Origin of the sequence: Streptomyces sp. NBC_00683 (assembly GCF_036226745.1) — a bacterium.
Lineage (GTDB): Bacteria > Actinomycetota > Actinomycetes > Streptomycetales > Streptomycetaceae > Streptomyces.
Genome location: NZ_CP109013.1, coordinates 3,838,113 through 3,893,160, shown reverse-complemented (window position 1 = coordinate 3,893,160; position 55,048 = coordinate 3,838,113). Strand labels below are relative to the sequence as shown.

The window sequence follows — 55,048 nt, the reverse complement described above, 5'->3', positions numbered from 1 at the left end:
TGCTGCGTTCCCTGTCGGACGGGAACGCCTTCGCCGTCCCGTCCGGGCGGCCCCCGGTCGGTGCGCCGGCACCGGAGCGGTTCGTGTCCGGCACCGTGTGGTCCTTCCCTCCCGGACGGCACGACGGCGTCGCGCTGATCCGGGACGGTCTCCTGCCCGTCCTCCGCAGGACGGGCCACGAGCCGTTCGCCGCCCTCATGACGGAGCCGGCGCACAACACGTTCGCCGCACTGCCCGTCCGCACCGGAGAGAACGTCGTCGCGGTCTTCACCTCGTACCCGGACGAGAGCGCCTGCCGACAGCACCTCGCCGACGTACGCGCCGATCCCCTCGCACGGGACGAGATCCTGCCAGGCATCGAGAGTGAACAGACCGCGGTGCCCCAGGTACTGCGGCTGGCGCCGACAAGCCGCTCGGCCATTGCCTGATCTGTCTCGTCCGAGGGTGTCTCTGCCAGGCAAGTCACCCATTCGGGTGCAGGCTGCTCATCATCGGCGCAACAGGCGCCCAGTATGTGGCGCCTTGAGATGGTGGGCGAGGTCCGCGAGTGGCTGCTCTGCTTGAGGAAGGAGGACCGCGCAACAGCTCGGCTGGTCGGACAGGCGATTCAGGCCCTTGTCGAGGAGGGGCCTGATCTGGGGCGTCCCCTGGTGGACAGGATCAAGGGTGCGTCGCTGCACAACCTCAAGGAGCTCAGACCTGGGTCGAGCGGGAGCAGCGAGATCCGCATCCTGTTCGTCTTCGACCCTGAGCGCAGCGCAGTCCTCTTGGTGGTCGGAGATAAATCGGGACGATGGGCAGACTGGTACCGCAGGTCGGTCCCCGTCGCCGAAGAGCGGTACGGCGAGTGGCTCACACACGTGGCAGAACGGCGGAAGGGCAAGCCCGAATGAGTACTTTCCATTCCTGGGACGACGTGAAGCACGAGGTCTTCGACGCCGAGGATCTCGAAGCGATCGACCGAGGCGCCCGCCGGATGGTGGCGGAGGCCCGTGCGCATCGCCTGGTCGAGATGCGCAAGGAACTCGGGCTTACACAGACCGAGATGGCTGAACGCCTGCACGTGAGGCAGGAACGTGTGTCGGCCATTGAGCGCGGTCGGACGACTTCCGCCGAGGTGGGGACGATCGCGGCCTACATCGCCGCGTTGGGTGGCGAGTTGGAAATCGTCGCCAACTTCAACGGGTCCCGCGTCGTCATCGCCTGAGCCGAGCGCAACCTGGATGCGTCCGGGCATCTGGTTCGCTCGGCTCTCCGAGGTGATCGGCGCCGCCGTCGCTGAGCATCGTCAGGCGTCGTTGAAGGCCGCGTGCACGCACTTGCCGTCCGCGAGCGGCTCGGTGAACACCCGGGCTCCCAGGTCCTCCGCGATGTGCAGGCCCATGCCGCCGGTGCCGTCGGTCAGATCCGGGGCACGCGGGGCCGGTGGGGCGCAGGAACAGTCGGTCACCGCGATGTCCAGGGTGCCTGCGGCGGTGGTCAGGGTCAGGGTGCTGGGCCCGGGGGCGTACCGGACCGCGTTGGTGACCAGCTCGGACACGATCAGCAGGACGTCGTCACGGCGGCCCGGGTCGAGCGAGGGCCAGATCCGGTGGAGGAAGGCGACGGCTGCCCGGCGTGCGTGCGAGGGGGCTTCCGGGCCGGTCGGCAGGGGGATGGTCTGCGTGCCCAGCCGGCCGGGCGTGACGGGTGGGGGTGCGGTCGTTGTGGTCATGACGGTGTCCCGATGAGGACGCGGCGTCCTTGCGGGACGCCGGACGGAGTGGTGCCGGAGTGGACGACGGGGTTCCCGGGCCTCGGCCCGGGAACCCCGTTCTGAGCGGAGGGGATGCGGATCGCTCACCTGTGGTGGCAGTTCCAGTGGCCCTTGACCCAGTGCGTGTCCCAGTGGCCGGGGACGTAGACGTTCTTCCAGTGGCCCTTGTGCAGCTTGCCGTCGTGCTGCCAGTAGCCGGCGTGCGACTTGCCGTGGTGGTCCTTGTAGGCGGGGTGCCAGCTCTTGTGGTGCGAGCGGTACTCCTTGTGCCACTTCTTCTCCCAGTGGCCCTTGACCCACTTCTTCTCCCAGTGCCCCTTCTTCCAGGTGCAGCGGTCGTTGTGGTCGTGGTCGCCGGTGACGGACGAGGTCGCGGCCGTGGGGGCGGGGGCAGCGGTCGCTGTCCCGGCGGCGCCCAGGGCGGCACCACCGGCCAGCAGGCCGGCTGTCGCGGCTCCGGCCACCAGGCGGCGGACTCGGACGGAAACAGTCATCGGACTCACCTTCCTCTCGCTGGTCGGCCACCCGCGTCAGCGGTGTACTCCCGCATTCAGTCCGGGAATTCGGTTCCCGGTCTGGTCGGATTCGGATACGGCACCGAGGCCGTGAGTGGCTTTACACAAGGGATTCGGAGGCACCGGGGAGAAGGTTTGGGGTGAATCGCGAAAAATGTTCAGTTGCCCGTCTCAGGCCGGGAGATCGACCGAGCCGAACGGGACGGTGGTGGGCTGCGGGGACCCTCCGGCCGGTTCGACGGACAGGGCCACCGCTGTGGCATCGTCCACCGGCCCTTCCAGCAGGGACAGTTGACGCCCCGGGTTCCGGCTGAGCAGTCCGGCAGGCACGGGCGTTCCGTCCTCGATGAACCAGGCCTCGTAGACCTTGTCCGCAGGAAGCTGCGGCAGCCCGGACACGGCAAGCGTGGCCGCGTCCTCGCTGCGTGACACGGCGACCGTGGCTGTGCCGCCGCCGCGCAGCTCCTGCGTCTCGACCTGTACGTCGGGAGCCGTGAGCACCCGCGCCACGTTGTCCTGCCGCTCCTGTGCCCGCTGGGTCGCCGCGCGGGCGTCCTCCGCTTCCCGGTGCTGCCACGTGGCGACGCCGACGGCTGCCAGGACGGCCGCCACGGAGGCCGCGAGCGCCAGGCGCGGGAGCTGCCGCGCCTGGCGGGCCGTACCGTCGGCCTGCGGCAAGGGCACCTCCTGCGGCCCGGATGCCTCGTGCGGTCCGGGCGCCTCGTGGGGCCTGGGTACCTCGTGCGGGCCGGGTGTCTCCCGCGTCTCCTGCGGTGTGTCGGCCACCTTGCGCAGGATCTCCTCCCGCAGGGCGGCGGGCGGCGTCACCGCCGTCGCCCGCCCCAGCAGTGCGGCCGTGGCCTGCAGCTCGGCGACCTCCCGGCTGCAGGACGCGCACCACTCCAGATGTCGCTCGAAGTCCAGGCGTTCGTCCTCGGTGAGTGCGTGCAGGGCGTAGGCGCCGGACGACTCGTGCGGGTCCACGTGGCTCACGGTTTCGCTCCCAGGCAGTCGCGCAGCCGGATCAGTCCGTCCCGCAAGCGGGTCTTGACCGTCCCCAGCGGCACGGACAGTGACTGCGCCACTTCCTTGCAGGTGAGCCCTCCGTAGTAGGCCAGGGTCACGGACTCGCGCTGGATGTCGGTGAGGGCGCGTACGCAGCGGCGCACCTGCTGCCACTCCAGATGGGTCTCCACCCGCTCGGTCACCTCGTCGAAGGGCGTCCCGGAGTTCAGCAACGCGGCCTTGCGCTCGCGGTCCGCGCCGGCCTGTGCCGCCCGTACGCGGTCCACCGCCCTGCGGTGCGCCAGGGTCATGATCCAGGTCATCGCGCTGCCGCGCTCGGGCTTGAACCGGCCGGACGTACGCCACACTTCGAGCAGCACGTCCTGGACCACCTCCTCCGACTGCGCCGCATCCCGCAGCACCCGGTGAACGAGGCCCATCACGGGCCCGGCGGCCCTGTCGTAGACGCCGGTGAAGGCCTCCCGGTCCCCTTCGGCGGTCCAGAGCATGAGCTGGTCCAGATCGGGCTCCTCCGTCTGCTGCCCGACTTCCCCTCCGCGATCGGCGGATTGCACCTGGACACCTCGCTGACCTGTCGACGTGGGCACGGCGACCGCTCCCTGAGCGATATAAGCACCCAATGGCCACGAAGGCTCTGTATGTGTATCGAAGCGGTGAATTCCGGTCGCGGGGCAAGGCCTGCCCGGACCGTCGCCGCATTCTCTGTCATGACCCTGGCGGAACAGGCGATCCGCCCCCACAATGCTGTGGGAGCGCTCCCATATTGCGCTCCCACCTCGCGTTCCCGCCTCGTGCTCCCACCTCTGTGTTCCCGGCCCCCCACCCAGTCGACGAAAGGTCCTCCCGGTGAATGCCTCACCCCCCTCCGCGCGGCCCGCGCCCGCCCGATCCCGGCTCGGGCGGCGCGGGTTCGGAATGTCAGCCGCCGTCTTACTGTTCGCAGCGGCACTGGCGGTGCCCGGTACGGCCGGTGCCCAGGAGGCCGACCCCGGCCCCGAACAGATAGCCAACGGCGACTTCGCCTCCGGTACCGCCCCCTGGTGGTGGACGGCCAACACGTCCGGCGCCGTGACCGAGGGCCGGCTCTGCGCCGCGGTCCCGGCCGGCACGGTCAACCCGTGGGACGTCATCATCGGCCAGAACGACATCCCGATCGTGGCGGGCGAGAGCTACACGCTCAGCTACACGGCCACGTCGACCGAACCCCTCACCGTCCAGACCCGCGTCCAGGAGGCCACCGCTCCGTACGCCACGGAGCTCGCCACCGCCGACCCCGTCGGACCGGACGCCGTGACGGTCAGCCACGTCTTCACCGCCACGGCCGACCGTGCGGGCGCCCAGGTCGCCCTGCAGATCGGGGGCGGCGACAGCGCCACCACCTTCTGCCTCGACGACGTGTCCCTGCGCGGCGGAGCCGAGCCGCCCGTGTACGAGCCGGACACCGGGTCGCCGGTCCGCGTCAACCAGGTCGGATACCTGCCCCACGGCCCCAAGAACGGCACGGTGGTCACCGACGCCGACGCACCGCTTCCCTGGTCCGTGAAGGCCGCCGACGGTTCGACGGCCGCCACCGGAACGACCGTCCCGCAGGGAGAGGACCCGAGCTCACACCAGCGGGTCCACACCTTCGACTTCAGCGGCCTGACCACCGCGGGCGACGGATACACCGTCGAGATCGACGGCCAGGTCAGTGAGCCGTTCTCGCTGCGCGCCGACCTGTACGACAGCCTGCGCTCCGACGCGCTGGCGTACTTCTACCACAACCGGAGCGGCATCCCCATCGACGCCGACCTCGTCGGCGAGGCCTACGCGCGGCCTGCCGGACACATCGGTGTGGCGCCCAACAAGGGGGACACGGACGTCCCGTGCCAGCCCGGGGTCTGCGACTACCGGCTGGATGCGTCGGGCGGCTGGTACGACGCGGGCGACCACGGGAAGTACGTGGTCAACGGCGGGATCTCGGTGGCCCAGCTCATGGCCACGTACGAGCGAACCCTGACCGCCGCCGATGCGGAATCCGCGGAGTTCGGGGACGGTGCGCTGAGGGTGCCGGAGCGGGGGAACGCCGTACCGGACATCCTCGACGAGGCACGCTGGGAGCTGGAGTTCCTGATGCGGATGCAGGTCCCGGCCGGTGAGCCGCTGGCCGGCATGGCCCACCACAAGATGCACGACGCCGCCTGGACCGGGCTGCCGCTGGCCCCGCACCTCGACCCCCAGCAGCGTGAGCTCCACCCGCCCTCGACGGCCGCCACGCTCAACCTGGCCGCCGCGGCCGCCCAGTGCGCCCGGCTCTACGCCCCGTTCGACGCGGCCTTCGCGGGCCGCTGCCTGAAGGCCGCCCGGACCGCCTGGGCCGCGGCCGAGGCGCACCCGGACGTCCTCGCTGACCCGAACGACGGCACCGGCGGTGGCACCTACAGCGACGGCGATGTCTCGGACGAGTTCTACTGGGCCGCCGCGGAGCTGTTCACCACGACGGGAGAGGACGCGTTCCGTCAGGCCGTGCTCTCCTCCGAACTGCACGGCGACACCGACGCGGTCTTCCCGGCAGGCGGCGGCATCTCGTGGGCCTCTACCGGAGGTCTGGGCGTACTCACGCTGGCCACCGTGCCGAACGGCCTGACCACGGCGCAGCTCGGTGAGGTCCGCTCCGTCGTCACCACGGCCGCCGACCGCTACGCCGCGCAGTCCCGCGACCAGGTGTACGGGCTCCCGTACGCCCCGAAGGACGAGGACTACGTCTGGGGTTCGAACAGCCAGGTCCTGAACAACATGGTCGTGCTGGCCACGGCCCATGACCTGACCGGCGAAGCCGCGTACCAGGACGCGGTGCTGAGCGGTGCGGACTACCTCCTCGGCCGCAATCCTCTCAACCAGTCGTACGTCACCGGCTACGGCGAACGGGACTCCAACAATCAACACCACCGTTTCTGGGCGCACCAGAACGACCCGGACCTGCCCCACCCGCCGGCCGGCTCGATCGCGGGCGGACCGAACCTCACGGCCGTCGCCGCCGGTGACCCGGTCGCCGCGGAGAAGCTGGGCGGCTGCGCACCCGCGATGTGCTACCTCGACGACATCGGCTCCTGGGCCACCAACGAGGTGACCATCAACTGGAACGCGCCGCTCGCCTTCATCGCCTCGTACTTGGACGACGCCGGCGACGGACGGGGGACCGCGTCGCGCACGTGCGCGGTCTCCTACACCTCGCACCCCTGGAACAGCGGCTCGACGGTCACGGTGAAGCTCAAGAACACCGGCCCGGAGCCTGTTTCGCCCTGGCAGCTGACCTGGCTCCTGCCCGGCGAGCAGGCGGTCAGCCACACCTGGAGCGCCGAGTTCGACCAGCACGGCAGGACGCTCAGCGCCCGGCCGCTGTCCTGGAACCGGGTGATCGCGCCGGGTGCCACGGTCGACTTCGGGTTCAACACCAAGGCCTCCGGCGCGGCGGCCGCTCCCAGCGCGTTCAAGCTGAACGGCCGTTCCTGCAGCTCGGGCTGATCTCCCGCCCGCGATCGTGCCCGGGTGCGGCCCGCCTCCCGGCGGACACCGCGCCCGGGCGCCACGCGGCTGTCCATCCGGCTGTCACCCGTTCCGCAGGGGTGTGCGCCGGATGGCCGGGCAGTACCGGCCGTTCCTAGCCTCGGATCATGGTCTTCCGTCGCTTACGGCTGTCAACTGCCGCTCTGACACTGGCGCTGTGCGCCCTCCCGCCCGCCGCCGCTTCCGCCGCCCCGCGTAGCGGCCCTGCGGGTCCGACCCTGCAGCGCGACGCCGACGCGCTGCGCGATACCGGCGTGACAGGGGTGTCCGTCCGCCTGGACGCTCCGGGCGGAGCGGTCACGGCCGTATCGGGCGTCCAGGACCTGGTCGGCCGTGGCCCGGTCGTCGACGGCGGTCATCTGCGGCTGGGCAGCACCACCAAGACCTTCGTCGCCACCGTCGTCCTGCAACTGGTGGGTGAGAAGCGGTTGTCCCTCGACCGGACGGTGGAGGAGCTCCTGCCCGGCACCGTGTCCGGGGCGGGCAACGACGGCCGGACGATCACGGTCCGCGACCTGCTGCGGCACACCAGCGGCCTGCACGACTACATCGGCGACGTCTTCCCCGACCCCGGCCTTCGGACCTACTACGCCGAACGGTGGCGCGCCTACCGGCCCGAGCAACTGGTCGCCCTGGCGATGCGGCACGAGCCGGACTTCCCGGCGGGCACCCGCTGGGCCTACTCCAACACCAATTACGTCCTCGCCGGAATGATCGTCGAGGCGGTCACCGGTCGGTCCTGGGAGCAGCAGGTCCACGACCGCATCCTGCGCCCCCTCGGCATGCGCCACACGGACACGCCCGGCACCTCGCCCCACCTCCCGTACCCGCACACGGCCAACTACCAGCAGTTCGCCCAGGACGGCCCGATGACCGACACCACGATCCCCTACCGCCCCTTCGACAGCGGCGCCGACGGATCGATGACCGGTACGGCCCGCGACCTCAACCGGTTCTACGGAGCCCTGGCCTCCGGACGGCTGCTGAGGCCCGCGGAACGCGCCGAGATGCGCACGACCGTTCCGGTGCCGCCGGGGGCGGGCCACCCGGAGGGCACCCGGGACGGCCTGGGACTGTTCCTGACCCCGCTGTCCTGCGGCGGCGAGTACCTCGGACACGGCGGGAGCGGCTTCGGCTACGTCGTCCGGGCCGCAGCCACCGCCGACGGCCGCCGCACGGTCACCGTCTCGGCGCACAGCCGCTCCGCGGACCCGGTGGTGGCGGCCCGGCAGGAGGACGCACTGCGCACCCTCGTCGACAACGCGCTCTGCCGATGACGGACCGGAGGGAAGGCGGTTGAGGCGAGTGTTCAGCGCCGGGTGCGGGCCATGGACTCCTTGGCCCTGACGGTCCTGTCCTGCCGTGGCACGAGGCCCGCCCGGACCGCCGTCATCCGCTCGCGCACCCCGCTGGTGGGCACGGCTCCCGGGGGACCGGCGGGGGTGTCCAGCGGCTCTTCCCGGCACGGACCGCACCGGCCGCCGCGCAGCGCCTCGGGGCTGCCGGGCGCACGGCACACGCTGCACTCCAGGGTGCGCAGGACGGTCCGGGCGACCGGGTGGGTCCGCTCGGGCGGCAGCTTGTCGATGAGGCGGCGCCGGACGAGGGACGCGGGGTGGTGGACGACTGCGGGGAGCCCTTCGGTCAGGGCGCGCAGCGTTTCCGCCTCGGTGGCGCCCCGCTCGAACCACTCGCTGACCTGCGGCTCCAGGCTCACGCAGTCCGCCGCCGACAGGCTCAGCGAGGGTGCGGTACGGCCCAGGGCGGCCAGCAGGACGAACGCCCGCGAGCGCGTGGGGCGTTGGGTTTCCTGCGGTACGTCGCCCCGGGTGAAGGCCGCCCACCAGTCGTCGTCGCGAGCGGTCCGGGAGAAGAACGTCCGGGTGACCCAGAGCAGCACCTCCTCCGTCGCGACGCACTCACTGCCCCGGCGCAGATGCCCGGCGGCCTGGATCCGGTTGAGTGCGGTACGCAGGGCGCACTGCCCGTACGGGAGCCACTTGGCCAGCGTCTTCACGGAGTTGTCGGCGCCGTCGGGCAGCCGGTCGATGTACGCGGCGACGGCCGCCTCACGGGGCGGCAGCTGCGCGAAATCGCGCTCACTGCGGGGTCGTTGGTCCGGAGCCGAGCGCTTGCCGTAGCCGGGATTGGCCATCGGGTGCGGGGGCTCGTACGGGGTGGAGGGGGCAGCACTAAACTGGCTCGCAGCCATCGGATCGCGCTTTCGATCGAGGTGGTCAGACCCCTGTCAGGTGTTCCCGCACCGGGCGGGGGTCGCTTGTTATGCGGAACGCTAGAGCGTCGCCACCGTCCGTTGCAAGTCGGTCACGAAAAGTCAACCCGCCAGGCGGGGAGGGCGGGTGGGAAACAATCCCTCCACCCATTCCGCTGAAAGAGCGCTCGGAACTCGCCGCTTGAGCCCCGGTCCGGTGATGATCGATGAGTTTCTCCACGAACCGCAGTCAACCCTGTTGAGAATCGACACAAGAGACACCGAGACTTCTGGAGACCTTCGATGCGCACCCTGATCACCACCGCCTTCATCTCACTCGACGGCGTCGTGGAGGCCCCGGGCGGCGAGCCCGGCTACCGGAACTCGGGCTGGACCTTCAAGGACGTGGAGTTCCTCCCCGAAGCGTTCGAAATCAAGGGCCGGGAGCAGAAGGAAGCCGCCGCGATGCTGCTGGGCCGGGCCAGCTACGAGGCGTTCAGCCCGGTCTGGCCGGGCATGGAGGACTTCGCCGACTACAAGGTCATGCCGAAGTACGTCGTCTCCACCACGCTCTCCGAGGACGCGCTGGTCTCGGACTGGGGCCCGACCACGATCCTGCGCTCGCTCGACGAGGTCGCCGCGCTGAAGGAGACCGAGGGCGGCCCGATCATCGTCCACGGCAGCGCCGCCCTCAACCGGAGCCTCTCGGACGCCGGCCTGATCGACCGCTACCACCTGCTCGTCTTCCCGCTCCTGCTCGGCGCGGGCAAGCGCCTGTTCAGCGACACGGACAAGGACACCCAGAAGCTGCGGCTCGTCGAGCACGAGGCGTACCCCAACGGCCTGCAGAAGAACGTCTTCGACGTCGTCCGCTGACCGTTGCTCGCCGATCCGCCTAAGGGTGCTTGAGGCCGGTGACGAAGGCCGCCCACGCGGCGGTCCGGAACACGAGCGCCGGGCCGTCGGCCACCTTGGAGTCCCGGACGGGAACGATGCCGGGGTGGCCGTCTGCTACCTCCAGGCAGTTGCCGCCGTCCCCACCGCTGTACGTGGACTTCCGCCAGGTCGCGACTTCCAGGCAGTCACCGCCGCTTCCCCCGCTGTACGTGGACTTGTGCCAGGTCGCCGTGGACAGGTCGTAGTCAGAGCTGCTGATCTTCATGGGCGTAATCCTCCGCCACCAACTCGATCAGGGCCAGGGACGCTTCCGGTGACAATGCGCTGGCCGCAACGAGATCGTAGGTCAGTTCGTAGTGCCTGACGGTTGCCGGATCGTCCTGCAAGTGGCCTGTGCCCAGGCCCTGGAGGTAGGCGAGCGGAGGCGCGTCGGGGAACGACATCAGCTTCAGCTGGCCTTCGAGGGCCATATGCGCGCCTGCCGAGAAGGGCAGCACCTGGACAATCACCCGGTGCTGGTGGGCCAGCGCCGCCACGTGCTGAAGTGCGCCCGCCATCACTGCGGCCCCGCCCGACTTCCTGCGTAACACAGCCTCATCCAGAACCGCCCACAACATGGGCGTTGTTGGGTCGGCGAGGAGCTGAGCCCGCTCCAACCGCGCTGCTACCAGGTCATCGATCACAGCCTCCGTGGCCGTCGGCCGGTAGGCGCGGAACACAGCCCGTGCGTACCCCTCCGTCTGCAGCAGCCCCGGGATGAGTAGGGGTGCGTACTCCTTGATGGTGCTCGCAAGTCGCTCCGCCTCCGCCGCCTCCGCGAAGTGGTCCGGGTACTTCGACTGCTTCAGCGCTACGCAGTTCCGCGCGAAGAATCCGCCCGCGTTCAGCACCTCGTCCAGCTTCTGGGCCTGGTCCGCCTGCATCCGTCGCGTCCCCGCCTCCAGCTGGCCGATGAAGGAGCCGCTGACGAACAGGGGTATGCCCAGCTCGTCCTGGGAGAGGCCCGCGGTCTCTCGTCTGTGGCGGAGTTCGGCGCCCAGGAGGGCGCGGGGTGAGGACGAGGGATCGAGCTTCTTCGGTCCGGGCAAGGCGACTCCCTGTGACACACGTACGGGTGTTGGAACTGCACCTCTTCCACGGTAGCGAGGAATTGGACACGCTGAGTAGGCATGGCAACTACTCAGCGTGGAAATGGGGAAGATCATGATGACGGCTACAGAACGGCGCAAAGAGGCGGCAGGCAGAGTACGGGCGGCTGAGGACGCGGTGGCGCGCCTGCGGGCCGGGCTGGCGGGGGTCGGCGTGAAGCTGCCTTCGCTGCGGATCGACCTGGTGTCGTGCGCGGGCAGCGAGCCGGTGCCGCTGGTCGACCTGGGTCGCTGCACGATCGATACGGCCCTGCGGCTGAGTGCCGAGCTGGAAGAGAAGAAGCGGGAAGCGGCGGCGGCCCATGACAGTTGAAGGACTGGAACCGTGCCTGCCGGAACCCGGAACGTTCGCGGTGGACGGCCGCGACGGGCGGGTGGGCCGGGTGATGGGGCGCGTCGGACCGTACGTACAGCTGCGTCCGCCGGGCGGCGGTGCGGAGTGGGACTGCCCGCCCGAAGCCGTCCGGCCGGCCCCGCCGGGGCTGGTGCTGCGGGCCCGGGTGACGGAGATCAACCGGGAGGGCCGGTTGCCGTGACGGGGAGGGGCGGCCGTGCGGGCCCGGCCACAGCTGAACGGCGGGGGTCCGCCCGTGTGTCCGGGCCGGACCCCCGCCTCTTCAGCGGTGGTGCGTGGTCTCACATGAGGCGGTAGCTCGTGTAATAGCTGTCGAGCTGGGCGTGGTAGCCCGGATCGGTCGTGTGCCTGTGCCGGTTGAACTCCGGGGAGTCCTTGATCTGGCCCTTGGTCAGGTCGACGAAGATCGTGCGGTGTTCGGTGTCGATGCCCTTGACCGTGCCGGCGGGCAGGAGGACGTCCTTGCCGAAGATCCAGACGCCGGTGTCGACGACCAGGTAGGCCGAGCCCGCTTCGTCGGAATGCTTGTCGACCTTTCCTACGCTTCCGTCCGTCGCCTCGACCGAGTAACCGGTCAGGTCGGCGCCGGAGGTGTGACCACTTGTCGGTTGGTAACCCCACAGATGGTTGTTCATCATTGGCTCCTTTCGCGACGGGAGTTCGTGTGTACTCACTCGTGTTCCCTCATTCCGGGAAGCCACGCATGCCGTTCCACGGGAAATGAAGAATGCGGGTGGGCCCGGAGTCGGAGTCCGGGCCCACCCGCATCGTCATGTGCTGGTGAAGGCCTTCTACCAGCGGTACCACCGGCCACGTCGGCCGCCGCTCGCCGTCGGGCGGACGACAAAGCCGATCAGCCACACAGCCAGGACGATAATTGCAATCCACCACAGTGCCTTGAGTGCGAATCCGGCACCGAAGAGAATCAGGGCGAGCAGAAGAACGAGTATAAGGGGAACCATTGTTATCAACCTCCAAGACCTCTGGTGCCCTTGAAGTAATTACTTACACCCGGATCATCCATGGATTCTTCTCGGGACCGTCACGGGACGGCCGACGGTGGTGCGGGCGAAAGGCCCGTGGCCGCCATCGGGGGATGGCGGCCACGGGCCTTGTCCAGGTGGGCGGGTCGCGGCCCGCTCGGCATGTCGACTACTTGGGGTCGCGGTCGAACTGTGCCTTCGACCAGCGGTAGCCGAGGACGGTGAGGCCCAGGCACCAGGCGATGGTGATCCACCAGTTGTTGCCGATCTCGGTGCCGAGGAGGAGTCCGCGGAGGGTTTCGATGGCGGGGGTGAAGGGCTGGTACTCCGCGATCGGCTGGAACCAGCCGGGCATGGAGTCGACCGGGGTGAAGGCGCTGGAGATGAGCGGCAGGAGGATCAGCGGCATGGCGTTGTTGCTGGCGGCCTCCGCGTTGGGGCTGCCCATGCCCATCCCGACCGCGATCCAGGTGAACGCCAGGGAGACCAGCGCCAGCAGCCCGAAGGCCGCCAGCCACTCCAGGACGGTGGCATCAGTGGAGCGGAAGCCCATGGCCACGCCGACGGCACCGACGAGGACGACACTGATGATCGCCTGCAGCACACTCCCGGCGACGTGTCCGAAGAGCACGGACCCGCGGTGGATGGCCATGGTGCGGAAGCGGGCGATGATGCCCTCGGTCATGTCGCCCGAGACGGACACCGCGGTGCCGACCACGGTGGAGCCGATGGTCATCAGCAGGATGCCGGGGACGATGTAGGCGATGTAGGCGGAGCGGTCCCCGCCGCCGATGCCGGCGCTCATGGTGTCGCCGAAGATGTAGACGAAGAGCAGGAGCAGCATGATCGGGGTGAGCAGCAGGTTCAGGGTGAGGGACGGATAGCGGCGCGCGTGCAGGAGGTTGCGGCGGAGCATCGTGGACGAGTCGCGGACGGCAAGGGAGAAGGAGCTCATCGGACAGCCTCCTTGGGCTGGCTGGGCTGGGTGGGCACGCTTGCGCCGGTCAGGGCGAAGAACACGTCGTCGAGGTCGGGGGTGTGGACGGTCAGTTCGTCCGCCTCGATGCCGGCCGAGTCCAGTCGGTCGAGGATGGAGCGCAGTTCGCGCTGGCTGCCGTCGCTGGGGATCTGCAGGGACAGTGCCTCGTCGTCGCGGGTGATGTCGGTCAGGGCGGAGGTGGCGGAGCGGTAGGCGGCTGGGTCGGTGAAGCGGAGCCGTACGTGCCCGCCCGGGATGAGCCGCTTGAGCTCGTCGGCGCTTCCTTCGGCGGCGATCCTGCCGTTGTTCAGGACCGCGATGCGGTCGGCGAGTTCGTCGGCCTCCTCCAGGTACTGGGTGGTGAGGAAGACGGTGACGCCGCCCGTGACGAGCTCGCGGATGATCTTCCACATGTTGTGGCGGGAGCGGGGGTCGAGGCCGGTGGTCGGTTCGTCGAGGAAGATGATCCGCGGGTTCCCGACCAGGGTCATCGCGATGTCGAGCCGGCGCTTCATGCCGCCGGAGTAGGTGGAGGCGGGCTTCTTCGCGGCCTCGACGAGGTCGAAGCGCTCCAGGAGCTCGGCGGCGACCCGCCGGCCCTCCTGCTTGGACAGGTGGTGCAGGTCCGCCATGAGGAGCATGTTCTCCTCGCCGGTGATCAGCCCGTCCACGGCGGAGAACTGCCCGGTGACACCGATCGCGGCACGTACCGCCTGCGGGTCGGCGGCGAGGTCGTGACCGCCGACCCGGATCTCGCCGGAGGCGGGGTCGGGGGTGATGAGGGTGGAGAGGATCTTGACGGCGGTGGTCTTGCCGGCACCGTTCGGGCCGAGCAGGGCGAAGACCGTTCCTTCGGGGACGTTCAGGTCGACGCCGTCGAGTACGAGCTTGTCGCCGTAGGACTTGCGCAGCCCGTTCGCCGCGATGGCCAGGTTGGTCATGATGCGTGCTCCTCAGAGGCTGCGGGCGGTGATGTCGCCGTAGGAAGTGGTTGCGTGGATGTTCAGACCGGCGGTGCCGTCGGTGTTCTTGAGCGCGTTGTGGATCCGGCCGTAGGCGGTACCGGCGTCCAGCGAGGCGGAGACTCCGCGGGCGGCGCCGACCGAGATCTCGCCGGACTCGGTGCGCAGTGTGACTGTGCCGCCCATGGCCTCGGTGATGCGGAGGTCGCCCTTCTGGGTGCTGATCTCCGCGGGTCCGCCCAGGCGGCCGACCTCGATGCCGCCGGCGAGGAGGGTGAGGCGGGCGCTCGCCGTCTCGTCGAGCTTGACCGAGCTCTGCGCGCCCTCGAAGACCACGTTGCCGAGCCGTCCGACGCCCCGGAGTTCGGAGTCGGCGGCCTTCGCCTCGACGTCGGAGCCGGCGGGCAGCTGGATGGTGACCTCGACGGATCCGGAGCTGCCGAGGATCCGGTTCTTCGCCGGCGCGGCCCCGATCCGCAGGACGCCGTCGGCGTATTCGACGGTGATGCGCTCGGCCGCCTTGATGTCGCGGCTGTTCGAGGCGTCGGCGGGCAGGACCTCGACCGTGGTGTCGGCCCGGTCGGCGGCGATGAACCGGATGCGCCCTGCGGGGATGTCGAGGACGGTCGAGACCTGGTTGGGGGTGTCGAACTTCTGCATTGTTCTCTCCTTGGCTCCGTGTTTCTGATGAGTGAAACGCTACGTTGCGTTCGAAGTTCTGGCAACGCAATCGTTGCGCGAAATCGCCATCAGTACTGGTCAGAGTCAGGAAATCGTTGCAATGGCTTGTCCTCTAATGCAACAGCTGACACTCGTTGCGTTGCAATGGAATGAGTGTGAACGCTATGCTGGCGGCCTCAGGGAAGAACGAAGGAGATCGCGATGCCGGGAGGCAGGCTCACTCAGCAGGAACGCCAGCAGATCGCGCTGGGGCTGGCCGACGGACTCGCCTACGCGGAGATCGCCAGAGGGCTCGACCGTCCGACCTCGACGATCACGCGTGAGGTGATGCGCAACGGCGGCCCCACCGCCTATCGCGCCGACCTGGCCCACCGCGCCACCGAACGCCGCACCCATCAGCGAAGGCAGGCCGCACCCCGGGACCCGAAGGCATCCCCGCAGCCCTACGGACGCGACGCCGAAGCCGTGCGCGAGTACGAGGAGACGTTCACCGACGTCCTCATGCAGACGGGCCTGTCCAACAAGATGATGGCCCGGGTGCTGGGCTGTCTCTACACGACCGACGCGGGCAGCCTCACCGCGTCCGAGCTCGTGGAGCGCCTCCAGGTCAGCCCGGCGTCGATCTCCAAGTCGATCGCGTTCCTCGAGGGCCAGGGCCTCGTCCGCCGGGAACGCGACGAACGCCGCCGCGAGCGCTACATCGTCGACGACGACGTCTGGTACCAGTCGATGATGGCCAGCGCCCGGTCCACCGCCCAACTCGTTGAGACCGCACGGGAGGGCGTGGGCGTCCTCGGCCACGACACCCCGGCAGGTGTCCGCCTCGAGAACATCGCCCGCTTCCTCGACTTCGTCAACGAGAGCATCACCCGCGCCGCGGAGCAGGCCCGCGATGTCCTCTACGCGACATCGGAAGCGACCCCGGGTGCCACTGCCGAGCCGCGGTCGGACGACGTACAGCCGTCCTGAAAAACGCGCGTCGGCGGTACCCGGTCGGTTCGGACCGGGTACCGCCGACGGATCAGACGGGTGTGCGTGGGTGGATCAGACTCCGGCGGGTTCCTTCGCCGGGGCGCCCGGAGCGGTGCCCGGGTCCGTGGTGGGGTGGCCGCCCGTGGCGGCGACCGTCGACGGGACCGGTTCCTGGGAGACGTTGAACTCCGTCAGCAGGGCCTGGCTGAAGCCGAAGAAGTACGTGGCGACGAACCCGGCGACGTAGCCGACCGCCAGACCGCCCGCGTAGATCGCGATCGTCGAGCCGAGGCCGTGGTTGCCGTCCAGGAGCGGGAACAGGGCCCAGCCGGACGGGCCGATGGCCGTGGAGCCGACCGAGTCGCCGAGCTGGTTGAACAGGCCCACGAAGCCGCCGCCGAAGGCACCGCCGACACAGGCCGTGATGAACGGGCGGCCGAGGGGGAGCGAGACACCGTAGATCAAGGGCTCGCCGACACCCAGGATGCCTGCGGGGAGGGCGGACTTGATGGTTCTGCGGATCGACTCGTTACGGGGCAGGCGCAGGTAGACCGCGGCCGCCGCGCCGACCTGGCCGGCGCCGGCCATGGCGAGGATCGGGAGCAGGACGGTGAAGCCCTGCTGCTCGATGAGCGTGGTGTGGATCGGGATCAGGGCCTGGTGCAGGCCCAGCATCACCAGCGGGAGGAAGAAGCCGCCGAGCAGGAAGCCCGCGCCCGCGCCGCCCGTGGAGAGCAGCCAGTCGGCGAACGTACCGATGGCGGAGGAGACCTCGCCGGCCACGTACATCAGGCCGAAGATCGTGACGAGGCCGGAGATCAGGACCGTCAGGGTCGGGGTGACCAGGACGTCCAGGGCCTCGGGCACCCAGCGGCGGCACCACTTCTCCACGTACACCGCGAGGACCGCGGCACCGAGCGCGCCGAGGACGCCGCCCTGGCCGGGGGAGAGGGTCTGGCCGAAGGCGTCGATGTTCGCGACGCCGGGGAAGACGATGATCGCCGCGACCGCACCGCCCAGGATCGGCGTACCGCCGAACTCCTTCGCCGTGTTGTAGCCGACGAAGACCGCGATCAGCGCCATGAAGCCGGAGGCCATCGCGGCCAGGGCGGGCGTGACCGAGGTCAGCCAGCCGAGGTTCACCAGCAGACCGTTGAGGCCGGCGATGATGCCGCAGCCGATGAGGGCCGGGATCAGCGGGACGAAGACGTTCGCGATCTTGCGCAGGAACAGCTTGAACGGGGTGGCGTTCCTCGCCTTCTGCTGCGCCTTGATGGCCGCACCCTGCGCCGCCAGCTCCTCGGAGGTGTGGACGACGGGGGCGGCCGAGGCGCGCTCCTCCTCGACCAGCTGCTCGAACTCCGGGGTCACCCGGGCGACGGTGCCCGGACCGAGGACGATCTGGTACGTGTCGTCGTCGACCACGCCCATGACGGCCGGGAGGGCCTTGAGGGCGTCGTCGTCGACGAGCGAACGGTCGTGCAGGCCCAGCCGGAGCCGGGTCATGCAGTGGGCGATCGAGCTGACGTTCGCTGCGCCACCGACGAGCGGAAGGATCGCGGCGGCGGTGGCGCGGTTCTTGTCTTCAGTAGCCATGGTGCGTGGTGCCTTGCTGTGCGGGGGTGCGGGAGTGGTGCAGCGGGGGTCAGGTGGTGCGGACGGCCGCGAGGGCGGCGCGGAGGTGGCCGTGGGAGTCGGCCAGGAGCGTGGCGGCGGTGGGGCCGTCGACCTCGCCCAGGATCGTGAGGATGGCGTTCTTGACCTCGCCGTCGGTGGCGGCGAGCGCCGCCTCGATCTCCTGGTCGGAGGCGCCGGTGGCGAGGGAGACGATCCGGCGGGAGCGGGCGCGCAGCTTCTCGTTGGAAGCGCGCACGTCGACCATCAGATTCCCGTAGGTCTTGCCGAGCCGGATCATCGTGATCGTCGACAGCATGTTGAGGACGAGCTTCTGGGCCGTGCCCGCCTTGAGACGGGTCGAGCCGGTGAGCAGCTCGGGGCCGACGACGATCTCCAGGCCGTGTTCGGCGGCTGCGGCGAGCCCGGAGTCCGCGTTGCAGGAGAGACCGATGGTCAGTGCGCCCTTGGCGCGGGCGTGCTCGACGGCCCCGATGGCGTACGGCGTACGGCCGGAGGCCGAGATGCCGACCACCGTGTCGTCGGCGGTGAGGCCCAGCTCGTCCAGGTCCGCGGCGGCCAGCTCCTTGCTGTCCTCCGCGCCTTCGACGGCCTTGACCATGGCGGAGGGGCCGCCCGCGATCAGACCGACGACCTCGGACGGGTCGGTGTTGAAGGTGGGCGGGCACTCGCTGGCGTCGAGGACGCCGAGGCGGCCCGCGGTGCCGGCGCCCGCGTAGATCAGCCGGCCGCCGCGCGCCATGCGCTCGGCGGTGGCGTCGATCGCGGCGGCGATCTGCGGCAGCTTGTCGGCGACCGCTGCGGGGACGGTGCTGTCCTCGCCGTTCATGATCCGCGCTATGTCCTGCGTGGGGAGCTGGTCGATATCGGCGAGCTCGGGGCGGAAAGCCTCGGTGGTGAGCGTGGCGAGCTGGGCGCGCAGCTCGCCGTATCCGCCGGTGGCGGAGTCGGCGGTCGTGGCGTCGGTGTCGGCGGTGGAGGTCATGGACAGCGGCTCTGCTTTCTCGTTCATGTGCGGTTCAGCGGGTGCGGGTGCGGGTGTGGATCAGCCGGTGCGGGTGGCTCAGCGGGTGCGAGGGGTACGGCGGTGGGCGAGCGCCTCGTACGACGCGGCCAGTGCCGGGGCGGCCGTCTCGTAGGTGCGCTGGGCGACGCCTATGAACAGGCAGTCGACGACGAGGAGCTGGCTCGTACGGCTCGACATGGCGGCCGGCCGAAGCTCGCTCTCGCGGGCGGTGGACGTGGTCAGGACGTGGTCGGCGTACTGCGAGACCGGTCCGTCCGGACGGCCGGTGATCGCGATGGTCGTCGCGCCCCGGTCGAAGGCGACCCGGAGCGGCTCGATGACGTCACCGGTCGAACCGGAGTGCGTGATCGCGATGGCCACGTCGCCGGAGCGGAGCTGTACGGCATTGGTCACGGCGAGGTGCGGGTCCATGTGGGCATGGGCGATCAGCCCGATACGGAGCAGCTTCTGCGCCAGGTCCTGGCCGACGAGGGAGGAGGCGCCGACGCCGTAGATGTCGATGCGGCGGGCGGTCGCGGCGGCGGCGACGGCGGCGCCGAGCTGGACGGTGTCCAGACCGGCGGCGGTGTCGGCGAGGGTCTGCTGCTCGTCGTAGGCGAGCTTGGTCACGACGTCGGCGATCGGGTCGTCGACCGCGATGTCGGCGGTGACGGCCGGTGCGCGGCCGGACAGCTGGTGGGCGGCGAGGCCCGCGAGTGCCAGGCGCAGGTCCCGGTAGCCGGGGTAGCCGAGGAGGCGGGCGGTGCGGACCACGGTGGCCTCGCTGGTGCCGGTGAGTTCGGCGAGACCGGTGACGGTGAGGGCGGCGCATCCGGCGGGGTCACCCGCGACGGCTTCGGCGACCCGCTGCATGGAGCGGGTCATGGACGGGGCGAGGGTCCGCACCTTGGCCGCGAGTGCCGCCGGCGCGGGCGGGGAATCGGCGCTGAAACTTTCCTTCACGTCATTGGTCACATTTGAAAGATATTTTCAAGACGGAAGGCCGTCAACCCCCCTTTGGTCCCTACCTCTGAAGGATCAAGGCCAATGCCCGCGGTGCCCGGGTGACAATGGGGCTATGGAGTTGAACACCCTGGAGCAGGAGCTGCACACCGCGCGTGCGCTGGTGATGGCCGACCTCGTCGCGGGCGACGTCGCCGAGGCCGAGATCGTCTCGCTGGTCGAGGACGCGGTGACCCACCGGCGGTGGTGGGTCGAGCAGTGGCCCGAGGGCGTGTCCTTCGTCACCGGCCTGATAGCGCAGGACGTCCAGGACGCGCTGCTGGAGCGCTACGGCCGCTGGCCGCTGTGCCCGGTGTGCACGGAGGACGGGCCGCACGCGCTCGACGTGGAGCCGGAGCTCGGCCCCGATCCGCACTGGGTCTGCACGAAGGCGACCGTGTCCGTGGCGCCCGTGGGGGCGCTCGCCGGGGTGCTGGGCCGGTGACCGTCTATATCGACCCGCCCACCTGGCCGGGGCACGGACGCCTGTGGTCGCACCTGGTCAGCGACGTGTCCTTCGAGGAGCTGCACGCCTTCGCCGCCGGGATCGGCTGCCCGCCGCGTGCCTTCGAGCGCGACCACTACGACGTACCCGAGGCGCATTACGCGGACGCGGTGCGCGCCGGGGCGAAGGAGGTCGGCTCGAAGGAGATCGTGCGCCGGATCACCGCCGCGGGACTCAGGCGGCCGAAGGGGCGCCCTGCGCCGTCCGCTCCGCAGTGACCTGCGCGGGCACACCCGCGCCCGCACGTGCGCCCGTGTCCTTCCCGCCCGCCGCGATCCGCCGCGACGGCCTGCCGCCGCCGAGCCGCAGCGAGACCACCACGGCCGCCAGGCCGAGCACCAGCATCCCGGCTCCCGCCCAGGCCGTGGCCGGGAAACCGAAGTCCGCGTCGATGACCGTGCCGCCCAGCCACGGGCCGCTCGTGTTGCCGAGGTTGAACGCGGCCGTCGTCGTCGCACCGGCCAGCGTCGGGGCCACGCCCGCGACGTTGAACATCCGGGCGTTGAGCGCCGGGGCCGTGTAGAACGCGGACAGGCCCAGCAGGAACGCCAGGACGACCACCGCGATCGGGTTCGACGCGAACAGGGCCAGCGCCACGAGGAAGACAGTCGACGCCGTGATGCCGCTCAGCAGCACCCCGAAGAGGTGCGCGTCCGCGACCCGGCCGCCGATCGTCGTACCGATCACCGCACCGACCCCGAACAGTGCGAGCACCCACGGCACCCAGCCCGAGCTCAGCCCGGCGACGTCCGTCAGCAGCGGCGCGAGATAGCTGAACGCGCAGAAGACACCGCCTGCGGCGAGCGCGGTGATCACGATCGAGAGCCACACCTGGCGGTCCCGGTAGATCGCGACCTCGTGCCTGAGCTGCGGCTTCTTGTCCGGCAGCGGAATGCGCGGAATCCGGGTGGCGACCCCGGCCAGGGCCACGGCGGACGCCGCGCCCACCGCCCAGAACGCCGAACGCCAGCCGAAGTGCTCCCCGAGGAACGCCCCCAGCGGCACCCCCAGCACGTTCGCGATCGACAGCCCGCCGATCATCACGGCCATCGCCCTGGCCCGCGCGTTCATCGGCACCATCGCGATGGCGACCGCCGCCCCGACCGCCCAGAAGCCCGCGCACGCGAAGGCGCTCACCACCCGGGAGACGAAGAGCACCTCGTACGTCGGAGCCAGCGCGCCCGCGATCTGGCCCAGGCCGAAGACCGCGATGAGGGCGATGAGTGTCGTGCGGCGTGGCAGCCGGAGCGTGGCCACGGCCAGCAGCGGGGCGCCGACCACCATGCCGATCGCGAACGCGGATATGAGGAGTCCGGCCTGCGGAATCGACACATCCATGTCGTCGGCGATGGGTGGCAGCAGCCCGGACAGCATGAACTCGCTGGTACCGAGAGCGAAGACCGAGAGGCCGAGGATGTACACGGCCAGTGGCATGCGGGGACGGCTGGAAGCGGAGTCGGGCATGCCAGTCACCAACAGCGCCCCCGACCTGGGAATTCCCGCGTCTCAGTGGGTGAGCAGCTCCAGCTCCGTCGTGAGGTTCTGCCGGGCCCGCGGTTCCCAGGCGGCGACCCCGTGGGGCGTACGGAACAGCCGGGGCAGGCCGAGCAGCTGCCGAAGGACGGCGGCCCGGCCCTCACGGAACGCGTCGTCCGGCACGAAGCCGTACTCCTCGCGCACCTGTGCCGCGTACGTCCCGTACTCCTTCGGGGCCGCCGCCAGGATCGCCAGGTCCGCGTCGCACAGCACCTCGCCGTTCGTGTCGCCGTCCGCCGGGTCGTGGGTGACGGTCAGCCGGACCAGCCGGGCGACCTCGGCCGTGGCCGCTCCGGGGACGCCCGCCTCGGCCAGCGCGCGCTCGGCGAGGGCCGCGCTGCGTTCCTCGTTCTCGGTGCGGTCGGGGCGGTAGACGGCGTCGTGGAACCAGACGGCGAGGCGCACCACGTCAGGGTCGGCGGCGTGGCCGGCCAGGGTGTCGACGCGGTCCAGGACCTGGGTCAGGTGGGCGGTGGTGTGGTAGCGCCGCTGCGGTTCGGCCCAGCGGGCCAGGAGGTTGTCGGCGTACGGCAGCGGGTCGGGGCCGGGGGCTCCGCCCCGCGCGGCGACGAGGGCGTCCTGCCAGCGGCCGCGGAGGGTGTCGGCGGTGTCGGTCATGGGACGACCTTAGAACTGCCGGATCTTGTCGGTTCGCCGAACTCTCGTTAGCGTGCGGCCGTGAAGGAACCGGTGGACCCCACGCACATCCTGATGGATCTCAACGCGGACCTCGGCGAGGGGTTCGGGCGCTGGACCCTCACCGAGGACGAGGCGCTCCTGACCTGTGTCACCAGCGCGAACGTGGCCTGCGGCTTCCACGCGGGCGACGCCTCCGTGATGCGGCGCGTCTGCGACACGGCGGCGGCCCGGGGGGTACGGATCGGGGCACAGGTCTCCTACCGCGACCTCGCCGGGTTCGGGCGCCGGGCCATGGACGTGCCGTCCGCCGAACTCACCGCCGAGATCGCGTACCAGATAGGCGCGCTCCGGGTCTTCGCCGAGGCGGCGGGCTCCACGGTCTCGTACGTCAAACCGCACGGTGCCCTGTACAACCGCACCGTCCGGGACGACGAGCAGGCCGCGGCCGTCATCGAGGGCGTGCTGCTCGCGGGCGGCCGTCCGGCAGTCCTGGGGCTGCCCGGATCACGGCTGCTCGACCGTGCGGGTGCGGCGGGCCTGACGGCCGTCGAGGAGGCCTTCGCCGACCGTGCGTACACCCCGCAGGGCACGCTCGTGCCGCGTGGCGAGGAGGGCGCGGTGCTGCACGACGCGGACGAGGTCGTGCGCCGCAGTGTCGGCATGGCCGTCGAGCGGGCCGTGACGGCCGCGGACGGCAGCCGCATACCCGTCGGTGCGCGTTCCCTGTGCGTCCACGGGGACACCCCCGGGGCGGCGGCGCTCGCCCGACGGGTCCGGGCGGCAATGGAGGAGGCGGGCGTGTCCGTGCGGGCGTTCGCATGAGCGCGATACGGGTGCTTTCCGCCGGCCCCGGGGCCCTGCTGGTCGAGCTCCCCTCCCCGGAGGCCGCGGAGGCCTTCCACGCGGAGCTGCTGCGCCGCCGGGCGGACGGCGCCCTGCCCGCGGTGCGCGAGATCGTCCCGGGCGCCCGGACGGTACTGCTGGACGGGGTGGAGGACCGCTCACTGGCCGATCAGCTGCCGGCCTGGGAGATACCGCCGCTGCACCGGGGCGCCGGGGAGGTCGTCGAGATCCCCGTCGTCTACGACGGCCCGGATCTCGGCGACGTGGCCGAGGCCTGGGGCGTCGCCGTCGACGACGTACCGCTCATCCACGCCGGTACGGAGTTCCGGGTGGCCTTCTGCGGATTCGCACCCGGATTCGGCTACCTCACGGGGCTGCCGGAGCATCTGCACGTACCGCGCCGCGCCACCCCGCGGACCCGGGTACCCGCCGGCGCGCTGGCCCTCGCGGGGCCGTACACCGGCGTGTACCCGCGCCCCTCGCCCGGCGGCTGGCAGATCGTCGGCCGGATGCCGGAACCGGGCGCCCTGTGGGACCCGGCCCGCGAACCGGCGGCGCTGCTCGGCCCGGGGGTGCGGGTGCGCTTCGTGGCGGCGGGGGTACGCGGATGAGCCCCCGGCTCCAGGTGGTCCGGGCCGGGGCGCTGACGACCGTGCAGGACGAGGGGCGGACCGGCTGGGCACACCTCGGGGTGCCCCGGGCGGGGGCGCTGGACGGGCCCGCCCGGCGCCTGGCCAACCGGCTCGTCGGCAACGCCCCGGACGCGGCCGTCCTGGAGACCACGCTCACGGGCTGCGCCGTCCGGCTGTCCGGTACCCGGTCCGTGGCCGCCGTCGTCGGCGGCGCGGGCTGCCGGGTGACGGTGGACGGGCGGCCGGTGGCGTGGGGTGCGCCCGTGCGCGTACCGGAAGGGGCCGTGCTGGAGGCCGGGCCCGCGGTGCACGGCCTGCGCAGCTACCTGGCGTTCGGGGGCGGCCTGGTGCCGGAACCGGTGCTCGGCAGCCGCTCCGCCGACCTGCTCTCCGGGCTCGGCCCGCCGGTCCTGCGCGACGGTGACGTACTGCCCCTGGGCCCCCTGGGGCATGGGGGCAACTGCCCGCCCGCCGAAGCGGTGCCGTGGCCGGGTGCGCCCGCCGAACTGGTCCTCCCGCTGCACCTCGGCCCCCGCCACGCGTGGTTCACCGGGGCCGCGCTCCGCACACTGACGACCGCCGCGTACCGGGTCTCGGCGCAGAGCAACCGCATCGGACTGCGTACGGAGGGCCCCGCCCTGGAACGCGCCCGCGACGGGGAACTGCCGAGCGAGGGCATGGTGCTGGGGGCCGTCCAGGTGCCGCCGGACGGGCGGCCCGTGGTGTTCCTCAACGATCATCCGACGACGGGCGGCTACCCGGTCGTCGGTGTGGTCGCCGACTCGGCGCTGGCGGGGGCCGCACAGGCGGTTCCCGGGACGCGCGTGAGGTTCGTGCGGGCGTAGCGCGGGGGGAAGCCGTGCCCGTCGCACGTTATGTTCAGAACCCATGCGTTCAGATGGGGAGCTGCGCCCTCGGGGGACCGCCCCGTAGGCTGGTCATTGGACTAGACCTGCAGCCGCTCCGAAGGAATGGAACCCCATGAGCAACCGTGCAGTCCTGGAGGTGATCGCTCTCGACGCGGAGGACGCGGTCGCAGCTCAGGCCGGTGGTGCGGACCGCCTCGAAGTGGTCACCGACATGGCCGCGGACGGCCTGACACCGTCCCCGAAGACCCTCGCGGAGATCCGGTCCGCAGTGGACATCCCGCTGCGCGTGATGCTCCGGGTCGCTGACGGGTTCGCGGTCGGCGACATCGACGTCCTGGTGGACAAGGCGCGCGAGATGCGGGCCGAAGGAGCCGAGGAATTCGTGCTCGGCTTCCTCGACCGGGACGGCCACGTCGACCTCGTCGCCGTCGAGCGCCTCGTCGCCGAGCTGAACGGCTGCCGCTGGACCTTCCACCGTGCGATCGACCGGGCCGTGGACCGGGACGCCCTGCGCAAGCACCTCGCGGAACTCCCCGGCCTGGACACGTACCTGACGGCGGGCTCGGCGGACGGCGTCGACGCGGGCATTCCGACACTGCTGGCCGAGGCGGCTCGCGCGGCCTCGGGACAGCCCGGCTACGAACCGCAGATCCTCGTGGGCGGCGGACTGCGCCTGGAACACCTGCCGCGCCTGCTCGCCGCGGGCATCGACGCCTTCCACATCGGCGGGGCGGCACGGCCGGGCGGCTGGTCGGAGCCGGTGGACGTGGCGGCCGTACGGGAGTGGCGCGCCGTGCTCGACAGGTGAGGTGCGGCTGCCCGGCGCCCTGACCCGTGAACTCCGGCAGGCGCCGGGCACGTCACCCGTTCCGTCACTCCGGGAGTGCCGGGGCACTCGAACGGCACTTGAATGCTGAGTGTCCTGGTGCGCCGCTCCACCCCCGGAGTCCACATGCCGCTCTCCCAGTCCGTCCACGGCCGCGGTGCGCGGTCGAGCCGCGCGGGCGTGCTGCGCAGGACCGGGGAATGGTGCGCCCGCCACTTCGTGATCGTCATCGTCCTGTGGCTGGCCGCGCTCGCCGGGGGCCAGGCGCTGCAGCACGTGTACGGGGGCGACTACTCCGACGACTTCTCGATCCCCGGAACCCAGTCGCAGGACGGGCTGGATGTGCTCGAGGCGCACGCTCCCGCGGCCGGCGGCTACAGCAGCCAGGTGGTGCTGCACGATCCGGGCGGGCCGCTCAGCGCGGTCAGCAGCGAGGTCTCGACCGTCGTGGCAAGTCTTCAGAAGCTGCCGGACGTGCTGTCGGCCCAGAACCCCCTGTCGTCGGACGCCCCCGCCACCACGCCGAACGTCGGGCCGCTCTCCACCGACGGGAAGACGGCGTACATCACCGTCCGGTTCAGCGTGCAGCCCTCCACCCTGGGCGCCGGCTACCTCGACGGGGTGGACGCGGCGGTCCAGCCGCTGCGTGCCGAGGGCGTCGACGTGGAGTACGGCGGCCCGTTGGGCGAGCTGGCCCGGCCGGAGGCGAACGACCGGACGAGCGAGGCCATCGGATTCGCGGTGGCCGTTCTGGTTCTGCTGATCGGCTTCGGCAGCCTCCTGGCCGCCCTGCTGCCCCTGGTGACCGCCCTCGTCTGCGTCGTCTTCGGGCTGGCCCTGCTGGGGCTGCTGGCCGCCGCGATGACCTTCGCCACCGTCTCACCGACGCTGGCCACGATGATCGGGCTCGGGGTCGGGATCGACTACGCGCTGTTCCTCGTCACCCGGCACCGCCAGAACCTCATGGACGGCAGGGATCCGGTGACCGCCGCCGGGATGGCCACCGCCACCAGCGGGCGGGCCGTACTGCTCTCCGGGTGCACGGTGATCATCGCCCTCTGCGGACTGTGGGTCTCCGGGATCTCGTTCATCGGCAAGCTCGGCCTGGCCGCGGCCGTCACCGTGGTCACGGCCGTCCTCGGCGCCCTCACCCTGGTGCCGGCCATGCTCGGACTGATCGGGCGGCACATCGACCGGATCCACGTACGCAAGCCGGTCGCGGAGACGGAGGCGGACCCGGAGACGGAGTCGGAGGCGGACGCCGGGAAGGCCGCGCACGGCAGCGTCAGCGGCGGTACCTGGCACCGGTACGCGCAACGCGTCGAGCGCAGGCCGTGGTGGTTCCTGACCGGCGGCGTCGTGGTGCTGGCCGTCCTCGCCTTTCCGCTCTTCTTCATCCAGCTCGGCCACATCGGGGACGGCGCCGACCCCAAGTCCTTCACCGACCGGCGCGCCTTCGACCTGATGTCCTCGGCGTTCGGGCCGGGTTCGAACGGCCCGCTGACGATCGTGATCGACCAGAGCGCGGTCGCGCAGGACGACCGGTCCGCGCTGGAGTCCCAGGCCCAGCAGGCCCTGACGAAGGTGCCGGACGCCGCCCTCATCACCCCGCTCACCCCCACGTCGGACGGGGACGTCCTCACGGCCACCGCGTACTCCGTGGCCGCGCCGCAGGACGAGAGGACCACGGAACTGACCAACCGGCTGACGGACGACGTCCTGCCGGACGCGGTCTCCGGCACCTCGGCGAACACGTACGTCACCGGCACGACCGCCGCCCAGGTCGACTTCCTGGACATCGTCTCCAGCCGACTGCCCCTGATCATCGTGGTGGTGGTCGGCCTCGCCTTCCTCGTGATCCTGGCCGTGTTCCGGGGACTGCTCGTCGCGGTCAAGGCGGCGGTGCTCAACGTGCTGTCGATCGCGGCCTCGTACGGGGTCGTGGTGGCCGTCTTCCAGTGGGGCTGGGGCGGGCCCGCACTGGGGGTGTCGGGCGATGTCCCGATCGAGAGCTACGTGCCGATGATGATGTTCGCCATCGTCTTCGGGTTGAGCATGGACTACGAGATCTTCCTGCTGTCCCGGATCCACGAGGCCTGGCTGCGCACCCAGGACCCCAAGGCCAGCGTGGCGCACGCCCTGGAGATCACCGCCCGGGTCATCACCTGCGCGGCCCTGATCATGGTCAGCGTCTTCGCCGCGTTCCTGATCAGCGACAACATCGTCGTGAAGATGCTGGGCCTCGGACTCGCGGCGAGCGTGCTCATCGACGCCACCGTCGTCCGGCTGCTCCTCGTGCCCGCCGTGATGACCCTGCTGGGCCGTGCCGCGTGGTGGTCGCCGCGCTGGCTGGACCGGATCCTTCCGCGTCTGGACCCGGAGGGCGACGCCAAGGCCGACGGGTGAACCCGGGCCGGTGGCCACCGGCCCGGGTTCACGGGTTCACGAAGCCTCCCTCGCGGTCAGTGGCCCTGTCCGGCCTGCCGGCGGCGGCGCCGGCTCTGCGCCACGGCTCCTGCGGCGAAGATCAGGGCGGCGCCGGTCAGTGAGACCGCCGTCGCGGCGGGAAGGTAGCCGGCCGACGGGTCATGCGCGGAGGCCACCGGACCGGCCTCGTCGACCGGGACGGCGTGCCCGGCGTGCTCCGCGTGCACCGGTTCGGCCCGGGTCCCGGACTTCTCCGCGGCCGCCGCCAGTTCGCCGGCGGACATCCGGCTGCCGTTCATGCCGGTGACCTCGCCGCTGCCGCCGTCGAAGACGACGTCGGAGCAGGAGTAGAAGTTCTCCTGGCTGTCCGAGCGGATCCAGTGGATGAAGATCATGTGCTTGCCGGACTTGCCCTGCGGGAGCTGGAGGTTCCAGTAGTAGTTGCCGCCGTCCGAGCCGGCGCCGCCCGACTGCGGCGGGTTGTCCACGGTCTGGGTGAGCGTCAGGTCGCCCCACGCCAGGGGCTTGTCCGGCGTCCAGCCGTCCTTGGTGATGTAGACGTCGAACCTGCCCGGGTGTGCGGCCCAGTTGCTGTACTTGATCTGGGTGGTGGCGCCCGCGGTGAGGTGTGTCGTGGGCCAGTCGCTGCGGGCCGCGTTGTACGAGGAGAAGTTGTACGGGCCGTTGTGGCCGCCGCTGCAGAGCTCGCCGTCGGGGATGTAGCCGGTGGTCCGCCCGCCGCCGTTGGAGTCCAGGACGCCGAACCAGTTGTACAGCGGTGTGGTGCCGGTCTGCGCGACCGCGGCGGCACAGGCCGGGTTGGACGGGGTCTGGTTCCCGCTCGCGATCATGTCCTTGTAGCACAGGAAGCTGCGTGAGCCCGGCTCCATGGCGACGCCGTGAGCGGATGCGGGGGAGGGCAGGCCGGCCAGGGTGAGGCCTAACAGGCCCGCGCCCAGGAGGCTCAGCGCGCGAGGTGCGCGCATCGGGGACCTTCTGCGGAGGATGTTTCGCACAGCCATGAGGTTGATCTCCTTCGGGGGGATTCTCTGATGGGGCAGATAACCCTGGTGCCGGCGGAGCCGGCCGGTGCAGGTGGGGGGAGGGGAGGTGCAGGAGATGCGTGGGAGCGCTCCCAAAAACGTAGCGCGCGCCTGGTGGTCTGTAAACGCCCCGTGCGACGCCCGTCACAACTTCCCTTGCGCGCAGGGGACTTACGCCGTGCGGCGGGCAGGGCGGCGCGCCCCCGTGCCCGCCCTGCCCGCCGGTGCGCCGCAGGCCTACGCCAGCTGCTCCGGCAGCGTCGCGGCGTGCAGCACGATCAGGCCCGACACCGCACGGGTCAGCGCCACGTACAGCCGCCGCAGGCCCGTGCGTTCGTCGGGTTCGCCGTCGACCACCGCGGACGGTTCGTCCAGCACCACGTAGTCGTACTCCAGGCCCTTCGCCAGCGATGCCGGTACCAGGGTCAGGCGCGAGGCGGCCGTCGTCTCCTCGCCGGGGGAGAGGTACGCGTGGCCCGCCGCCGTGAGGGCGTCGGCCAGGGCGGGGATGCGGGCGTCGGCGGCGATCAGGCCGATCGAGCCCTCGTGGACCAGCGACTCCTCGCAGGCCGCGACCACCGCCGCGTCCAGGCCGTCCGGGGCCACCTCCCGTACGGCCAGCGAGCCGGGCGACTCACGCACGGACTCCACGGCGGCCAGGCCGGGCGAGATCGCGGGGAGCAGCCGGGAGGCGTACGCGATCACCTCGCGCGGCACACGGAAGCCGGCGGTCAGCTCCTCCACCACCGCGTCCGCCTTGCCGAGGTGGAACAGCGCCTGCGCCCAGCTCTCCGTCGACCACGGCGTCGTCCCCTGCGCCAGGTCGCCGAGCACCGTCGCCGAACCGGTCGAGCAGCGGCGTCCCACCGCCCGGTACTGCATCGGGGACAGGTCCTGGGCCTCGTCGATGACGACATGGCCCAGCGAGTGCGTACGGGCCACCAGGTCACCCGCCTCGTCGATGAGGACCGCGTCCGCCGCCGACCACTTCGCCGACTTCACGCTGCGGGCGGGCCTGGCCATGAGGATCTGCTTCTGCTCGTCCCCGGTGAGGATCCCCTCCGCGTGCGCGGCCAGGAAGTCGGGGTCCGTCAGGAGTCGCAGCACCAGCTTCGACGGCTCCACCGCCGGCCAGATCGCCTTCACGGCCGCCTTCACCGCGGGGGTCCGCGCCACCGCGTTCTGCACCCGGTCGTCCGGCGCCTCGCCCGCCTCCTCCATGCGTACGAGGACGGCGTGCGCGATGCGCTGCGGGAGCGCCTCGTGGGCTGCGCCGTAGCGCATGTCGCGGGCCAGCAGCTCGCCCACCATCTCCTCGATCTCGTACGCCGGTACCCGCCAGCGACGTGAGCCGCGCACCACCACGACGCCCTCCGTCGGCAGGGTGACGTGCGAGCGGAGCGCGCGCCGCAGGACCTCCGCCATCCGGGCGTCGCCCTTGATCACGGCGGCGGCGGCCTCGTCCGTGCCGCGCACCTCGACCTGCGCCGTCACGAGGTCCTCGACCGTCGCCTGCTTCACCTCCAGCTCGCCCAGCGCGGGCAGGACCTGCTCGATGTAGTGCAGGAACGACCGGTTCGGGCCGATGACGAGGGTGCCCGTGCGGGCGAGCCGCTCGCGGTGCGCGTACAGGAGGTAGGCGACACGGTGCAGGCCGACGGCCGTCTTTCCGGTACCCGGGCCTCCCTGGACGCAGACCGTCCCGCCGAGCCCGCTGCGGACGATCTCGTCCTGCTCCGGCTGGATCGTCGCCACGATGTCGCGCATCGGGCCGACGCGGGGCCGCTCGATCTCCGCCTGGAGGAGCTTGCTGGTCTGCTCGGTCTCCGCCGGGTCGGTGAGGTGCTCGTCCTCGTACGCGGTCAGCTCGCCGCCGGTGTAGCCGAAGCGGCGCCGGCGGTCGACGTCCAGCGGGTTGTTCCTGGACGCCTGGTAGAACGGCTGGGAGACCGGGGCGCGCCAGTCGATGACCATCGGGTCGCCCTGGGCGTCGTGGACGTGGCGGCGCCCGATGTAGAACTGCTCGCCCTCGGCGCCCTCCGCCTCCTGGGTGCCGACCGGGTGCCGGTAGTCGAGGCGGCCGAAGAAGAGCGGTGTGTGGGAGAGGTCGGCGAGCGCCTTGATGCGGTCGTCGATCTGGGCCTGCAGGACGGCGGCGTTGACCCAGTTCGCCGTGACATCGCGGATGTCGAGGGCCTGTACGTCCTCGCGCATGGCGCGCAGTGCGGCGCGGGAACCGGCGAGGTGGGCGCGTTCCCCGTCCAGTGGACTGCTGGTGTCTTCGCTTGTCTCTTCGTGCGCGGGCACGGTGTTGCCTCCGGCTTTTCAACGCAGGACGGCGGACCCGGCCCACTGGGCCGGGTCCGCTCAAGGACGTTCACAGGTGCGCACGCAGAGGAACGCGTGCGGCTGTTGTCGGCCGGTTTCCGTCCGGTCGGCGGCGCTCCCCCGGCTGCCGGCCGCTCAGGGAGGCGGGCCGGTACCACGGTGCGGGAGGCGGGCAGACCGGCGATTGTAGCGACCGCGGTCCGCAGCGTCGAACGATTAAGAGCGTTGTCCGTACGCCCCGTAGGGGACGGCATGCGACCTGCGGCCTACCCGCGCCCTCGCGCGCTTCCGTCCGCAGACCGATGCCGCCACGGGCGGGGGCGGCGCACCATGGAAGGCATGAGCACCGTTTATCTGAACCCGCGCAGGACCGGGCCCGCGCACGGCGCGACCGCGGCCACCGGTCACCCCCGACACCGCCTGGGCGACGCGGTGCGCGCCGTCACCGTCTTCGCGCGCACCGCTTTCGGAGTGGTCGTCCTCGGCGAGTACGCCGAGGAGGCGGGCATCGTCCGCCGCCACCGCTGAGTCAGTTGCCCGCCAGCAGCTCGTCCGCGTCGACGATCCGGTACGCGTACCCCTGCTCGGCCAGGAACCGCTGGCGGTGCGCCGCGAAGTCCTGGTCGATCGTGTCGCGCGCGACGACCGAGTAGAAGCGGGCCTCGTGCCCGTCCGCCTTCGGCCGCAGCACCCGGCCGAGCCGCTGCGCCTCCTCCTGGCGCGAGCCGAACGTTCCCGACACCTGGATGGCGACCGTCGCCTCCGGCAGGTCGATCGAGAAGTTCGCGACCTTCGACACGACCAGCACGCTGATCTCGCCCTCGCGGAACGCGCCGAACAGCTTCTCGCGCTGCGCGTTGCTCGTCTCGCCCTTGATCACAGGGGCGTTCAGGTGCTCACCGAGCTCGTCGAGTTGGTCGATGTACTGCCCGATGACGAGGGTCTGCTCGCCCTGGTGCTTCCGCACGAGCGCCTCGGTGACCTTGCGCTTCGTCGCGGTCGTCGCGCAGAACCGGTACTTCTCCTCGGTCTCGGCCGTCGCGTACGCGAGACGTTCCGTGTCCGTCAGGTTGACGCGGACCTCGACACAGTCGGCGGGCGCGATGTAGCCCTGCGCCTCGATCTCCTTCCACGGCGCGTCGAACCGCTTGGGCCCGATGAGCGAGAAGACGTCCGACTCGCGGCCGTCCTCGCGCACCAGCGTGGCGGTGAGCCCGAGGCGCCGCCGGGCCTGGAGGTCGGCGGTGAACTTGAAGACGGGTGCGGGCAGGAGGTGCACCTCGTCGTAGATGACCAGACCCCAGTCGCGGGAGTCGAACAGCTCCAGGTGCGGGTAGATGCCCTTACGGCGGGTCGTCAGCACCTGGTACGTGGCGATGGTGACCGGCCGGATCTCCTTGCGCGTACCGCTGTACTCGCCGATCTCGTCCTCGGTCAGCGAGGTCCGCTTCACCAGCTCGTGCTTCCACTGCCTGGCCGAGACGGTGTTCGTGACGAGGATCAGCGTGGTCGCCTTGGCCTCCGCCATCGCACCGGCTCCGACCAGCGTCTTTCCGGCGCCGCAGGGGAGGACGACGACACCGGAGCCGCCGTGCCAGAACCCTTCGACGGCCTGCCTCTGGTACGGGCGGAGCGCCCAGCCGTTCTGGTCCAGCTCGATCGGGTGCGCCTCGCCGTCGACGTACCCGGCGAGGTCCTCGGCCGGCCAGCCCAGCTTCAGCAGCGTCTGCTTGATCTGCCCGCGCTCGGAGGGGTGCACGGCCACGGTGTCCGGGTCGAGGCGTGCCCCGACCAGCGGCTGGACCTTCTTCGAGCGGAGGATCTCCTCCAGGACCGGCCGGTCGTTGGAGGTCAGCACCAGCCCGTGGACCGGGTGCTTGGAGAGGGTGAGGCGGCCGTACCGCGCCATCGTCTCGGCGATGTCGACGAGGAGCGCGTGCGGCACGGGGTAGCGCGAGTACTCCACGAGGGCGTCGACGACCTGCTCGGCGTCGTGCCCCGCGGCGCGGGCGTTCCACAGGCCGAGCGGGGTGAGCCGGTAGGTGTGGATGTGCTCGGGCGCACGCTCCAGCTCCGCGAACGGGGCGATCGCACGACGGCAGGCGTCGGACTGGTCGTGGTCGACTTCGAGGAGCAGCGTCTTGTCGCTCTGGACGATGAGGGGTCCGGTCACGCGCGTCGGCCCTTTCTGTTCTGCTTCTGCCCTGCTGCTGGAATCTGCCGCGGGGCGGCCGCGAACGGCCAAACGTCCAGTGTGCCGCATCGGGGGCGTGAGCGGGTGAGTCGTGTGACCGATCAGTCGGGCGCCCTCCGCGCCGGGCCCGACGCGCCTGGCCCGATGGCTACGGTGTCGCGTCGTCGGCCAGTTCCGCGACGCCCGTGATGCGGTGCAGCGGGTACGTGCGGACCTCGTCGGCCGTGTGGTCGTACGCCGTGACGAAGCCGCCCTCGACCTTGACCGGCGCGATCACGCGCTGGCTGGCCGCGCCGTCCGCGTTGACGTAGCCGATCCAGACCGCGGACCCGGTCATCGCGGCGGCCTGCACCGTGGCGAGCGTCTCGGCGGAGGTGGTGCGGGGGAGGGACCCGGCCGCAGCCGTGTCCGCGGAGTCCTTGTGGACGGCCCTCGCCGCCGAGTCACCGGCCCGGATGGCCCGTACCGCCGCGGTCAGCAGGGTCGCGTCCGGCACCGGCGGCCCCTCGGGGACGGGGGCGGGTGCCGTACGGGGCGGGGTGCGGCGGGCGCCCGCGCGGGTGATCAGGACATCGCCCTCGGCGGACTCGGCGGCCGGGGCGTACCCCATCTCGCGCAGCCCCTCCAGCAGCGAGCCCGGATCGGTCTGCGCGGCCAGGACCGTCGGTGCGAGGCGGCGCAGCCGCAGGGTGGCCGAGCGCTTGTCGGCGAGGATCTCGTTCAGCACGGCCTCGTCGTCGCAGCGCACGTACGCGGACGCGGCGCCGATCCGCAGATGGCCGTGGCGGCGTGCCACGTCGTCGATGAGGTAGCTCAGCGGCTGCGGCACCGGGGTGCGGCTGTGCGTCGCGAGGAAGGCGTGCAGGTCGGACGCGGCCTGGCCGGCGTCCAGGGCGCGGCGTACGGAACCGGGTGTGAAGCGGTAGACCGTCGCACCACCCTTCGACTCGATGTCCGCGAGCACGGAGAGCATCTCGGCGAGCGGGCGTTCCAGCGGGCCGGGTGCCACGGCCGTCAGGTCGGCCTGGAGCAGTACGTGGTCGAGCGGTTCGGGGATGAGCGGCGCGAGACGGTCGGCGGCCTCGTCCGGGCCCTGTTCGAGCAGCGCCCGTGCCTGGGAGGAGAGCGCCCCGCGGCCGGTGATGCCGAGCAGCTCCGCCTCGTTGACCGTCCACAGGGCGATCCGGGAGCGCAGGTCGGAGGTGTCCGAAGGAGCCGGTGCCGCGCCGGACGCGGCCGCACGGAGCGGCCGTTCCCAGCGGAGCCGGGCGAGCAGGGTCTGCGGGTCGGGGGCGGTGCCCGCAGGGAGCGAGGAGAACAGGGCCAGCACCCGGTGGCGTACCTGGGGCGCCGCCGAGCGGTCCAGCTCGGGGCCGAGTGCGGAGAGCGCCCGGCCCTTGGCGTCCTGGCCGCCGACCAGCCCCGCGGTGCGGGTGGCGGCGAGCCAGGCGGCGGCGATGTGGGTCCAGCGGTCCTGGGCGGGGAGCTCGATCCACTCGTCGTACGCGGGTGTCGCCGCGTACCGCTCGTCGGTCTCGCCGTCCGGGGCCAGCAGCCCTGCGGCGTACGCGAGTTCGACCCAGAAGGCGGCGATCGCCTCGGACACGTCGAGTGCGCTCGCGACCCGCTTCAGCTCGCGCACGCTCAGGCCGCCCGCCCGCAGGATGGCCGGACCGCCGTTGTTCCAGAGCTTCAGCAGCTCCTCGATCGTGGACAGGGCCGTGTGCGCCTGGCCGGCCGCCGCTCTGTCCACAGCCTGGGGATCGCGCTCGGCGGCATGGGCGAGGGCCGGGGGCACGGGTTCCGGTACCCGGTGGGCGCGGCCGGCCCGCAGGTGCAGCGCGGCCTCGCGCGGGAGTACGACGGTGCGCGTCGACACGGGCAGCAACAGCCCCCGGTCGCGCAGCCACTGCACGGGCGGGGTGGGATTCGGGGTCACTTCACCGTACGGCGGCCCCCACACCAGCCGGTCCAGCACGGACAGCGCCTCGGCGGGCGCGGTGTCCAGCAGATTCGCCATCCTGGTCCGGTCCGTGAAGAGGCCGGTCAGCGAGGCCACGGCGGAGACCGGATCGTGGGTGGCGGGCAGCCCGGCTGCGGTCAGGATCTCCTGCAGCCTGCCCGGCGACATGCCGGCCGTCGCCTCGGAGACGGTCGGGCCGAGACCGGTGGGGGAGGCGTGCTGCGGTGACGGGGCGAGCAGCTCGCGTGCGGTGCGCACGAGGTGCAGCCGCTCCTCCTCGCCCCAGACGAGGGCCTGTTCGCGCAGGGCCGCGAGGGCGGCAGGCAGCGCGGCGGTGATCGCGGCCCCGGAGTCGTCGCGCCCTTCGCCGTCCCCCTCGCCGTCACCGGTGAGGAGCGCGAGCAGGGTGCCGTACGGAGCCGGGTCCGGCGCCACGGCCAGGGCTTCCGCGGTCTGCAGGGCGAACCGGTCGAGGTGTTCCAGCGCGCGGACGACGGAGGCGCGCGTGCCGGCCCGCGTCGCCAGCTGGGTGATGTCGTTCGGCACGGGGCTGAGCAGGTCGGGGCGGGCACGCAGCAGCCCCGCCAGCGATTCGTCGCCCCGGGCGCGCAGAGCTTCGGCGAGCGTGCGCGGTGGTGTGGTCGTCCCCATCCGTCCCACGGTAGCCCCTGGAACGCTACCGTCGGGGCAGGGCGGGTAGAGGGAGAACGATCGCGTGGGCATCGAGAGCGACCAGCTTGTCTACGACTATCTGAGCCGGGTCGGTGACCTGGCGCAGCAGCAACAGCTGTCATCGGGTGCCCGGATGAGACTCGTCTCGGCACTGCGGGGCGAGATCGACCGGCAGCGCGGGACGGACGGATCGGACTCTCCGGCGGTGGTGCGGCGCATCATCGGCAGGCTCGGCACACCGGCCGAACTGGTCGCGGCGGCAGCCGAGTCGGGCGACGGGGCGGTGTCCCTGCCCTCGCCGCGGGCGGGGTCGGAGCCGGCCGCCGCGGAGCCGCGCGCGGTTCCCCGGCCACGGCGGGGGCTGCTCCGGAAAGACGCGTTGCGCAAGGGCGCGTCGGACGGGCGCGAGGCGCAGGAGGAGGCCGGGGGCGAGGGGCCGGTGCCCGGCTGGCCCTCGGCGTCGGCGCCGCACATGACGGGGCTGGCCGAGTCGGGGCCCCTCGACGGTGAACCCGACTGGTGGCGGATCGAGCCGGGACCCTTCGGCGAGGGCACATCGGTGCCGGGGTTCGTGGGCGGACTGGAGAGCCCGGAACTGCTGCGGCCCCCGAGGCCGGAGGAGGAGAAGCCCGGGGCCGGCGAGGAGGCCGAAGCGCCCGGGAAGGTGGCCGAGGAGGCCGCCGTACCCCGTCCGAGGCGCCTTCGGCTCCGCCGCCGCACGGTGGCCGCGCCCGCTCCCGCCGCCCCGGAGCCCGCCGTCGCGGCGAGGACGGCCCGCTTCGCGCATCCGTTCCTGCTGCTGTCCGCCGCGCTGCTGGTCGCCGGTGCCGTGCTGGGGTCCTGGGTCGCCCTCGCGGGCGGCTGGCTGCTCGCGTACAGCTCGCGCAAGCTCTCGCGCACGGAGGCGAAGTGGGTCGCGATGGGGCTGCCGGGTGCGGTGGTGGCCGGGGCCCTCGTCTGGCTGTGGGGGCGCATGGAAGGGCGCTGGGGGCAGCCCATCGCGGAGGGCGCGATGAAGGACGCGATGTCGGGTGTGTGGCCGGTGGTCGTCCGTACGGCGGCGGTGGCCTCCGCGCTGTACCTGGTGTGGCGGTCCCGGAGGCTGCCGGGCTGAGGTGCGGCGCGGGGCCGAGCGCGCCGCACCCGTCGCGGGGCGGCTACTTCGTCAGGTCGGCCCGCAGCTCGTCCAGGATCTTCTCCGCCGCCGTGTAGCCGATGCCCTGGATCCACAGCTGGTCGTCGACCGGGAACACCCTGCCGTTCTTCACGGCGGACATGTTCTTCCACAGGCCGCTGCCGACGGTCTGCGTCTGCTTGGACTTCTTCGCGTCGCCGTACGTCGAGTGGAAGACGGCATCGGCGTCCGCCAGGTCGATCTTCTCCGGGCTGACGTCGTAGGAGAAGCCGTCCTTCGCCTTGTCCGTGATCGCGGGGCGGCCCAGACCGACGTCGGCGAGGATCGTCGCGATGTAGTTCTGCTTGCCGTAGACGCGGATGTCCGCGCCCTCGACGAACCGCACCATGTTGACCTCGGTGGCCGCGGCCTTCGCCGCACCGCCGAGCGCCCGCGTGACCTCCGCGGTGTGCGCCGCGTAGGCGGCGGTGACCTTCCTCGCCTCGGCCTTCCTGCCCAGCGCGTCCGCGTGGACCTGGAAGTTCGCCTTCCACGGGTAGCCGGTGTTCTCCGTCATCACGGTCGGCGCGATCGCCGTCAGTTCGGCGTACTTGTCACCGTGGCGGATCTTGCTCGTCAGGATCAGATCGGGCTCGAGCGCGGCGATGGCCTCCAGGTTCGGCGTCATCATCTCGCCGACGTCCTCGATGCCGGAGACCTGGTCCTCCGACAGGTAGTCGAGGAAGCCCGACTCCACGTCCGCGTGCGTGGCGCCGACCGGCTTCACACCGAGGGTGAGCGCCGAGTCCAGCTCGGCGGTGTCCAGCACGACGACCCGCTTCGGCGCGTCGGGGACCGACACGTCGCCCATCACGGTCTTCACGGTGTGCGTGGACGCAGGCGGGCCGGCGTCCGGGCTGTCGGAGGAGCCGCACGCGGTGAGCGCGAGCGCGGCGGTCACGGCCAGTGAACCGGCCACGAGGCAGCGGCGTAACGGGGAGGTCGTCATAGCAGTGAGGCCTTTCCGGGAGCGGGCAGGGACGGGGACCAGGGTGCACCGGGCACGACGAGCGGTGAACCCGTCACCGGGTCCGGGACGATCACCGCCTCCAGCCCGAACACCTCGCGTACGAGTTCGGCGGTGACGATGTCTCCGGGGCGGCCCTCGGCGACGATCCGGCCGGCTTTCATGGCGACCAGGTGGTCGGCGTAGCGGGCGGCCTGGTTGAGGTCGTGGAGCACGGTGACGACGGTGCGCCCGCGGGTGCCGTCCGCCGCCGGGGCCGCGAGCCGGCGCACCAGGTCCAGGACCTCCACCTGGTGGGCGATGTCGAGGTACGTCGTCGGCTCGTCCAGCAGCAGCAGGTCCGTCTCCTGCGCGAGCGCCATCGCGATCCACACGCGCTGGCGCTGGCCGCCGGACAGCTCGTCCACCGACCGGTCGCCGAGCGCGGAGATGTCCGTGCGCTCCATGGCGTGCGTCACCGCGCGCTCGTCCTCGTCCGACCACTGCTGCCACCACCGCTGGTGCGGCTGGCGGCCGCGGGCGACCAGGTCGGAGACGGTTATCGCCTCGGGCGCCACGGGTGTCTGCGGCAGCAGTCCGACCGACTGGGCGATCTTCCTCGTGGGGATCCGGGAGAGTTCCGTGCCGTCCAGGAGCACGGAGCCGCCGGCCGGCTTCAGAAGCCGGCCGAGCGCCCGCAGGGTGGTCGACTTGCCGCAGGCGTTCGGGCCGACGATGACGGTCACCTGCCCGTCGGGAACGGCCAGGTCCAGCTCGTGCACGACCGTGCGGTCCTCGTAGGCGAGGGTCAGTTCACGCGCCGTCAGCCGGCTGGGCACGGCGTCCGTGAGGGGACCGGGGCCGGTCGTGCTCATGCGTTGCCTCCAGTGCGGCCGCCGTGGCCGCGGATGATGAGCCAGATCAGGTACGGGGCGCCGACCGCGGCCGTCAGCACACCCACCGGAAGTTCGGTGGGGGAGAAGAGCCTGCGTGCCAGGAGGTCGGCGAGGACGACGATCACGGCGCCGAGGAGCGCGGAGGACAGCAGCGGGATCTGCGCCGTACGTGTCATGCGGCGGGCGATCTGCGGGGCGAGGAGCGCGACGAAGTCGACCGGCCCCGCCGTTCCCGTCGCCACGGACGCCAGGACCACCCCGAGGGCGACGAGCCCGAGCCGCACGCGGCCGAGCCGTACGCCGAGCGCGGTCGCGGTGTCGTCGTCCATCGAGACGGTGCGCTGCGCCCGCGCCGCCCACAGCACGGCGGGCAGCAGGATCAGCAGCGTCCAGCCGATCGGGGTGGCCTCGTTCCAGCCGCGGCCGTTGAGGGAACCCGTCATCCAGATCTGTGCCTGCTGGGCGACCAGGTAGTCGCCCTTCGTCAGGAACAGGGTGGTCACCGACCGCAGGGCGATCGCGAAGCCGATGCCGATGAGGACGAAGCGGGTCGCGTGCAGCCCGCCCCGCCAGGCGAACACGTACACGAGCGCCGCCGCCGCGACCCCGCCGATGACGGAGAGGTACGGCAGGACGGTGTACGAGGTGACGCCGAAGGTCATCGCGCCGACCGTGAGCGCGCTCGCGCCCTGGCTGATGCCGATGATGTCGGGGCTCGCGAGCGGATTGCGGGCGACCGTCTGGATCAGGGCCCCGGCGATCCCGAAGGCCGCGCCGACGAGCAGGCCGACCACCATGCGGGGCAGCCGCAGTGTGCCCACGACCAGTTCGTCGGGCGACGGCTGTCCCAGGACGACCTTCACGACCTCCGCGGGGGCCACGAAGCTCTCCCCGGCGCAGAGGTAGGCGACACAGACCGCGGCCAGCAGCACGGCGAGTGCCGCCGCGACGGTCGCCGCCCGCCGGTGGAGCAGGAAGCGGGCGCGCTTCCCGGCGCGTACGACGCTGTAGCCCGCGGGCCGGACCCCGGCAGGTACGGGCACTGCCGTGTCCGCGCTCATGCGGGCACCGCCTTCCGGCGTACGAGGGTGACCAGGAACGGCACACCGATCAGTGCCGTCATCACACCGGCGGGGACCTCGCCCGGCGGGAGGACGATCCGGCCGATGACGTCGGACACGAGGAGCATCACGGGGCCGATGAGGGCCGCCATCGGCAGCACCCAGCGGTGGTCGCTGCCGACGATCGCGCGGGCGATGTGCGGAACGGCGAGGCCGACGAACGCGATCGGCCCGGCCGCGGCGACCCCGGCGCCGGTGAGGACGGTGGCGCCGATGCCGCCGACGATCCGTACGGTCGCGACGTTCTGCCCCAGACCCTTGGCGACGTCCTCGCCCAGTGCCAGCGCGTCGAGGCCGCGCGCCACCGACAGGACGAGCGCCACACCGAGCAGCAGGAACGGCCAGATCTGCTGGGCGACCTGGGCCTCCCGGCCGGCGATCGAGCCGACCTGCCAGAAGCGGAACTCGTCCAGGGCGGACGCCTTGGTGGTGAGCACCGCCATGGTCACCGACACCAGCAGCGCGTTGATCGCCGCACCGCCCAGCGCGAGCTTCACCGGCGTCGCACCGCCGCGCCCCCGGGAGGCGATGGCGTACACGGCGACGGACGCGACGGCGGCCCCCGCGAACGCGAACCACACGTACCCGGTGAGGGTGTGGACCCCGGCGTACGCGATGGCGAGCACGACGGCCACCGAGGCGCCCTGGCTGATGCCGAGGATGCCGGGGTCGGCGATGGGGTTACGGGTGATGCCCTGGAGTGCCGTGCCCGCGACGGCCAGCGCGGCGCCGACCATCAGCCCGATCAGGGTGCGGGGCACCCGCATCTGGCGGATGACCTCGGCGGCGTCGGAGTGTCCGCCGTGCAGCAGGGCGTCGAGGACCGCGGTCGGCGCGATGGTCCGCGCCCCCACGGCAAGGCTGAGCAGCACGGCCAGCAGCAGGGCGACGACGGCTGCCGCCGTGGCGCATGCGCGTCTGGACAGGCGTGGTGCGGCGGCTGGCATCGGGACCAATCGGGGGTGCGGCAGGGAGCGGCAGGGGTGCGGCGGGAGTGCGGCGGGGTGCGGAGAAAACGGACAAAGGGAGGTAAGGCTTGGCTAAGTCTAAGCAGCGCCGGAGATCGGGCGGCCCGGCCCCCTCGGCACAATGGCCTCATGCCTTCACACGCCCCGACGGTCGGCTTCGACCTCGATATGACGCTCATCGACTCCCGCCCCGGCATCAAGGCCAACTACCTGGCCCTCTCGGCCGAGACCGGGGTTCCCATAGACGCCGATCTGGTGGTGAGCCGGCTCGGGCCGCCCGTCGAGGACGAACTCGCGAACTGGTTCCCGGCCGATGCGGTCGCCACGACGGCCGACCGGTACCGCGAGATCTATCCGCAGCACGCGATCACGCCGACGTTCGCCCTGCCCGGCGCGCGGGAGGCCATCGAGGCCGTGCAGGCGCTCGGCGGACGGGCGATCGTCGTCACCGCCAAGTACGAGCCGAGCGCCAAGCTGCACCTGGCCCACCTGGGGATCGCGCCGGACGCGGTGATCGGCCGGCTCTGGGCCGAGGCCAAGGCGGAGGCGCTGGTGGAGCACGGCGCGCACATCTACGTCGGCGACCACACCGGAGACGTGCGCGGGGCGCGCGCCGCGAACGCCCTGGCGGTCGGCGTCACCACCGGCCCGTGCGACGCGGAGGAGCTGCGGAGGGCGGGCGCCGACGTGATCCTGCCAAATCTCACCGAGTTCCCGGCCTGGCTGCGGACCTACGCGGAACGCGCCTGACAGGCCCCGCTAGCGGACGGCGGCGCGCTTCGGCGAGTTCTTCCACGCCGACCGGACCACCCCCGCCGCGGCGATCAGGAAGCCCAGTCCCATCAGCATGCACACGGCATAAGCGACAGAGGGGAACGGATCGGTACCCAGGAACAGCGGGGCCACAGTGACCAGCGTGGCCAGTGCGCCGATGAAGAAGACGATCGCGCCGACCTGTACGAGCCGGTCGCCTGCGCCGGAAGGAGTAGTACTCACCCGGCCAGGGTAGTTCCCAGCTCGGCGGAACCATTCGGCGACGTCTTGTCTCCGGCTCCTGGGCCATTAGCCTTGGACCCGGCGGGTCATGGAGACCCGCTGTACTGCTATCCGGAGCCGTTTCACGGCTCTCCCGCGCACCGACGAGTACGAGGACGAGGACAGACGTGCCCACGGGTAAGGTCAAATGGTTCAATTCGGAAAAGGGCTTCGGCTTTCTTTCGCGCGACGACGGCGATGACGTCTTCGTCCACTCGTCAGTACTCCCGGACGGCGTCGACGCCCTCAAGCCCGGGCAGCGCGTCGAGTTCGGCGTGGTCGCCGGCCAGCGCGGTGACCAGGCCCTCTCCGTCGTGATCCTTGACCCCACCCCGTCCGTCGCGGCCGCACAGCGGCGCAAGCCGGACGAGCTGGCGTCGATCGTGCAGGATCTGACGACCCTGCTGGAGAACATCACGCCGAGCCTGGAGCGGGGCCGCTACCCGGACAAGGCCGCCGGCGCACAGATCGCGGGCCTGCTGCGGGCGGTGGCCGACCAGCTCGACGTCTGAGCGGGCACGGCCGGACGAGTCGCGCCGCCCGTTGTCGTCAACGGGCGGCGAACGCCAGTGCGTCCGGGGCCAGCGGCGGTACGAGACCCTCCGCCGCCGCCCGGGTCAGCAGCCCGCGGATCGCCGCGTAGCCGCTCTCGCCGAGGTCCGCGGTGAACTCGTTGACGTAGAGCCCGATGTGCTGGTCCGCCACGGCCGGGTCCATCTCCTGGGCGTGCTCCAGGACGTAGGGACGAGACCGCTCCGGATCGTCCCAGGCCATCCGCACCGACGTACGGATCGCGTCCGCCAGCTCCTGGAGCGCCCGCTCCCCCAGTGACCGCTTGGCGATGATCGCGCCGAGCGGGATCGGCAGACCGGTGGTCGACTCCCAGTGCTCGCCCATGTCCGCCAGGCTGTGGAGGCCGTAGTTCCGGTACGTGAAACGGGCCTCGTGGATCACGAGCCCGGCGTCCACACGGCCGTCGCGCACCGCGGGCATGATCTCGTCGAACGGCAGCACGACGATCTCACCCACGCCGCCCGGCACCACCTCCGCCGCCCAGAGCCTGAACAGCAGGTACGCGGTGGAGCGCTCGCTCGGGACGGCGACGGTCTTCCCGGTCAGGTCGGTACCCGGCTCCTTCGTGAGGACCAGCGGCCCGCAGCCGCGCCCCAGCGCACCGCCGCACGGCAGCAGCGCGTACTCGTCGAGCACCCACGGCAGGACGGCGTACGAGACCTTCAGGACATCCAGTTCGCCGCGCTCGGCCATGCCGTTGGTGAGGTCGATGTCGGCGAAGGTGACATCGAGGGCGGGCGCGCCGGGGACCCTTCCGTGCGCCCAGGCGTCGAAGACGAAGGTGTCGTTCGGGCACGGCGAGAAGGCGATGCGCAGCTTCGAGGGCTGCCCCCCGCCGGCGGCGTCAGTCACGGTTTCGGTCACGTCGGTCATGGTGGGTCCAACCTTCCACTACGGGTGCGAGCTTCCCGAACGCCCCGGTGAGCGCGGCCAGGGCCTCGCCGATGCGCCAGGCGTCCCGGTCGCGCGGTCCCACGGTGTTCGAGACGGCCCGGAGTTCGAGCACGGGAACGCCGATCCTGTCGGCAGCTTCCGCGACACCGAAGCCCTCCATGGCCTCGGCGACGGCTCCGGGATGTGCGGCCAGCAGCGCGGCGGTACGGGCCGCGCTGCCGGTCACGGTGGAGACGGTGAGCACGGGGCCCGGAACGGCGCCGGTGGCGGCCGCGACCTCCCGTACGAGGGTGTCGGGCGGCAGGAGGACGTCCCTGCCGAAGCCGAGACCGGTGACGGGTACGAAGCCGTCCGGGGTCTCGGCGCCCAGATCCGCGGCGACGATGCCGGTCGCCACGACGAGGGAGCCGACCGGGGCGGCGGGAGCGAAGCCGCCGCCGATGCCCGCCGATACGACGAGACCGTACGGCTCGGGCGCGGCGGCCAGGGCGAAGGCCGCGGCGGCTGCCGCGGCGGCCGGACCGACACCGCCCGCCAGGACGTCGAAAGGACCGGCGCTGTGCACCTCGGCGCCCGGCACCTCACGTATCTGTGCCGGACCCCCGAACGCGCGCGTGACCGCGTCCCGTTCGGCAGGGACAGCGGTCACGACAAGCACCCGCACAGCGGTGGTCCTCGGAGATCCAGGGGGATTCAGGGGGGTCAGGAAGTCTTCTTGAGCTGGAAGTGCCAGACGCCCGTGAGCTTCTGACCCTTCGCCTCCACGATGCTGATCTGCGTCTTGTCCGACGGCGTCTCACCCGTCTGGCTGGCGAAGAACGCGCTGCCGGGGATGGACCGGTAGGTCTTCTTGTACGGCTCCTGCTCGGCCTGCTGGCCGTTGATGAACAGGGTCCAGCCGACGTCCGCGATCTCGGGGTCGACGCCGAAGCGGACCTTGTCGTCCATCGCGACCTTGACGGACTTCTCCGCCTTCTTGTTGAGGCAGCCCTGGATCTCGGACTCCTTGAGCGGCTTGCCGTCGTTGTAGCAGGCCGCCTCGGTGCTCACCGAGTTGTCGCCGACCGTCACGGTGGCGAGCGGCGTCGGCTTGTCGCAGGCGGACAGGACAAGGAGTCCCGCGGACACGGCACCAAGAGCGACGCCGATTCGACGGCCCTTACCTGAGAAGAACGCAACGGTCATGGGCCGAAGGTTATCGGTCGCCCCGGCTCACGCCACGCGGGGGTGCGGCGAGCCGCGCCGCGCGGCACCCAGGAGACCCCGTACGGAGGCGCCGGCGCCGAGAGCGAGGATGCCCGCCGCGACGGACATGCCGAGTACTCCGTTGAGGGGGAGTGCGATACCGATGGCGCCGCCGACCACCCAGGCCATCTGGAGCAGGGTCTCGGACCGGGCGAACGCCGACGTACGCACCTCCTCCGGAACGTCACGCTGGATCATGGCGTCCAGCGACAGCTTCGACAGCGCCTGGGTGAACCCGGCGACCGCTCCGAGCGCGGCGACCATCAGGGTGCTGAAGAACACCGCGGCGAGCACGGCGACTCCGAGGGCCAGCCCCAGCACGGTCGCGACGATCACCTCGGGTCCGCGTGCCTTGAGCCAGGAGCCCACCGCCGTACCGAAGGCGTTGCCGGTACCGGCCGCCACGCCGACGATGCCGAGGGACACGGCGGCGCTCTGCCCGGCGAGCGGGTGCTCGCGCAGCAGGAACGCCAGGAAGAAGATCAGGAAGCCGGAGAGCGCGCGGTGCGAGGCGTTCGCCTGGAGGCCGTGCAGGACGGACGGCCCGACGGACCGCAGCCCCGGGGGTTTCCCCTTCTTGGCGCCGCCCTTCGTGCTGCCGTTCTTCCTGGTGCTTCCCCCCGGGCGCGTGTCGGCCGGGGGCTCCTCGCCGTGCGGGACGACGAGGCGCGCCTTGCGCTCGCCCTTCGCGGAGTCGACCTTGTGCGGGAGGGTGAACGCGAGGACGGTCCCGCCGATGAAGATCGTGCAGGCGCCGTAGAGCGGCCACGCCGATCCGATGCTCTGGAGTCCCGCTCCGATCGGGGCCGCCACACCCGTGGCCAGCAGACCGGCGAGGGTGACCCGGGAATTGGCCTTCACCAGCGAGAAACGGGGTGGCAGCAGCCGGGGTACGACGGCGCTGCGCACGACTCCGTACGCCTTCGAGCAGACCAGGACCCCCAGCGCCGCGGGATAGAGCTCCAGGCCGCCCGTCGCGACGGCGCCGGACATCGTCAGCGCGAGCACCGCCCTGGCGAACATCGCGCCGGCCATCGCCGCGCGGCGGCCGTGCGGCAGCCGGTCCAGGAGCGGACCGATCACCGGGGCGAGCAAGGTGAACGGAAGCATCGTGACGGCGAGGTAGAGGGCGACCCGGCCGCGCGCCTCGTCCGTAGGAACGGAGAAGAACACCGTGGAGGCGAGCGCGATGGTGATCATCACGTCACCCGCGCCGTTGACCGCGTGCAGCTCGATCAGCTTGCCGAGACCGGACTCCCCGGCTCCATGGGCGTGCGTCGCCTTCCGGATTCCCTTGGCGGTGCCGGTGAACGGGGTGTGCAGGGCATGACCCATCACCCGGCCCGCCCTGCGGAGCGGACCGGACCCGTCGGACGACCTGGCGGCAGCCACCTGGCCATAGTGCCCCACCCCCCGGCGTTGCGAACCATGATCGGGCGGGGGCGCGGCGCGGGACGCCCTGTCGGGTGAGTCGTCCACGGGATGCCCCCGAGAGAAATTCTGGCCGGGAGTCGCGGTCGATCCGTGCCGGATTCGCACGGGATCTGTCCCTCTCCGCCCCTGCTCAGCTGTGGATCCGGTGCTGTTTGGGGTGGGCAGGTGGGCTCGGGGCGGCGGAGAGGGTAGCGTGCGTAACGCGCCACCGGCGGTTGTTCTTGGCCGCGCGCCTCTCCGCGATCCCGCAGAATGGGTGGCAGAAGGCGCGCCCGAGGCAGGCACAACGGGTGTGGACGTCGACGCGGCCCCCAGGTCCGCTCCGCCCACAACTGTCATGGCCGAAATCGGACATCGATGGAGCTGCTGGCGCGCTCGAGACGGCGTATGGAGAGAAGCGAGACCTGTGAGTGCTGCGACGACGCGAAGCCGTACGGCCCGTACCCCCGCCCCTGACCGTCTGTGCGCCGAGGCGGTAGACCTCGCCCGCACCGCGGCCGAGGAGGCCGCCGCGCCCGGAGTGGTCGGTGAACACGTGGCCCTGGTCTCCGAAGGGGACCGGGTCGTCACGCACTACTTCGAGTGCAAGGAACCCGGCTACCGGGGCTGGCGCTGGGCGGTGACGGTCGCCAGGGCCTCCCGGGCGAAGAACGTCACCCTTGACGAAACGGTGCTGCTGCCGGGCTCCGACGCGCTCCTCGCCCCCGAGTGGGTGCCGTGGAGCGAGCGGCTGAGGCCCGGCGACATGGGCCCCGGCGACCTGCTGCCGACCGAGGCGGAGGACCCGCGCCTGGAGCCGGGTTACACCGGCGAGGACGAGCCCCTGCCGAACTCCCCGGTCTCCGACGTGTCCCAGGAGCTGGCGGCCCTCGTCGACGCGGAGGACGCGGAGCTGATGACGCGTCCCGGGGGGACGAGCCGCGGCTCGATCGCCTCGGTCGCGGAGGAGCTCGGCACGCGGCGGGCACGAGTGCTGTCCCGGTACGGGCTGCGGATGGCGGCCGACCGGTGGGACGAGGAGTTCGGCGCGAAGACACCGATGGCGCAGGCCGCGCCGGCGTCCTGTGTCACGTGTGCGTTCCTCGTTCCGATGACTGGCTCGCTGCGGCAGGCCTTCGGGGTGTGCGCCAACGAGTTCGCCCCGGCTGACGGCCGGGTGGTCTCGCTGTCGTACGGCTGCGGAGGACACTCCGAGGCCGCGGTGATGCCGAAGCCGCCGAAGCCGGCGCCGCACGCGCTGGACACGCTGCAGGTGGACGACTACCCGTTGCGTCCGGCGGACGACAGCGGGTCGGTCCCGGCCCAGGCGGACGGTCCCACGGAGGACCTGGGCCACTCCTGACGCTCCTGGCCGCTGGGGGTCCGGGCTTGCGGTGCCCGGGCGTCGCGCGGTCCGGGGTGCGTCGGTCACGGCTTTGTCCTCAATCGCCGGACGGGCTTGATGTGGCTGGACGGTTCCGGGGCATCGGACTCTCCGGCTGCTGGGTTCTGTCCTCAATCGCCGGACGGGCTTGGTGTGGCCGGACCGGATGGATCTGGCCGGACGGGCTTGGTGTGGCCGGACGGGCTTGGTGTGGGCGTCGGGTTCTGCGGCTTGAATGTGACGTTCCGGGCTGTGTATTTCAGCCCGTCCGGCGTTTGAGGACGGAACCCCTGCTCCGGGGCGGGGCCGGGCGGCCGGTGCGCTCAGGTGGGCAAACGCGGCCGGTCCCGTGCTCGGGGACGGAACCCTTGCCCGTGGAGGCGGCTCCGCTCGCGGTACCTTCGGGCGCACACTGGGCGTCACGGGTCACCGGAAGAGCGGAGTTACGAGCGTGAGCATGAATGCGACCGAGGGGGCCGATCCGTTCGGGACGGCACGGCTGCGGCGCGGCGTGCTCGACGCCTGGGGGGCGGGCCCCGCCCGTTTCCGGGAGGACGCCAACGCCGAGGAGGACCTCGTCCTCGGCGGCTACCGCGACCGCCTCGTCATCGAGCTGGCCCAGAACGCCGCCGACGCCGCCGCCCGCGCGGGCGTGCCCGGCCGGCTCCGTCTCACCCTGCACGAGGCCGGTGACACCCCGGCCGTCCTGGCCGCCGCCAACACGGGCGCCCCGCTGGACGCGACCGGCGTCGAGTCCCTGAGCACGCTGCGGGCCTCCGCCAAGCGCGAGGGCCACGAGTCGTCCGTCGGGCGGTTCGGTGTGGGGTTCGCGGCCGTGCTCGCCGTCAGTGACGAGCCCGCGGTCATCGGCCGGCACGGCGGCGTCCGCTGGTCCCTCGCCGAGGCCCGCGACCTCGCCCGGCAGGCCGCCGTGGGCAGCCCCGGACTCGGGGACGAGCTGCGCCGCCGCGACGGCCACGTACCGCTGCTCCGGCTGCCGCTGCCCGCCGAGGGTGCCGCACCCGACGGGTACGACACCGTCGTCGTCCTGCCGCTGCGCGACGGCGTCGCCGAGGACCTCGTCGCACGGCTGCTCACCGGCGTCGACGACGCGCTCCTGCTCACACTCTTCGGACTCGACGAGATCGTCATCGAAGTCCCGGACGGCGTACGGACGTTGCGTCGCTCGCAGCACGGCCCGTACACCCACATCGACGACTCCACGCACGGTACCCACCGCTGGCGCACCGTCGCCCACCACGGCCCGGTCGAGCCCGCCCTGCTCGCCGACCGCCCCGTCGAGGAGCGGCTGCGCCCGCACTGGTCGGTCACCTGGGCGGTGCCGGTCGGTGAGGACGGGGCGCCCGAGAACCCCCGTACCGCCCCCGTCGTGCACGCGCCGACGCCCACCGACGAGCCCCTCGGCGTGCCCGCGCTGCTCATCGCCTCGTTGCCGCTCGACACCACCCGCAGGCACCCCGCGCCGGGTCCGCTGACCGACTTCCTGGTGCAGCGCGCTGCCGACGCGTACGCGGAACTGCTCGCCGCGTGGGAGCCCGTGTCGATCACCACGATCGCGCTCGTGCCCGGCCCGCTCGGCAAGGGCCGGCTGGACGGTGCGCTGCGGGCCGCGGTTCTGGAGCGCCTGCCCCGGATCGCGTTCCTGGAGCCCGCCGCGCCCCGGGACCCGGCCGCCGAGCCCGACCGGTGGGCGGACTGGGAGGCCGCCGGTACGGATGCTCCCGGCAGCGCGACGACCGCGCTGCGGCCCATCGAGGCCGAGGTGGTCGAAGGGGTGGGTGCCGAGACCGTGAAGGTCCTCGCCGAGGTCCTGCCCTGTCTGCTGCCCGCCGGGCTCGAACGTCGCGTCGAGCTCCGTACGCTCGGCGTCGCCCGCGTCCCGCTGACCGAGGCCATCGACCGCCTGGCCGGTCTGGAGCGCGCCCCGGACTGGTGGCGGCGGCTGTACGACAGCCTGGCCGGGGTCGACCCCGACCGGCTGACCGGCCTTCCGGTACCGCTCGCCGGGGAGGGTTCGACCGAGGACGCGCCCCGCACGACCATCGGCCCCCGCCAGGTCCTCCTCCCGCTCCCCGACGCGCTGACCGCCCCCGTCCTCGCCCGGCTGGCCAGGCTCGGGCTGAAGGTCGCCCACCCGGACGCCGCCCATCCGCTGCTGGAGAAACTGGGCGCCCTGCCCGCCACCCCCCGGGCCGTCCTGACGACCCCGCAGGTGCGGGCCGCCGTGGCCGGCTCGCTGGACGCGGGCGAGATCTGGGACGAGGACGCCCTGGACGGCGACGAGCTCGCCGAGACCGTCCTCACGCTCGTGCGCGACGCGGACCTCGAACCCGGCGACGAGCCGTGGCTGGGGGCTCTCGCCCTGCCCGACGAGGACGGCGAGACCGCACCCGCCGGTGAGCTCGTGCTGCCCGGCAGCCCGTTCGCCCAGGTCATGCGCGAGGGCGAACTGGCCCTGTGCGACGGGGAGCTGGCCGAACGCTGGGGCGAACAGCCCCTCACGGCCTGCGGGGTGCTGGCCACCTTCGCCCTCGTACGGGCCGCCGATGTCGTCCTGGACCCCGACGAACTCGAGCCCCGCGACGGCGACTTCGCGGAGCCGGACGACCCCGGGCTCCTCGACGCCGTCGACGTGTGGTGCGAGGACGTCCTGGACCAGCTGCCCGACACCCCGGTGCCGCCCGTCGCCACCGAACTCGTCGCCGTACGCGACCTGGACCTCGTGGACGACGACGCCTGGCCGCAGGCGCTGGCGATGCTCGCCCGGCCGCCGCTGCGCGACGCGCTGACCCAGCCGGTGCGCGTCCTGCTCCCGGACGGTACGACGCAGTCCGTGCGCCCCTACACCGCCTGGTGGCTGCGCGACCACCCCGTGCTCGACGGCCGCCGTCCGGCGGGTATGCGCGCGGCGGGCGGCGACCCGCGCCTCGCGGGCCTGTACGACTCCGTCGACGCGACGGGCTTCGACGACGCGCAGGTGCTGCGTGCACTGGGCGTACGGACCTCGGTGGCCGCGCTCCTGGACGAGCCGGGCGGTGCGGCCGAGCTGCTGGGCCGGCTCGCGGACGAGGAGCGTCCCGTCGGCCCCGTGCAGCTGCACTCCCTCTACACGGCACTTGCCGAGCTGGACCCCGAACAGGTCACACTGCCCGACGAGTTGAGGGCCGTCGTCGACGACGAGGTACGGGTGGTCGACGCGGCGGACGCCGTGATCGCCGACGCGCCCGATGTGCTGCCGCTGACCGCGGGGCTCCCGCTGCTGCCGGTTGCTCCGGCCCGTGCGGCCGAGCTGGCGGAGCTGCTGCAGGTGCGGCGGCTCGGCGAGAGCATCGAGGCGGAGGTGACGACGGAGGGCGAGGAGCACCAGGTGCCCGAGTCGGTGCGGATCCTGCTCGGTGCGGGGACCCCTGACACGTACATCGAGCACGGTGAACTGCGCGCGGGCGGCGTCGAGCTGGACTGGCGCCGCACCCCGGACGGGGTGGTCCACGCCTCGACACTGGAGGGCGTGGCGGCAGGTCTGGCCTGGGCGGCCGGACAGTGGCCGCGCCGCTTCGAGGTGGCCGCACTGCTGGAGGACCCGTCCCGCACGGAGGAGCTGGCCCGGGACCGCTGGTTCGACTGAACCGTGTGATCTTCACGGGAAAGTCATTTTGTCGCACAACCATTCACATGTGGAACCCGTCTGGTCTGCTGAGTCACCAGACTCGCAGACCATATGGGGACCGTCGGCCTCACGACTTGCCACGGGCCCCCTTCTCCACTGGGGAACACATGCGTATTCGTGCCACTGTTGCCGTTGCCTCCGGCGCCCTGGCTCTGTCCGCTCTCGGCGTCCCGGCCGCGACGGCCGACGACGGCCGCACCTGGGCGCCTGACTTCGGGCTCTCCGCCCCGGAGCGGTTCTCCGATTCCGTGGCCGCCCGTTCGGTCACCGCCGACGACGACCTCAAGATCACCAAGGCGGTCGTGAACGGTGGCAAGCCCATCGTCGTGGGCACCACCGCACCGAAGAAGGTCACCGTCGCCATCACGGCCACGGACGACTCGGGCATCGCCGACGCCGGCACGATCCTGTGGATCGGCACCGACGTGGAGTCCGAGGACAGCTTCGGCTTCTCGCAGAACGAGGAGGCCGCCACGTGCAAGGCGGCCAACGCCACGACGTCCACCTGCACGCTCACGGTCACGGTCGACCCGGGCTGGCTGATCAACTCCGACGCGACCAGCTGGAAGGTCGGCGCCGCGGTGCTCAGCAAGGACGGCCAGGTCGTCCAGAACGACGCCTTCGCCAGGACGAATCTCCAGCGTCTCTCCAAGGTGACGGTCAACGCCGCCCCGGAGCCCGTCAAGAAGGGCGGGACCATCACGGTCACCGGCAAGCTGTCGCGTGCCAACTGGGAGACCGGTACGTACAAGGGCTACGCCGGCCAGGCCGTCAAGCTGCAGTTCCGCAAGAAGACCAGCAGCACCTACACGACCGTCAAGACCATCAAGTCGAGCAGCACCGGAGAGCTGAAGACCACCGTCAAGGCGTCCGTGGACGGCTACTGGCGCTACAGCTTCGCCGGTACGTCCACCACCCCGACCGTCACGGCCGCGGGTGACTTCGTCGACGTGAAGTAGCCGAGGGGCGACACCCTCGCGGATCTACGCGGGGAAGCGGCGGCCGACCAGCCTCCAGGCCAGTTCCAGGGCGGCCGCCGCGACCGCCGCGATCGCGACGGCCGTCCACGGCATGGACGCCCCCACCAGCTTCAGCGCGAAGAAGTCCTGGAGCCACGGCACCACCAGCACGATGAGGAAGCAGAACCCCATCGTCGCGACCAGGGCGACCCGCCACCAGGTGTAGGGGCGGGCGATGATCACCAGGACCCACATCGAGACCAGGAACAGGGTGAGCGTCGCCGCGCTCGTCTCGGCGTCCAGCGCGTCCTGCCCGGAGTACGCGTGCCGGGCCACCAGGTACGTGGTGAACGTGGCCGCCGCGGCGATGGTCCCGGACGGGATCGCGTACCGCATGACGCGGCGTACGAAGTTGGGCCGGGCCCGCTCCTTGTTGGGCGCGAGCGCCAGGAAGAACGCGGGGACGCCGATCGTCAGCGTGGAGAGCAGCGTGAGGTGGCGCGGCAGGAACGGGTACTCCACCTGGAAGCAGACCACCAGGATCGCCAGCAGCACCGAGTAGACGGTCTTCGTCAGGAACAGGGTGGCGACCCGGGTGATGTTGCCGATGACCCGGCGGCCCTCGGCCACCACGGACGGCAGGGTCGCGAAGCTGTTGTTGAGCAGCACGATCTGGGCCACGGCGCGGGTCGCCTCGGAGCCCGAGCCCATGGCGACCCCGATGTCTGCGTCCTTCAGCGCGAGGACGTCGTTGACGCCGTCGCCCGTCATCGCGACCGTGTGGCCGCGCGACTGGAGGGCCGCGACCATGTCCCGCTTCTGCTGCGGGGTGACCCGGCCGAAGACCGCGTTCTGCTCGATGGCGGTGGCCATCTCGTCCCGGTCGGCGGGCAGCCGGCGGGCGTCCAGGGTGTGCTCGGCGCCCGGGAGGCCCAGCTTCTTCGCGACCGCGCCGACGGACACGGCGTTGTCCCCGGAGATGACCTTCGCCGCGACGTTCTGGTCGGCGAAGTAGGCGAGGGTCTCCCCGGCGTCGGGCCGCAGCCGCTGTTCCAGGACGACCAGCGCGGTGGGTACGGCGCCGGTGGCGGCGTCCGGCGCGTCGAGCTCCCCGGGCACCCGGGCCAGGAGCAGGACGCGCAGGCCCTGTTCGTTGAGGTGCCCCGTCTCGGTGAGCGCGGGGTCGTCGGCGGGGAGCAGCACGTCGGGGGCTCCGAGGAGCCAGGCGGAGGCGTCCCCGTTGCCTTCGGCGAACGAGGCGCCGCTGTACTTGCGCGCCGAGGAGAACGGCATCGCCTGGGTGACCTTCCAGCCCTCGCCGTCCGGGTACGCGTCGATGATCGCCTGGAGGCTGGCGTTGGGCCGCGGATCGGAGGCGCCGAGGGCGCCGAGGACGCGGTGGACGTACCCCTCGTCGGAGCCGTTCAGCGGCCGTACCCCGGTGACGTCCATGCCGCCCTCGGTGAGGGTGCCGGTCTTGTCGAGGCAGACGATGTCCACGCGGGCCAGCCCCTCGATGGCGGGGAGTTCCTGCACGAGGCACTGCTTGCGGCCGAGCCGGATGACGCCGATGGCGAAGGCCACCGACGTGAGCAGGACGAGGCCTTCGGGGATCATCGGGACGATGCCGCCGACGGTCCGGGCGACGGAGTCCTTGAAGTTGTTGTCCTTGACGACGAGCTGGCTGATGATCAGCCCGATCGCGGTCGGGACCATCATCCAGGTCACGTACTTGAGGATGGTGCTGATGCCGCTGCGGAGCTCGGACTGGACGAGGGTGAAGCGGGACGCCTCCTCGGCGAGCTGCGCGGCGTACGCCTCGCGGCCGACCTTGGTGGCGGTGAAGGCCCCACCGCCCGCGACGACGAAGCTGCCGGACATCACGGGGTCGCCGGGGCGCTTGACGACGGGGTCGGCCTCGCCGGTCAGGAGCGACTCGTCGATCTCCAGGCTGTCGGCCTCGGCGACCACGCCGTCCACGACGGCCTTGTCCCCGGGCCCCAGCTCGACCAGGTCGCCGAGGACGATCTCGGACACGGAGACCTCGGCGGCGACCCCGTCCCGCCGCACCGTGGGTTTCGCCTCGCCGATGACGGCGAGGCTGTCCAGGGTCTTCTTGGCGCGCCATTCCTGGACGATGCCGATACCGGTGTTGGCGATGATCACGAAGCCGAAGAGGCTGTCCTGGATCGGGGCGACCAGCAGCATGATCACCCAGAGGACGCCGATGATCAGGTTGAACCGGGTGAGGACGTTGGCCCGGACGATCTCGGTGACGGAGCGGGACGAGCGCACCGGCACGTCGTTGACCTCGCCGCGCGCGACGCGTTCGGCGACCTCGGCGGTGCTCAGGCCGCCGGGGCGCAGAGGCTGTACGAGGCCGGGTTCCGGCTGCTCCCCTGAGGGTTCGAGTGCCCGCTGAGTCATGGTTCCGACCGTACGGGCGGAAGGAGTGATTCACCCGCCGGAGGCGCGAAGATCCGACCGGGGTACGAGACGCATGGTCCCGTGGTCGTACGTCGGCGCGGAGCGCCGGAGTGCGTCAGCGCTGAACGCCGCTGTCCGGGGTGTCCCGGTCGGCCGACGAGGACGCCTCAGCC

The 55,048-nt window shown here is 71.7% G+C and carries 55 protein-coding genes (2 of these 55 only partly in view); 23 read left to right on the top strand and 32 right to left on the bottom strand.

What is annotated here, in order from left to right; genetic code table 11:
* The 3 genes from OG257_RS17335 to OG257_RS17325 form a co-directional block, all read left to right on the top strand.
* Positions 1-428, top strand: the 3' portion of a protein-coding gene (locus OG257_RS17335; protein WP_329208616.1) for an NIPSNAP family protein. 310 nt of this gene lie to the left of the window's left edge; 428 of the gene's 738 nt are visible here — the last part of the coding sequence; its start codon lies off the left edge, out of view; its stop codon occupies positions 426-428.
* 84 nt (positions 429-512) lie between these two features.
* Positions 513-893, top strand: coding sequence for a type II toxin-antitoxin system RelE/ParE family toxin (locus OG257_RS17330; RefSeq protein ID WP_329208615.1), 381 nt, complete (start codon positions 513-515; stop codon positions 891-893).
* Positions 890-1,207, top strand: coding sequence for a helix-turn-helix domain-containing protein (locus tag OG257_RS17325; protein ID WP_329208614.1), 318 nt, complete (start codon positions 890-892; stop codon positions 1,205-1,207). Before OG257_RS17330 ends, OG257_RS17325 begins: the two co-directional genes overlap by 4 nt.
* Before the next feature lie 81 nt (positions 1,208-1,288).
* Here OG257_RS17325 and OG257_RS17320 read toward each other — a convergent pair whose 3' ends face one another.
* From OG257_RS17320 to sigK, 4 genes are all read right to left on the bottom strand, one after another.
* Entirely contained in the window at positions 1,289-1,714 is a 426-nt protein-coding gene (locus OG257_RS17320; protein WP_329208613.1) for an ATP-binding protein, read from the bottom strand.
* A gap of 125 nt (positions 1,715-1,839) precedes the next feature.
* Positions 1,840-2,250 carry a hypothetical protein gene (locus OG257_RS17315; RefSeq protein ID WP_329208612.1) on the bottom strand — a complete coding sequence of 137 codons (411 nt, stop codon included), beginning with the start codon at positions 2,248-2,250 and terminating at the stop codon, positions 1,840-1,842.
* Between the two features lie 192 nt (positions 2,251-2,442).
* Positions 2,443-3,264, bottom strand: coding sequence for an anti-sigma factor (locus tag OG257_RS17310; protein WP_329208611.1), 822 nt, complete (start codon positions 3,262-3,264; stop codon positions 2,443-2,445).
* Positions 3,261-3,851, bottom strand: a complete 591-nt coding sequence (gene sigK / locus OG257_RS17305) for an ECF RNA polymerase sigma factor SigK (protein ID WP_443054420.1) — start codon at positions 3,849-3,851, stop codon at positions 3,261-3,263. Before sigK ends, OG257_RS17310 begins: the two co-directional genes overlap by 4 nt.
* Positions 3,852-4,212: 361 nt before the next feature.
* Here sigK and OG257_RS17300 point away from each other — a divergent pair, with 361 nt between their 5' ends.
* Both OG257_RS17300 and OG257_RS17295 read left to right on the top strand, forming a co-directional pair.
* Positions 4,213-6,801, top strand: coding sequence for a glycoside hydrolase family 9 protein (locus tag OG257_RS17300; protein ID WP_329208610.1), 2,589 nt, complete (start codon positions 4,213-4,215; stop codon positions 6,799-6,801).
* Positions 6,802-6,950: 149 nt separating this feature from the next.
* Positions 6,951-8,120 carry a serine hydrolase domain-containing protein gene (locus tag OG257_RS17295; RefSeq protein WP_329208609.1) on the top strand — a complete coding sequence of 390 codons (1,170 nt, stop codon included), beginning with the start codon at positions 6,951-6,953 and terminating at the stop codon, positions 8,118-8,120.
* A 32-nt stretch (positions 8,121-8,152) separates the two neighbouring features.
* On the opposite strand, the gene OG257_RS17290 is transcribed toward OG257_RS17295, so the two are convergent.
* Positions 8,153-9,055, bottom strand: coding sequence for a hypothetical protein (locus OG257_RS17290; RefSeq protein ID WP_329208608.1), 903 nt, complete (start codon positions 9,053-9,055; stop codon positions 8,153-8,155).
* A gap of 303 nt (positions 9,056-9,358) precedes the next feature.
* Between OG257_RS17290 and OG257_RS17285 the strand changes: the two genes are divergently transcribed.
* On the top strand, positions 9,359-9,931 hold the full coding sequence (locus OG257_RS17285; protein ID WP_329208607.1) for a dihydrofolate reductase family protein: 573 nt from the start codon (positions 9,359-9,361) through the stop codon (positions 9,929-9,931).
* A gap of 19 nt (positions 9,932-9,950) precedes the next feature.
* Here the strand turns inward: OG257_RS17285 and OG257_RS17280 are convergent, their stop codons facing one another.
* A complete protein-coding gene (locus OG257_RS17280) occupies positions 9,951-10,217 on the bottom strand; it encodes a DUF397 domain-containing protein (RefSeq protein WP_329208606.1) in 267 nt (88 codons plus the stop codon).
* Positions 10,198-11,040, bottom strand: coding sequence for a helix-turn-helix domain-containing protein (locus OG257_RS17275; protein WP_329208605.1), 843 nt, complete (start codon positions 11,038-11,040; stop codon positions 10,198-10,200). Before OG257_RS17275 ends, OG257_RS17280 begins: the two co-directional genes overlap by 20 nt.
* 118 nt (positions 11,041-11,158) lie before the next feature.
* On the opposite strand from OG257_RS17275, the gene OG257_RS17270 reads away from it, so the two are divergent.
* Complete coding sequence (locus tag OG257_RS17270; RefSeq protein WP_329215153.1) at positions 11,159-11,413, top strand: hypothetical protein; 255 nt, start codon at positions 11,159-11,161, stop codon at positions 11,411-11,413.
* The gene (locus OG257_RS17265) at positions 11,403-11,636 is read left to right on the top strand and encodes a hypothetical protein (RefSeq protein ID WP_329208604.1); all 234 of its coding nucleotides are present in this window, start codon (positions 11,403-11,405) and stop codon (positions 11,634-11,636) included. The genes OG257_RS17270 and OG257_RS17265 overlap by 11 nt, the downstream gene beginning before the upstream one ends.
* 100 nt (positions 11,637-11,736) lie before the next feature.
* Here OG257_RS17265 and OG257_RS17260 read toward each other — a convergent pair whose 3' ends face one another.
* From OG257_RS17260 to OG257_RS17240, 5 genes are all read right to left on the bottom strand, one after another.
* A complete protein-coding gene (locus tag OG257_RS17260) occupies positions 11,737-12,090 on the bottom strand; it encodes a PRC-barrel domain-containing protein (protein ID WP_329208603.1) in 354 nt (117 codons plus the stop codon).
* A 156-nt stretch (positions 12,091-12,246) separates the two neighbouring features.
* On the bottom strand, positions 12,247-12,417 hold the full coding sequence (locus tag OG257_RS17255) for a hydrophobic protein (RefSeq protein WP_329208602.1): 171 nt from the start codon (positions 12,415-12,417) through the stop codon (positions 12,247-12,249).
* Between the two features lie 190 nt (positions 12,418-12,607).
* Positions 12,608-13,393, bottom strand: a complete 786-nt coding sequence (locus OG257_RS17250) for an ABC transporter permease (RefSeq protein ID WP_329208601.1) — start codon at positions 13,391-13,393, stop codon at positions 12,608-12,610.
* Positions 13,390-14,358 carry an ATP-binding cassette domain-containing protein gene (locus OG257_RS17245; protein WP_329208600.1) on the bottom strand — a complete coding sequence of 323 codons (969 nt, stop codon included), beginning with the start codon at positions 14,356-14,358 and terminating at the stop codon, positions 13,390-13,392. The genes OG257_RS17250 and OG257_RS17245 overlap by 4 nt, the downstream gene beginning before the upstream one ends.
* Positions 14,359-14,370: 12 nt before the next feature.
* A complete protein-coding gene (locus tag OG257_RS17240; RefSeq protein WP_329208599.1) occupies positions 14,371-15,039 on the bottom strand; it encodes a DUF4097 family beta strand repeat-containing protein in 669 nt (222 codons plus the stop codon).
* A gap of 222 nt (positions 15,040-15,261) precedes the next feature.
* Between OG257_RS17240 and OG257_RS17235 the strand changes: the two genes are divergently transcribed.
* On the top strand, positions 15,262-16,029 hold the full coding sequence (locus OG257_RS17235; protein WP_329208598.1) for a GbsR/MarR family transcriptional regulator: 768 nt from the start codon (positions 15,262-15,264) through the stop codon (positions 16,027-16,029).
* A 75-nt stretch (positions 16,030-16,104) separates the two neighbouring features.
* Here the strand turns inward: OG257_RS17235 and OG257_RS17230 are convergent, their stop codons facing one another.
* The 3 genes from OG257_RS17230 to OG257_RS17220 form a co-directional block, all read right to left on the bottom strand.
* Complete coding sequence (locus tag OG257_RS17230) at positions 16,105-17,628, bottom strand: PTS transporter subunit EIIC (protein ID WP_329208597.1); 1,524 nt, start codon at positions 17,626-17,628, stop codon at positions 16,105-16,107.
* A 49-nt stretch (positions 17,629-17,677) separates the two neighbouring features.
* A complete protein-coding gene (murQ, locus tag OG257_RS17225; RefSeq protein WP_329215151.1) occupies positions 17,678-18,652 on the bottom strand; it encodes an N-acetylmuramic acid 6-phosphate etherase in 975 nt (324 codons plus the stop codon).
* Positions 18,653-18,730: 78 nt separating this feature from the next.
* A complete protein-coding gene (locus OG257_RS17220) occupies positions 18,731-19,648 on the bottom strand; it encodes a MurR/RpiR family transcriptional regulator (protein WP_329208596.1) in 918 nt (305 codons plus the stop codon).
* A 103-nt stretch (positions 19,649-19,751) separates the two neighbouring features.
* Between OG257_RS17220 and OG257_RS17215 the strand changes: the two genes are divergently transcribed.
* Both OG257_RS17215 and OG257_RS17210 read left to right on the top strand, forming a co-directional pair.
* Positions 19,752-20,120, top strand: coding sequence for a hypothetical protein (locus OG257_RS17215; protein ID WP_329208595.1), 369 nt, complete (start codon positions 19,752-19,754; stop codon positions 20,118-20,120).
* Positions 20,117-20,398, top strand: coding sequence for a DUF4031 domain-containing protein (locus tag OG257_RS17210; protein ID WP_329208594.1), 282 nt, complete (start codon positions 20,117-20,119; stop codon positions 20,396-20,398). The genes OG257_RS17215 and OG257_RS17210 overlap by 4 nt, the downstream gene beginning before the upstream one ends.
* On the opposite strand, the gene OG257_RS17205 is transcribed toward OG257_RS17210, so the two are convergent.
* Both OG257_RS17205 and OG257_RS17200 read right to left on the bottom strand, forming a co-directional pair.
* Positions 20,355-21,614: a Cmx/CmrA family chloramphenicol efflux MFS transporter gene (locus OG257_RS17205; RefSeq protein WP_329215149.1), complete on the bottom strand. Its 1,260-nt coding sequence runs from the start codon at positions 21,612-21,614 to the stop codon at positions 20,355-20,357. The two genes, OG257_RS17210 and OG257_RS17205, sit on opposite strands and share 44 nt — an antisense overlap.
* 72 nt (positions 21,615-21,686) lie before the next feature.
* Positions 21,687-22,334 (bottom strand): HD domain-containing protein, encoded by a 648-nt coding sequence (locus OG257_RS17200; protein WP_329208593.1) that lies wholly within the window; start codon positions 22,332-22,334, stop codon positions 21,687-21,689.
* 93 nt (positions 22,335-22,427) lie between these two features.
* Here OG257_RS17200 and OG257_RS17195 point away from each other — a divergent pair, with 93 nt between their 5' ends.
* The 5 genes from OG257_RS17195 (at position 22,428) to OG257_RS17175 (ending at position 27,931) form a co-directional block, all read left to right on the top strand.
* Positions 22,428-23,177 carry a LamB/YcsF family protein gene (locus OG257_RS17195; RefSeq protein WP_329215147.1) on the top strand — a complete coding sequence of 250 codons (750 nt, stop codon included), beginning with the start codon at positions 22,428-22,430 and terminating at the stop codon, positions 23,175-23,177.
* Positions 23,174-23,809 carry a 5-oxoprolinase subunit B family protein gene (locus OG257_RS17190; RefSeq protein WP_329208592.1) on the top strand — a complete coding sequence of 212 codons (636 nt, stop codon included), beginning with the start codon at positions 23,174-23,176 and terminating at the stop codon, positions 23,807-23,809. The genes OG257_RS17195 and OG257_RS17190 overlap by 4 nt, the downstream gene beginning before the upstream one ends.
* Complete coding sequence (locus tag OG257_RS17185) at positions 23,806-24,675, top strand: biotin-dependent carboxyltransferase family protein (protein WP_329208591.1); 870 nt, start codon at positions 23,806-23,808, stop codon at positions 24,673-24,675. The genes OG257_RS17190 and OG257_RS17185 overlap by 4 nt, the downstream gene beginning before the upstream one ends.
* A 136-nt stretch (positions 24,676-24,811) precedes the next feature.
* A complete protein-coding gene (locus tag OG257_RS17180; RefSeq protein WP_329208590.1) occupies positions 24,812-25,507 on the top strand; it encodes a copper homeostasis protein CutC in 696 nt (231 codons plus the stop codon).
* Positions 25,508-25,651: 144 nt separating this feature from the next.
* Positions 25,652-27,931, top strand: a complete 2,280-nt coding sequence (locus tag OG257_RS17175; protein ID WP_329215145.1) for an MMPL family transporter — start codon at positions 25,652-25,654, stop codon at positions 27,929-27,931.
* A 56-nt stretch (positions 27,932-27,987) separates the two neighbouring features.
* Here OG257_RS17175 and OG257_RS17170 read toward each other — a convergent pair whose 3' ends face one another.
* Together OG257_RS17170 and OG257_RS17165 are read right to left on the bottom strand one after the other, a co-directional pair.
* On the bottom strand, positions 27,988-28,938 hold the full coding sequence (locus tag OG257_RS17170; protein ID WP_443054418.1) for a lytic polysaccharide monooxygenase auxiliary activity family 9 protein: 951 nt from the start codon (positions 28,936-28,938) through the stop codon (positions 27,988-27,990).
* 294 nt (positions 28,939-29,232) lie between these two features.
* Positions 29,233-31,302: a HelD family protein gene (locus OG257_RS17165; RefSeq protein ID WP_329208589.1), complete on the bottom strand. Its 2,070-nt coding sequence runs from the start codon at positions 31,300-31,302 to the stop codon at positions 29,233-29,235.
* 360 nt (positions 31,303-31,662) lie between these two features.
* Between OG257_RS17165 and OG257_RS17160 the strand changes: the two genes are divergently transcribed.
* On the top strand, positions 31,663-31,851 hold the full coding sequence (locus OG257_RS17160; RefSeq protein ID WP_329208588.1) for a hypothetical protein: 189 nt from the start codon (positions 31,663-31,665) through the stop codon (positions 31,849-31,851).
* Between the two features lies 1 nt (position 31,852).
* Here the strand turns inward: OG257_RS17160 and OG257_RS17155 are convergent, their stop codons facing one another.
* Together OG257_RS17155 and OG257_RS17150 are read right to left on the bottom strand one after the other, a co-directional pair.
* Positions 31,853-33,496: a DNA repair helicase XPB gene (locus OG257_RS17155; RefSeq protein ID WP_329208587.1), complete on the bottom strand. Its 1,644-nt coding sequence runs from the start codon at positions 33,494-33,496 to the stop codon at positions 31,853-31,855.
* Positions 33,497-33,665: 169 nt separating this feature from the next.
* Positions 33,666-36,131, bottom strand: coding sequence for a helicase-associated domain-containing protein (locus OG257_RS17150; RefSeq protein ID WP_329208586.1), 2,466 nt, complete (start codon positions 36,129-36,131; stop codon positions 33,666-33,668).
* Positions 36,132-36,195: 64 nt separating this feature from the next.
* Here OG257_RS17150 and OG257_RS17145 point away from each other — a divergent pair, with 64 nt between their 5' ends.
* Positions 36,196-37,266, top strand: a complete 1,071-nt coding sequence (locus OG257_RS17145; RefSeq protein WP_329208585.1) for a hypothetical protein — start codon at positions 36,196-36,198, stop codon at positions 37,264-37,266.
* 43 nt (positions 37,267-37,309) lie between these two features.
* On the opposite strand, the gene OG257_RS17140 is transcribed toward OG257_RS17145, so the two are convergent.
* Genes OG257_RS17140 through OG257_RS17125 form a run of 4 tightly spaced genes read right to left on the bottom strand, consistent with a single transcriptional unit; the run spans position 37,310 to position 41,236 of the window.
* Positions 37,310-38,275, bottom strand: a complete 966-nt coding sequence (locus OG257_RS17140) for an ABC transporter substrate-binding protein (protein WP_329208584.1) — start codon at positions 38,273-38,275, stop codon at positions 37,310-37,312.
* A complete protein-coding gene (locus OG257_RS17135; protein ID WP_329208583.1) occupies positions 38,272-39,147 on the bottom strand; it encodes an ABC transporter ATP-binding protein in 876 nt (291 codons plus the stop codon). The genes OG257_RS17140 and OG257_RS17135 overlap by 4 nt, the downstream gene beginning before the upstream one ends.
* Complete coding sequence (locus OG257_RS17130; protein ID WP_329208582.1) at positions 39,144-40,229, bottom strand: FecCD family ABC transporter permease; 1,086 nt, start codon at positions 40,227-40,229, stop codon at positions 39,144-39,146. Before OG257_RS17130 ends, OG257_RS17135 begins: the two co-directional genes overlap by 4 nt.
* A complete protein-coding gene (locus OG257_RS17125) occupies positions 40,226-41,236 on the bottom strand; it encodes a FecCD family ABC transporter permease (RefSeq protein WP_329208581.1) in 1,011 nt (336 codons plus the stop codon). The genes OG257_RS17130 and OG257_RS17125 overlap by 4 nt, the downstream gene beginning before the upstream one ends.
* A gap of 150 nt (positions 41,237-41,386) precedes the next feature.
* On the opposite strand from OG257_RS17125, the gene OG257_RS17120 reads away from it, so the two are divergent.
* Positions 41,387-42,007, top strand: coding sequence for an HAD family hydrolase (locus OG257_RS17120; protein WP_329208580.1), 621 nt, complete (start codon positions 41,387-41,389; stop codon positions 42,005-42,007).
* 9 nt (positions 42,008-42,016) lie between these two features.
* Here OG257_RS17120 and OG257_RS17115 read toward each other — a convergent pair whose 3' ends face one another.
* Positions 42,017-42,253 (bottom strand): hypothetical protein, encoded by a 237-nt coding sequence (locus tag OG257_RS17115; protein WP_329208579.1) that lies wholly within the window; start codon positions 42,251-42,253, stop codon positions 42,017-42,019.
* A gap of 167 nt (positions 42,254-42,420) precedes the next feature.
* Between OG257_RS17115 and OG257_RS17110 the strand changes: the two genes are divergently transcribed.
* Positions 42,421-42,804: a cold-shock protein gene (locus OG257_RS17110; RefSeq protein WP_329208578.1), complete on the top strand. Its 384-nt coding sequence runs from the start codon at positions 42,421-42,423 to the stop codon at positions 42,802-42,804.
* Positions 42,805-42,841: 37 nt separating this feature from the next.
* Here the strand turns inward: OG257_RS17110 and OG257_RS17105 are convergent, their stop codons facing one another.
* The 4 genes from OG257_RS17105 to OG257_RS17090 are packed head-to-tail and all read right to left on the bottom strand — an operon-like array spanning position 42,842 to position 46,396.
* Complete coding sequence (locus OG257_RS17105; RefSeq protein ID WP_329208577.1) at positions 42,842-43,738, bottom strand: 1,4-dihydroxy-6-naphthoate synthase; 897 nt, start codon at positions 43,736-43,738, stop codon at positions 42,842-42,844.
* Positions 43,710-44,423 (bottom strand): futalosine hydrolase, encoded by a 714-nt coding sequence (locus OG257_RS17100; RefSeq protein WP_329208576.1) that lies wholly within the window; start codon positions 44,421-44,423, stop codon positions 43,710-43,712. The genes OG257_RS17105 and OG257_RS17100 overlap by 29 nt, the downstream gene beginning before the upstream one ends.
* Before the next feature lie 38 nt (positions 44,424-44,461).
* On the bottom strand, positions 44,462-44,944 hold the full coding sequence (locus OG257_RS17095) for a DUF2771 domain-containing protein (protein ID WP_329208575.1): 483 nt from the start codon (positions 44,942-44,944) through the stop codon (positions 44,462-44,464).
* A 27-nt stretch (positions 44,945-44,971) separates the two neighbouring features.
* The gene (locus OG257_RS17090; protein WP_329208574.1) at positions 44,972-46,396 is read right to left on the bottom strand and encodes an MFS transporter; all 1,425 of its coding nucleotides are present in this window, start codon (positions 46,394-46,396) and stop codon (positions 44,972-44,974) included.
* 448 nt (positions 46,397-46,844) lie between these two features.
* On the opposite strand from OG257_RS17090, the gene OG257_RS17085 reads away from it, so the two are divergent.
* From OG257_RS17085 to OG257_RS17075, 3 genes are all read left to right on the top strand, one after another.
* The gene (locus OG257_RS17085) at positions 46,845-47,780 is read left to right on the top strand and encodes a DUF3027 domain-containing protein (protein WP_329208573.1); all 936 of its coding nucleotides are present in this window, start codon (positions 46,845-46,847) and stop codon (positions 47,778-47,780) included.
* A 478-nt stretch (positions 47,781-48,258) separates the two neighbouring features.
* The gene (locus tag OG257_RS17080; protein ID WP_329215141.1) at positions 48,259-51,447 is read left to right on the top strand and encodes a sacsin N-terminal ATP-binding-like domain-containing protein; all 3,189 of its coding nucleotides are present in this window, start codon (positions 48,259-48,261) and stop codon (positions 51,445-51,447) included.
* Positions 51,448-51,596: 149 nt separating this feature from the next.
* Entirely contained in the window at positions 51,597-52,448 is an 852-nt protein-coding gene (locus OG257_RS17075; protein ID WP_329208572.1) for a DUF5707 domain-containing protein, read from the top strand.
* Between the two features lie 24 nt (positions 52,449-52,472).
* Here the strand turns inward: OG257_RS17075 and OG257_RS17070 are convergent, their stop codons facing one another.
* Together OG257_RS17070 and OG257_RS17065 are read right to left on the bottom strand one after the other, a co-directional pair.
* Complete coding sequence (locus tag OG257_RS17070; RefSeq protein WP_329208571.1) at positions 52,473-54,875, bottom strand: HAD-IC family P-type ATPase; 2,403 nt, start codon at positions 54,873-54,875, stop codon at positions 52,473-52,475.
* A 115-nt stretch (positions 54,876-54,990) separates the two neighbouring features.
* Positions 54,991-55,048: the 3' portion of a DUF2530 domain-containing protein gene (locus tag OG257_RS17065; protein WP_329208570.1), read on the bottom strand. Its footprint extends 239 nt past the window's final position; 58 of the gene's 297 nt are visible here — the last part of the coding sequence; its start codon lies beyond the right edge, outside the window; the stop codon is at positions 54,991-54,993.

Excerpts from the sequence above, each read along its gene's own strand:
- OG257_RS17120 (WP_329208580.1), top strand. The coding sequence starts at position 41,387 with ATGCCTTCACACGCCCCGACGGTCGGCTTCGACCTCGATATGACGCTC.
- OG257_RS17095 (WP_329208575.1), bottom strand. The coding sequence starts at position 44,944 with ATGACCGTTGCGTTCTTCTCAGGTAAGGGCCGTCGAATCGGCGTCGCT.
- OG257_RS17215 (WP_329208595.1), top strand. The coding sequence starts at position 19,752 with ATGGAGTTGAACACCCTGGAGCAGGAGCTGCACACCGCGCGTGCGCTG.
- OG257_RS17315 (WP_329208612.1), bottom strand. The coding sequence starts at position 2,250 with ATGACTGTTTCCGTCCGAGTCCGCCGCCTGGTGGCCGGAGCCGCGACA.
- OG257_RS17200 (WP_329208593.1), bottom strand. The coding sequence starts at position 22,334 with ATGACCGACACCGCCGACACCCTCCGCGGCCGCTGGCAGGACGCCCTC.
- OG257_RS17260 (WP_329208603.1), bottom strand. The coding sequence starts at position 12,090 with ATGAACAACCATCTGTGGGGTTACCAACCGACAAGTGGTCACACCTCC.
- OG257_RS17195 (WP_329215147.1), top strand. The coding sequence starts at position 22,428 with ATGGATCTCAACGCGGACCTCGGCGAGGGGTTCGGGCGCTGGACCCTC.
- OG257_RS17160 (WP_329208588.1), top strand. The coding sequence starts at position 31,663 with ATGAGCACCGTTTATCTGAACCCGCGCAGGACCGGGCCCGCGCACGGC.
- OG257_RS17295 (WP_329208609.1), top strand. The coding sequence starts at position 6,951 with ATGGTCTTCCGTCGCTTACGGCTGTCAACTGCCGCTCTGACACTGGCG.
- OG257_RS17130 (WP_329208582.1), bottom strand. The coding sequence starts at position 40,229 with ATGAGCGCGGACACGGCAGTGCCCGTACCTGCCGGGGTCCGGCCCGCG.
- OG257_RS17105 (WP_329208577.1), bottom strand. The coding sequence starts at position 43,738 with ATGACCGACGTGACCGAAACCGTGACTGACGCCGCCGGCGGGGGGCAG.
- OG257_RS17255 (WP_329208602.1), bottom strand. The coding sequence starts at position 12,417 with ATGGTTCCCCTTATACTCGTTCTTCTGCTCGCCCTGATTCTCTTCGGT.
- OG257_RS17235 (WP_329208598.1), top strand. The coding sequence starts at position 15,262 with ATGCCGGGAGGCAGGCTCACTCAGCAGGAACGCCAGCAGATCGCGCTG.
- OG257_RS17330 (WP_329208615.1), top strand. The coding sequence starts at position 513 with ATGTGGCGCCTTGAGATGGTGGGCGAGGTCCGCGAGTGGCTGCTCTGC.
- OG257_RS17250 (WP_329208601.1), bottom strand. The coding sequence starts at position 13,393 with ATGAGCTCCTTCTCCCTTGCCGTCCGCGACTCGTCCACGATGCTCCGC.
- murQ (WP_329215151.1), bottom strand. The coding sequence starts at position 18,652 with ATGACCTCCACCGCCGACACCGACGCCACGACCGCCGACTCCGCCACC.
- OG257_RS17300 (WP_329208610.1), top strand. The coding sequence starts at position 4,213 with ATGTCAGCCGCCGTCTTACTGTTCGCAGCGGCACTGGCGGTGCCCGGT.
- OG257_RS17075 (WP_329208572.1), top strand. The coding sequence starts at position 51,597 with ATGCGTATTCGTGCCACTGTTGCCGTTGCCTCCGGCGCCCTGGCTCTG.
- OG257_RS17140 (WP_329208584.1), bottom strand. The coding sequence starts at position 38,275 with ATGACGACCTCCCCGTTACGCCGCTGCCTCGTGGCCGGTTCACTGGCC.
- OG257_RS17240 (WP_329208599.1), bottom strand. The coding sequence starts at position 15,039 with ATGCAGAAGTTCGACACCCCCAACCAGGTCTCGACCGTCCTCGACATC.
- OG257_RS17175 (WP_329215145.1), top strand. The coding sequence starts at position 25,652 with ATGCCGCTCTCCCAGTCCGTCCACGGCCGCGGTGCGCGGTCGAGCCGC.
- OG257_RS17205 (WP_329215149.1), bottom strand. The coding sequence starts at position 21,614 with ATGCCACTGGCCGTGTACATCCTCGGCCTCTCGGTCTTCGCTCTCGGT.
- OG257_RS17150 (WP_329208586.1), bottom strand. The coding sequence starts at position 36,131 with ATGGGGACGACCACACCACCGCGCACGCTCGCCGAAGCTCTGCGCGCC.
- OG257_RS17265 (WP_329208604.1), top strand. The coding sequence starts at position 11,403 with ATGACAGTTGAAGGACTGGAACCGTGCCTGCCGGAACCCGGAACGTTC.
- OG257_RS17135 (WP_329208583.1), bottom strand. The coding sequence starts at position 39,147 with ATGAGCACGACCGGCCCCGGTCCCCTCACGGACGCCGTGCCCAGCCGG.
- OG257_RS17180 (WP_329208590.1), top strand. The coding sequence starts at position 24,812 with ATGAGCAACCGTGCAGTCCTGGAGGTGATCGCTCTCGACGCGGAGGAC.
- OG257_RS17185 (WP_329208591.1), top strand. The coding sequence starts at position 23,806 with ATGAGCCCCCGGCTCCAGGTGGTCCGGGCCGGGGCGCTGACGACCGTG.
- OG257_RS17290 (WP_329208608.1), bottom strand. The coding sequence starts at position 9,055 with ATGGCTGCGAGCCAGTTTAGTGCTGCCCCCTCCACCCCGTACGAGCCC.
- OG257_RS17325 (WP_329208614.1), top strand. The coding sequence starts at position 890 with ATGAGTACTTTCCATTCCTGGGACGACGTGAAGCACGAGGTCTTCGAC.
- OG257_RS17245 (WP_329208600.1), bottom strand. The coding sequence starts at position 14,358 with ATGACCAACCTGGCCATCGCGGCGAACGGGCTGCGCAAGTCCTACGGC.
- OG257_RS17270 (WP_329215153.1), top strand. The coding sequence starts at position 11,159 with ATGACGGCTACAGAACGGCGCAAAGAGGCGGCAGGCAGAGTACGGGCG.
- OG257_RS17170 (WP_443054418.1), bottom strand. The coding sequence starts at position 28,938 with ATGCGCGCACCTCGCGCGCTGAGCCTCCTGGGCGCGGGCCTGTTAGGC.
- OG257_RS17125 (WP_329208581.1), bottom strand. The coding sequence starts at position 41,236 with ATGCCAGCCGCCGCACCACGCCTGTCCAGACGCGCATGCGCCACGGCG.
- OG257_RS17070 (WP_329208571.1), bottom strand. The coding sequence starts at position 54,875 with ATGACTCAGCGGGCACTCGAACCCTCAGGGGAGCAGCCGGAACCCGGC.
- OG257_RS17320 (WP_329208613.1), bottom strand. The coding sequence starts at position 1,714 with ATGACCACAACGACCGCACCCCCACCCGTCACGCCCGGCCGGCTGGGC.
- OG257_RS17280 (WP_329208606.1), bottom strand. The coding sequence starts at position 10,217 with ATGAAGATCAGCAGCTCTGACTACGACCTGTCCACGGCGACCTGGCAC.
- OG257_RS17190 (WP_329208592.1), top strand. The coding sequence starts at position 23,174 with ATGAGCGCGATACGGGTGCTTTCCGCCGGCCCCGGGGCCCTGCTGGTC.
- OG257_RS17080 (WP_329215141.1), top strand. The coding sequence starts at position 48,259 with ATGAATGCGACCGAGGGGGCCGATCCGTTCGGGACGGCACGGCTGCGG.
- OG257_RS17285 (WP_329208607.1), top strand. The coding sequence starts at position 9,359 with ATGCGCACCCTGATCACCACCGCCTTCATCTCACTCGACGGCGTCGTG.
- OG257_RS17230 (WP_329208597.1), bottom strand. The coding sequence starts at position 17,628 with ATGGCTACTGAAGACAAGAACCGCGCCACCGCCGCCGCGATCCTTCCG.